This is a genomic window from Cohnella sp. SGD-V74 (genome assembly GCF_003001675.1).
Lineage (GTDB): Bacteria > Bacillota > Bacilli > Paenibacillales > Paenibacillaceae > Cohnella.
This window is the reverse complement of sequence record NZ_PVYW01000002.1, coordinates 115,344-173,014: the sequence shown is the minus strand read 5'-3', so window position 1 is coordinate 173,014 and position 57,671 is coordinate 115,344. Positions and strand designations below refer to the sequence as shown.

General features: G+C 57.7%; 35 protein-coding genes (2 of these 35 cut by a window edge). 29 read left to right on the top strand and 6 right to left on the bottom strand.

Annotation, left to right across the window (positions count from 1 at the left end; all coding sequences use genetic code 11):
- Positions 1-1,284: the 5' portion of a sulfatase family protein gene (locus B0G52_RS03425; RefSeq protein WP_094042123.1), read on the bottom strand. 255 nt of this gene lie to the left of the window's left edge; only the first 1,284 of its 1,539 coding nucleotides appear in the window; it begins with the start codon at positions 1,282-1,284; its stop codon lies off the left edge, out of view.
- A 123-nt stretch (positions 1,285-1,407) separates the two neighbouring features.
- On the opposite strand from B0G52_RS03425, the gene B0G52_RS03420 reads away from it, so the two are divergent.
- The 15 genes from B0G52_RS03420 (at position 1,408) to B0G52_RS03350 (ending at position 24,114) form a co-directional block, all read left to right on the top strand.
- Positions 1,408-2,265: a helix-turn-helix transcriptional regulator gene (locus tag B0G52_RS03420; protein ID WP_369827004.1), complete on the top strand. Its 858-nt coding sequence runs from the start codon at positions 1,408-1,410 to the stop codon at positions 2,263-2,265.
- A gap of 48 nt (positions 2,266-2,313) precedes the next feature.
- Positions 2,314-4,116: a sensor histidine kinase gene (locus B0G52_RS03415; protein WP_094042122.1), complete on the top strand. Its 1,803-nt coding sequence runs from the start codon at positions 2,314-2,316 to the stop codon at positions 4,114-4,116.
- Between the two features lie 3 nt (positions 4,117-4,119).
- A complete protein-coding gene (locus B0G52_RS03410; protein ID WP_094042121.1) occupies positions 4,120-5,694 on the top strand; it encodes a response regulator in 1,575 nt (524 codons plus the stop codon).
- A 138-nt stretch (positions 5,695-5,832) separates the two neighbouring features.
- Positions 5,833-7,416: an extracellular solute-binding protein gene (locus B0G52_RS03405; protein ID WP_094042120.1), complete on the top strand. Its 1,584-nt coding sequence runs from the start codon at positions 5,833-5,835 to the stop codon at positions 7,414-7,416.
- A gap of 23 nt (positions 7,417-7,439) precedes the next feature.
- The gene (locus tag B0G52_RS03400) at positions 7,440-8,402 is read left to right on the top strand and encodes an ABC transporter permease (protein ID WP_094042397.1); all 963 of its coding nucleotides are present in this window, start codon (positions 7,440-7,442) and stop codon (positions 8,400-8,402) included.
- A 16-nt stretch (positions 8,403-8,418) separates the two neighbouring features.
- On the top strand, positions 8,419-9,312 hold the full coding sequence (locus tag B0G52_RS03395; RefSeq protein ID WP_094042119.1) for a carbohydrate ABC transporter permease: 894 nt from the start codon (positions 8,419-8,421) through the stop codon (positions 9,310-9,312).
- Positions 9,313-9,356: 44 nt separating this feature from the next.
- A complete protein-coding gene (locus tag B0G52_RS03390) occupies positions 9,357-11,384 on the top strand; it encodes an alpha-L-arabinofuranosidase C-terminal domain-containing protein (protein ID WP_094042118.1) in 2,028 nt (675 codons plus the stop codon).
- Positions 11,381-13,141 (top strand): glycoside hydrolase family 2 protein, encoded by a 1,761-nt coding sequence (locus B0G52_RS03385; protein ID WP_094042117.1) that lies wholly within the window; start codon positions 11,381-11,383, stop codon positions 13,139-13,141. The genes B0G52_RS03390 and B0G52_RS03385 overlap by 4 nt, the downstream gene beginning before the upstream one ends.
- A gap of 627 nt (positions 13,142-13,768) precedes the next feature.
- Positions 13,769-14,659 carry a glycoside hydrolase family 43 protein gene (locus tag B0G52_RS03380; RefSeq protein WP_094042116.1) on the top strand — a complete coding sequence of 297 codons (891 nt, stop codon included), beginning with the start codon at positions 13,769-13,771 and terminating at the stop codon, positions 14,657-14,659.
- Positions 14,660-14,867: 208 nt separating this feature from the next.
- Entirely contained in the window at positions 14,868-16,661 is a 1,794-nt protein-coding gene (locus B0G52_RS03375) for a sensor histidine kinase (protein ID WP_158223562.1), read from the top strand.
- A gap of 3 nt (positions 16,662-16,664) precedes the next feature.
- Positions 16,665-18,290, top strand: coding sequence for a response regulator transcription factor (locus B0G52_RS03370; RefSeq protein WP_094042114.1), 1,626 nt, complete (start codon positions 16,665-16,667; stop codon positions 18,288-18,290).
- Between the two features lie 97 nt (positions 18,291-18,387).
- Entirely contained in the window at positions 18,388-19,734 is a 1,347-nt protein-coding gene (locus tag B0G52_RS03365) for an ABC transporter substrate-binding protein (protein ID WP_094042113.1), read from the top strand.
- Between the two features lie 333 nt (positions 19,735-20,067).
- Positions 20,068-20,961: a carbohydrate ABC transporter permease gene (locus tag B0G52_RS03360; protein WP_233162325.1), complete on the top strand. Its 894-nt coding sequence runs from the start codon at positions 20,068-20,070 to the stop codon at positions 20,959-20,961.
- A gap of 34 nt (positions 20,962-20,995) precedes the next feature.
- The gene (locus tag B0G52_RS03355; protein WP_094042111.1) at positions 20,996-21,835 is read left to right on the top strand and encodes a carbohydrate ABC transporter permease; all 840 of its coding nucleotides are present in this window, start codon (positions 20,996-20,998) and stop codon (positions 21,833-21,835) included.
- Positions 21,832-24,114, top strand: coding sequence for a hypothetical protein (locus B0G52_RS03350; RefSeq protein ID WP_094042110.1), 2,283 nt, complete (start codon positions 21,832-21,834; stop codon positions 24,112-24,114). Before B0G52_RS03355 ends, B0G52_RS03350 begins: the two co-directional genes overlap by 4 nt.
- A gap of 151 nt (positions 24,115-24,265) precedes the next feature.
- Here the strand turns inward: B0G52_RS03350 and B0G52_RS03345 are convergent, their stop codons facing one another.
- Positions 24,266-27,973: an RCC1 domain-containing protein gene (locus tag B0G52_RS03345; protein WP_143762508.1), complete on the bottom strand. Its 3,708-nt coding sequence runs from the start codon at positions 27,971-27,973 to the stop codon at positions 24,266-24,268.
- A 241-nt stretch (positions 27,974-28,214) separates the two neighbouring features.
- Between B0G52_RS03345 and B0G52_RS03340 the strand changes: the two genes are divergently transcribed.
- From B0G52_RS03340 to B0G52_RS03320, 5 genes are all read left to right on the top strand, one after another.
- Positions 28,215-28,874: a response regulator gene (locus tag B0G52_RS03340; RefSeq protein ID WP_094042108.1), complete on the top strand. Its 660-nt coding sequence runs from the start codon at positions 28,215-28,217 to the stop codon at positions 28,872-28,874.
- A gap of 63 nt (positions 28,875-28,937) precedes the next feature.
- Positions 28,938-34,079 (top strand): AAA family ATPase, encoded by a 5,142-nt coding sequence (locus B0G52_RS03335; RefSeq protein WP_094042107.1) that lies wholly within the window; start codon positions 28,938-28,940, stop codon positions 34,077-34,079.
- A 264-nt stretch (positions 34,080-34,343) separates the two neighbouring features.
- On the top strand, positions 34,344-34,676 hold the full coding sequence (locus B0G52_RS35850) for a hypothetical protein (protein WP_094042106.1): 333 nt from the start codon (positions 34,344-34,346) through the stop codon (positions 34,674-34,676).
- Entirely contained in the window at positions 34,676-35,233 is a 558-nt protein-coding gene (locus B0G52_RS35845) for a type II toxin-antitoxin system RelE family toxin (RefSeq protein ID WP_198960586.1), read from the top strand. The genes B0G52_RS35850 and B0G52_RS35845 overlap by 1 nt, the downstream gene beginning before the upstream one ends.
- Positions 35,234-35,491: 258 nt before the next feature.
- Positions 35,492-36,451, top strand: coding sequence for a D-2-hydroxyacid dehydrogenase (locus B0G52_RS03320; RefSeq protein ID WP_094042396.1), 960 nt, complete (start codon positions 35,492-35,494; stop codon positions 36,449-36,451).
- Positions 36,452-36,685: 234 nt separating this feature from the next.
- On the opposite strand, the gene B0G52_RS03315 is transcribed toward B0G52_RS03320, so the two are convergent.
- Entirely contained in the window at positions 36,686-37,825 is a 1,140-nt protein-coding gene (locus B0G52_RS03315; protein ID WP_094042105.1) for a virulence factor, read from the bottom strand.
- Positions 37,826-38,005: 180 nt separating this feature from the next.
- Here B0G52_RS03315 and B0G52_RS03310 point away from each other — a divergent pair, with 180 nt between their 5' ends.
- From B0G52_RS03310 to B0G52_RS03285, 6 genes are all read left to right on the top strand, one after another.
- The gene (locus B0G52_RS03310) at positions 38,006-40,342 is read left to right on the top strand and encodes a YcdB/YcdC domain-containing protein (protein WP_158223561.1); all 2,337 of its coding nucleotides are present in this window, start codon (positions 38,006-38,008) and stop codon (positions 40,340-40,342) included.
- Positions 40,343-40,475: 133 nt separating this feature from the next.
- A complete protein-coding gene (locus B0G52_RS03305; protein ID WP_094042103.1) occupies positions 40,476-41,420 on the top strand; it encodes an MBL fold metallo-hydrolase in 945 nt (314 codons plus the stop codon).
- Positions 41,421-41,443: 23 nt separating this feature from the next.
- Positions 41,444-43,075, top strand: coding sequence for an ABC-F family ATP-binding cassette domain-containing protein (locus B0G52_RS03300; protein ID WP_094042102.1), 1,632 nt, complete (start codon positions 41,444-41,446; stop codon positions 43,073-43,075).
- A gap of 152 nt (positions 43,076-43,227) precedes the next feature.
- On the top strand, positions 43,228-44,103 hold the full coding sequence (locus tag B0G52_RS03295; protein WP_094042101.1) for a cation diffusion facilitator family transporter: 876 nt from the start codon (positions 43,228-43,230) through the stop codon (positions 44,101-44,103).
- A gap of 359 nt (positions 44,104-44,462) precedes the next feature.
- Positions 44,463-45,482, top strand: a complete 1,020-nt coding sequence (locus B0G52_RS03290; protein ID WP_094042100.1) for a C40 family peptidase — start codon at positions 44,463-44,465, stop codon at positions 45,480-45,482.
- A 224-nt stretch (positions 45,483-45,706) separates the two neighbouring features.
- The gene (locus B0G52_RS03285; protein ID WP_094042099.1) at positions 45,707-46,384 is read left to right on the top strand and encodes a hypothetical protein; all 678 of its coding nucleotides are present in this window, start codon (positions 45,707-45,709) and stop codon (positions 46,382-46,384) included.
- An 85-nt stretch (positions 46,385-46,469) separates the two neighbouring features.
- Here B0G52_RS03285 and B0G52_RS03280 read toward each other — a convergent pair whose 3' ends face one another.
- Positions 46,470-47,585, bottom strand: coding sequence for an MGDG synthase family glycosyltransferase (locus tag B0G52_RS03280; protein WP_094042098.1), 1,116 nt, complete (start codon positions 47,583-47,585; stop codon positions 46,470-46,472).
- Positions 47,586-47,688: 103 nt separating this feature from the next.
- On the opposite strand from B0G52_RS03280, the gene kapB reads away from it, so the two are divergent.
- Entirely contained in the window at positions 47,689-48,069 is a 381-nt protein-coding gene (gene kapB / locus B0G52_RS03275) for a kinase-associated lipoprotein KapB (RefSeq protein ID WP_094042097.1), read from the top strand.
- Positions 48,070-48,258: 189 nt separating this feature from the next.
- Positions 48,259-50,532: an Ig-like domain-containing protein gene (locus B0G52_RS03270; RefSeq protein ID WP_094042096.1), complete on the top strand. Its 2,274-nt coding sequence runs from the start codon at positions 48,259-48,261 to the stop codon at positions 50,530-50,532.
- 276 nt (positions 50,533-50,808) lie between these two features.
- On the opposite strand, the gene B0G52_RS03265 is transcribed toward B0G52_RS03270, so the two are convergent.
- Positions 50,809-52,080 carry an SGNH/GDSL hydrolase family protein gene (locus B0G52_RS03265; RefSeq protein ID WP_094042095.1) on the bottom strand — a complete coding sequence of 424 codons (1,272 nt, stop codon included), beginning with the start codon at positions 52,078-52,080 and terminating at the stop codon, positions 50,809-50,811.
- Between the two features lie 289 nt (positions 52,081-52,369).
- Between B0G52_RS03265 and gltB the strand changes: the two genes are divergently transcribed.
- Positions 52,370-56,974 carry a glutamate synthase large subunit gene (gene gltB / locus B0G52_RS03260; RefSeq protein ID WP_094042094.1) on the top strand — a complete coding sequence of 1,535 codons (4,605 nt, stop codon included), beginning with the start codon at positions 52,370-52,372 and terminating at the stop codon, positions 56,972-56,974.
- Between the two features lie 466 nt (positions 56,975-57,440).
- On the opposite strand, the gene B0G52_RS03255 is transcribed toward gltB, so the two are convergent.
- Positions 57,441-57,671, bottom strand: partial view of a helix-turn-helix domain-containing protein gene (locus tag B0G52_RS03255; protein ID WP_094042093.1) — the 3' portion only. Its footprint extends 141 nt past the window's final position; the window shows 231 of its 372 coding nt (coding positions 142-372); its start codon lies beyond the right edge, outside the window — the gene reads right to left on this strand; its stop codon occupies positions 57,441-57,443.

The following is a 57,671-nucleotide window of genomic DNA, read 5'->3' as shown; positions in this document are numbered from 1 at the left end:
CTCCCGCGCCTTGTCCTTGGCTCCGAGCCACACGTCCTTCTGATCGACGCCCGTCATGGCCGGCGGAATCGGCAGGCCGCTGAAGGAGAGGAACGTAGGCGCCAAGTCGACGAGCGATTGAATCGCGTTCGAGGTCGCCCCGGCCGGCACATGCCCCGGATATCGGACGATGAATGGCAGCTTGATCAGATCCTCGTAATGGAAACCTCCCTTGGCTTGCAGGCCGTGCTGGCCGAAGAAGTGGCCGTGGTCCGTCGTGAACACGACAAGGGTATTGTCCGCCAATCCCAGTTCGTCCAGCTTATCGAGAATACGCCCGATATATTTGTCCATCAAGCTGATCATCCCGTAGTATACGGCGACCAGCTTCTTCCTGTCGGCATCGGTCAATCGGAACTTCGTGCCGTATTCGTAGTAATGGTGCGAGCGGTAGCCGTGAATGCCGAACCCGGTCTCCGCCAAGTGGGAGAAGTCGGGATTCTCTTCCTGGGTCAGGCCGAAATGCGGCGGATTCCGGTCATGCTCTCCCGGCGCGGCGGACGGAATCGTCAGCTTGTCGGGATCGTACATCGTGTCCCAAGGCTCGGGCGCCAAATATTCCGGATGCGGATCGAAAAAGCTCGACCACAGAAAGAAGGGGGCATCGTCCTTCTTGTAGTTTTCCAGCAGGGCATTCGTTCGATCCGCAATCCAGGCGTTGTAGTGGTATTTTTCCGGAATGGGCCACTTGTACGTAACCGCCGGGTCCATCGTTCCGGTCGGAGGGAGAAAGTAATCGCGCCAGTTGGCGCATCCCTGCTCTTCCATCCATAGCGCGTAATGCTGCCCGACATGCGCTTCGTTCGTGTGGTTGCGGGCCAGCTCGACATGATCGAAGCCGTAAAACGGTCCGTTGAAGCGCCTCCAGTAGTCCAGATCCTGCAAGACCGGGTAAGCTTCGAGAGAAGGATATTGCTCTGTCGATTTCAACGGTTGAAAATGGGCTTTGCCCACGAGCGCGGTCCGGTATCCGGCCTGCTTGAAATCTTCGCCTACCGTATGGCGATCCTCCAGCAGCTTCGTGCCGAGCGTCCAGGCTCCATGCTGGCTCGGATACATCCCCGTAACGATGGAGGATCTGCTGGGCGTACAGGTCGGATTCGGGCAATAAGCCCGAGAAAATACGGTGCCCTCGCGGGCAAGGCGGTCGAGGTTCGGCGTAGAGATCTCCGGATTGGCAGCGCCAAGGGTGTTCCAATGCTGTTGGTCGCTTGTAATTAGCAAAATGTTAGGTGCGTTAGACAATTGAAATCGCCTCCAGCTATGATATTATGGGTTAAAAGACATTTCGTAAATGGCATGATGTTAGATTGGGTTTGTCATTTTGTCGCTTTCATGCGGGAAATGCTTAAGCGGAGGAGAGCCCGGATGATGCAGGAATACGATTACGAATACGCGGAATTTTTCTACTATACGCCCTCGGATCTGGATCGGGAGGGGCGATTATGGCCGGTACGGGCAGGACGCAGCCGAGCTAAGCCGAATTACAAAGTCGGGCCGAAACGAATCGAATGCTATAGCCTTCATTTTATACACGACGGAATGCTGCAGCTTGAACACGACGGCCAGCAGATCGAGTTGCGGAAAGACGATTTGTTCTGCCTTTTCCCCGACCGTACGTATCATTACCGCATGCTCCCGTCGGACACGCCGCTTCGCATGAGCTGGCTCGCGCTGGACGGGGACAGGGCGAAGCCGCTGCTGGAGCTCGCGGGACTGATCCCGGAGAAGCCGTATGGCCGGAAGCGGGCGACCCCTCGCGTCAAGGAAACAGCCGAACTGGCGATTCGGACGTTGGCGGAGGTTGAGCGGTGGAGTCCGTCCGCGGCGTTGAAGCTGCAGAGCCTCGTCTGCGGACTGTTGGCCGAGCTGATTCAGGATACGGCGTCCATTTCTTCGCCGGAACCCGCCGGCTGGATCGACGAATGCCTGGAATACATGGAACTGCACGCCACGGAGGGAATCTCGGTTCAGCAGGTTGCCGCCTTCGCGGGCGTCCACCGCTCCTATTTCACCCAGGTGTTCACCGGCCAGATCGGCATGTCCCCTATGAAATATCTTCAGAGAATCCGCATGGAGAAGGCGAAACGTCTGCTGCGGGAGACGAACGCGACGATTACGGAAATCGCTCTTTCTCTGGGCTATCCCAGTCTGTATACCTTCACCAGAGCGTTCAAAATGTACTACCGAATGTCGCCTCAAGCCGTTCGCGCGACGGAAGGCTGAGCGTCTCCTCACTATTGCAAGCGCATACACGAACAAGGGGGCATGGACATGATTCTATCCCGGCTTCGAAGATGGTTTTCTCCCCGACTGAATATCCAGGGTAAAATGTTTATCGCATTCGGACTCGTAACCTTGCTGTCGATCGTCTCCGTCACTTCCATCATCTATGTCAACATGCGCGATACGATCAAGAAAAATGCGGTGACCTCGGTGTCGGACAGCATCCGTCAGGCGGACGAATCCTTGAACATTATGCTCCAGGAGATCGACCGGCTGAATACCGTAGCGGTCACCAGCAAGACGAGCGTGCTCGATACGCTGCTGAGTCCGCATGACCAGGTCAGCTACGAAGGGTTTCAGGAGCAGAAGCGGACCGAAGAATTTCTGTCGGGGCTCATGGCCTACAAACCGTACATTACGCGGATGGCGATCGTCGGCTTGAACGGGAAGGTGATCTTCTCCGGCGCGCCGTGGCTGGACCGCAGATTTCTGGATACCGAGATGATGGCCTACATCCTCAGCAACGGATCCCGCCATGCGTATTTCAAGCCTCCGGGCGATACGGATGCCATTACCGTAGGGAGGGAGATTCGCTATGATCGCAAGACGATCGGCGTCGTCATGGTCGACCTGAACTACGACTTCATCAAGAAAACGTTCGGCGTGAGACCGACAAAAGACAGCCTCCTCTACGTGCTGGATGCCCAGAGCGAGTTCGTCTACCAGACGGAATCCGCCCCGTCCGCTTCCGCCCCTTCCATAGACACGATTAACGCCATGAATCGGCAGTATGCCGGCCTCACCCATTCGGCAGAGCATGAGCTGGACGGCAAATCCTACATCGTCGTCCGCCATCAATCCGACTATACGGGATGGACGACGCTGGCTCTCGTTCCGATGGACTCGCTGCTGAGCGAATCGACCCGAGTCCGCAACTTGATGATCGAGGTATCGGTCATCGTCTTCCTCGTCGTCCTGATGGGTTCCCTGCAGATGTCGTTCCGGACGACCGTCAACATCAGACGCTTGAAGTCGATGATGATGCAGGTGAAGGAAGGGAACTTGTCCTTTCCGCGGACGGAGATCAAGTCGAGGGATGAAATCGGCGAATTATACCGCGTGTTCGTCAGCATGGTGGAGGAGTTGAAGCGCCTGATGGAAGGGATACGGGTCAGCGAGAAAAAGAAGCGGGAGGCGGAGCTGACGGCGCTTCAGGCGCAGATTCGGCCGCATTTCCTCTACAATTCGCTGAATACGATCAAATATTTGGCCAAGCTGAACGGGGTGCCAAATATCGAGGAGGTGTCCGGTTCGCTGATCGAGCTCATGCGGGCCGTGCTCGGCAATTCGAACGAGTTTTTGACGGTGCGCGAGGAGTTGGAGTACGTCTCCAGCTATGTTTCGGTCGTGAAGTACAAGTATATGGAACCGGTTCGAATGACGACGCAGATCGAGGATCGGGCTTTGCTGGAGTGCCGGGTGCCGAAGCTGATGCTGCAGCCGCTGGTGGAGAATGCGATCCTTCACGGCATAGGGCGGTCGGATCGAGAAGGGAATGTGGTCATTCGCGTATACGGGGAGCATAACGACCTCGTCATCGAAGTTGAGGATAACGGCGGAGGGATGACGCAGGAGCAGATGGACGGCATGCTGAAGCCGGGGGACGGCGAAGCTTCGTCGCGGTTCAGCGGGATGGGCGTTCGCAACGTGCATGAACGAATCGTCCGTTTGTACGGGGAGCCGTACGGAATCCGTTTGTTCAGCGAATCGGGCAAGTATACGAAAGCGCGAATCCGCTTCCCCAAGCTGTACGCGGAAGAAGTCGAAACGATCGGAAAAGAGGCGATGTAGACGATGCTGCAAGTGCTGCTGGTAGACGACGAACCGTTGGCGCACCATCATCTGCGAAATCTGCTCGATTGGGAGAAGCACGGCTTTAAGCTGTGCGGCGAAGCTTATACCGCCGGCATGGCGCTGGAGATGATCGAACGCGCCCCGCCTCACATCGCCGTCATTGACGTGGACATGCCGGGAATGAACGGCGTCGAGCTGAACCGGACGATTCGCGACCGCTATCCGTCCGTCAGGACGCTCATGCTCAGCAGCTACGACGATTACGACTATGTGCGCGAATGTCTGAACAGCGGCGCTGCCGATTATCTTCTGAAGCATCGGCTGGACGATGCCGCTCTGATCTCCTTGCTGAATAAGGCGGCGAAGGAATTGCGGCAAGAGAGCGGCGCCGATGAGCTTCCTTCCGCGCGCCGGAGTCTCGATTCGGCCGCTCTTCGCGATCTCGCGGCCGATCTGGCGAGAGGCACGCCGGAATCCGCCAAGGAGCTGGAGGCTTTGGCGGATAGGCATGGTCTGTATCCCGGCGCGATAAGCTACGTGGCCGCGGTCGTGCAGATTATTCCGTTCCTGCTGCTGACGGAATCGTACAGCGACGTTCAGACGAACCGGATGGTTCAACAGGCCGTCGATATTCTTCAGCAGAGCTTGGGCGACATTCGCGATCGCACGGCCGCTTACGTCGAAGACGGACGATTTATCGTCGTATTCGCCTTCCAGGAACGCAGCGAGCATGCTGTAGCGAGCGAGGCGGACAGACAGATGAGCAAGCTTCGGCATTCTCTGGAGCTGTTCCTGAATTTGAAATGCATCTGCGCGATCGGGCATGCCTGCGGCAGCTTGTCGCAGCTCGGCGCAAGCTACGCTTCCGCCGAACGGAGGCTGGATCGAACGGGCCAGGGCTTGCCCGAAGAGCGCGCTTCGTTATCGATCGAGGAGCAGAAGCTGCTGCTGCTGGCTGTCGAGAGGCAGGACCATGAAGCGATTGGGCGGCTGATCGCCGCCATTTTTGCGTCGCTGCGCAGCTATCCGTTTCATTCCCATGCCGTGCAGACGATCGTCGGCGAGCTGCTCAGGGTGAGCGATAAAGCGTTCAAGGAAGGGCTGGCGTCAGCCCGAATCGGGCCAGGGGAGCTGCCTTCGCGCACCGATCTCGGCCGGATCGCCGAGATCGGCCAACTGGAGCGGTGGATGCAGGACTACTACTCCGCGCTGCTGAATCTGCTCAAGCGGCAGCGCGCGGGCGGCTCGTATTCCCGCCACGTCTCCCAAGCGATCCGTTTCGTTCGCGAGCGGTACCAGGAGAGCGTCACTCTGGAGATGGCGGCCAAGCATATCGGCTTGAACCCTTCGTATTTAAGCCGGATTTTCAAGGAGGAGACGCATTCGACCTTTTCCGAATATTTGAACCGGGTGCGCATCGACGCCGGCCGCAAGCTGCTGGAAAGCGGGCAGTATTCGATCAAGCAGATCAGCGATCAAGTCGGATTCGGGACGTACAACTACTTCTTCAAGGTGTTCAAGGAAACGACCGGAATGACGCCGCAAGCGTATATCAACAGTTTGGGACGCCAGTAAAACCGTAAAATATGTGGAGTAAATAGTCATATTATTATAATTTTGCTCTGTCTCCGGTGACTTATAATGAACGCACATTGACGGAAACGCTTACACGAACCGTCGGTGAAACCTACGATAAGTGGAGGTCACTGCTTTATGCGCAAACATTGGAAGAGCTCCGCGGTCAGCATCGCGATCGCGACGAGTCTGGTTATGGCCGGATGCAGTTCCGGCTCCGATTCGAAGAACAAAGGAAACGATGCCTCCAGCCCCCCTTCGGCTTCGCCATCGGGCGTCAGCGCCAGCGGATTTCCGATCGTCCCGGAGACGATCAAGCTCAAGATGTTCACCCGCATCGCCCCCGTTAACGGACCGTTCAAGGACATGCCCGTCTTCCAGGACTACGAGAAGCTGAGCAACATTCAAGTGGAATTCATCGAAGCGCCGACGGACGGCTTCGCGGAGAAGAAAAACCTGCTGTTCGCTTCCAACGAGCTTCCCGACGCCATCTACCGCTCCGGCTTGTCGCCGCTTGAAGCGATCCGGTACGGCGCCGCGGGCCAGCTCATTCCGCTCGAGGATTTGATCGACCAATACGCTCCCAATCTGAAGACGTTAATGGAGCAATATCCGGAGATTCGGGCGGGCATTACGACGCCGGAAGGCCACATCTACGCTATTCCCGGCATTGTAACGCTGGCAGCCGCGCGCACGGACAAGAAGTGGATCAACAAAGCCTGGCTGGAGAAGCTCGGCCTGACAACGCCGGAGACGACGGAGGAGCTGTACGAGGCGCTGATCGCCTTCCGCGACCAGGATCCGAACGGCAACGGGCTGAAGGACGAAATACCGATGACCGCCCGGGCGGGCCTGGTCGTGGTCAACATGATGAGCGGCTCGTTCGGCCTGGATCAGCAGCTCGGCTATAACATCAATATCGACAACGACCAGGTGCAAATCTGGATGGGCGACGAGCGGAACAAGGAAATGCTGATGTACCTGAACAGGCTGTACAAGGAGAAGCTGCTCGATCCCGAGCTGTTCTCGCACAAAGAGGCGGATTTCCTGGCCAAGCAAGGTTCGGGGAAGGCCGGATTTTTCTTCGATCAGACGAACAACAACTTCCTGCCGATTCAAGATCAGTACGAAGGGATCGCCCCGCCGGCCGGCCCCCATGGCGACCGCTTGCAAGCCCAGACGGCGCCGATCGCACGGGATTTCGGAGCCTTCGCGATCACCGACGTCAACAAGCATCCGGAAGCGACGATGCGCTGGATCGATTATTTCTACAGCGACGAAGGCTCCACGCTGCTGAGATTCGGCAGGGAAGGCGAGCATTACGTGCTGAAGGACGGAATTCCTTACTATACGGAAGAGTACGCCAAGGCGGAAAACCAGCCGAAAATTACGCCTTATGCGGGCGGCGGAGCGCCTCACATCATCAGCGATCGGGTTGCCTCGTACATTAATCCGCCGCAAGTGCAGGAAGCGCAGAAGCAGCTCGATCCGTACATGCCGAAGGTGAAATACGGGGCGCCGATGTTCGACGAGGAGACCGCGCAGCGCGTCAACATACTGCGCAACGACATCGACAAGTATTACGAGGAGCAGAGCACCAAGTTCATTGCCGGAGCGCTCAGCTTCGATAAATGGGACGAATTCCGCAGCACCCTGAACAAGATGGGAATCGAGGAATTGCAGCGGATTTACCAGGAGGCGTACGACAAGACGAAGTCCTAAGCTTGGATAAGGAGCAGATTTTCATGGAGAGCGCGCAAGTCGACGCTGCGGTTGCGCCGCTTCGGCGCCCGAGCGGACGAGGCGGCCGCCTGCTTAGACAGATGGCCAAGCGGTACGACCTGTACCTCATGCTGTTGTTGCCGATGGCCTGGTATTTGATCTTTCATTACGGTCCTCTGTACGGGCTGCAGATCGCATTCAAAAACTTCAATCCCGGCAAAGGCATTCTGGGCAGCCCTTGGATCGGATTCGATCATTTCCAACGGTTTTTCGACTCCTATTATTTCGGAAGGCTGCTGTGGAACACGCTGACGATCAATCTTTTCTCCCTGCTGATCGCCTTTCCGATTCCGATCTTCCTGGCGCTTATCGTCACGGAAATCCGCGGCAAAACGTTCAGCAAATGGCTGCAAAACATTACGTACGTGCCTCACTTCATTTCGGTGGTCGTTATCGTCGGGATTTTGACGGTGTTTCTCTCTCCTTCGACCGGCCCGGTCAATAAACTGATCGAGGCGTTCGGAGGCTCTCCGGTCCGCTTCATGGAGTCGGCGGGCTGGTTCAAATCGATCTATATCGGCTCGAACATCTGGCAGAGCATGGGATGGCAATCGATCATCTACATTGCCGCGCTGAGCGGGGTCAACCCGGATCTGTACGAGGCGGCGAAAATGGACGGGGCCTCGCGGCTGAGGCGCATCTGGCACGTCTCCCTGCCGGGCATCGTTCCCGTCATTGTCATTTTGCTGATTCTGGACGTCGGCCATTTCATGAACATCGGGTTCGAGAAAATACTGCTCATGCAGAACAACCTGAATCTGGAGTCCAGCGACGTCATCTCGACGTTTGTGTATACCACGGGCATTTTGAAGGGCGAATACAGCTACACGTCCGCGATCGGCTTGTTCAATTCGCTCATCAATTTGACGCTGCTGCTGCTGGTGAATCGGTTTGCGCGCAAAACGTCGGAGACGAGCTTATGGTAAAGGAGGAGATGCCGCTATGGCCAAGCAAGCGACCCTGAGCCGTTCGTCGGAAGACAAAGTATTCGACGCGGTCTTGTACGCGATCGCCGCGTTAATCATCGTCATTGTGCTGTATCCGCTGATCTTTATCGTAAGCGCCTCTCTCAGCGATCCGACGAAGGTGCTGGGCGGAGAAGTATGGCTGCTGCCAAAGGGATTTACCGTCGAAGCTTACGCGAACATCATGCAGAACGATAAAATCTGGATCGGTTACCGCAACACCATTTTCTACACGACGGTCGGTACGCTGATCAACCTGATCATGACGATTTTGGCGGCTTACCCGCTGTCCCGGCCCGATCTTCCCGGCAGAGGCCCATTGATGCTGGTCATCACGCTCACGATGTTTTTCAGCGGCGGGCTGATTCCGACCTATATGCTGGTCAAAAGTCTGGGCATGGTCGACACGATGTGGGCGCTGATCGTTCCGGGAGCGATTGCGACCTATAATCTCATCGTAATGAGGACGTATTTTCAATCCAGCATTCCCTGGGAGCTGCAGGAGGCCGCCCATATGGACGGCTGCACGAACTGGAGGCTGCTGGTGAACATTATTTTGCCGCTGTCCAAACCCATCCTGGCGGTCATGGTGCTGTTCTACGCGGTTGGCCACTGGAACGCCTTCTTCGGAGCGCTGATCTACATCCGCAACGAGGCGCTGTATCCGCTCCAACTCGTGCTGAGGGATATTTTGCTGATCAGTCAATCGGACGTGGCGGACAGCGGCATCGGCCTGGAGGATAAAATCCTGCTCGCCGAGAGCATCAAATACGCCGTGATCATCGTGTCCAGCCTGCCTGTATTGGTCATGTATCCTTTCGTTCAGCGGCATTTCGTCAAAGGAGTCATGATCGGCTCGATTAAAGGATAATAAGTCCGGACATTGTACGATCGATATCGATTTGGAGGCTTAAAATGACTACGAACGCAACCATTACCGTCGATTGCAGCCGCCCGAGCGAGCATACGGTCAACCCCTATCTGTTCGGGCATTTCGTCGAGGATATCCGGGACCATATGGAAGCGATGCTCGCTTTCCCGCTGAAGGATATGGATTTCGAAAGCGAATCGGAGATGAGAATCGAGATTTCGGGAAGCTGGAAGCCCTATACGAACGGGAGAAATACGCAGTACGCGCTTGAAGCGCCGGCCCCAAGGCATTCCGGCCGCACCCAGCGCATTCGGATCATGAGCGATGACGAGGCCTATGCCGGCATTACTCAGAACGCGGCCTTGAAGGGGCCGATCGATTATACGGTCAAGCTGGTCGCACGGGCCTCTGTCGAGCTTAAATTCCTGTACGTCGAAGCGGCAGACCGTCGCACGGGGGAACTGCTCGGCAGAACGCGCATCGAGCTGACGAGCCACAACTGGCGGCAATACGAGGCGGTGCTTTCCGTCTCCCGCGCTTGCGCCGAAGCCGAGATCCGGGTATATGTTCCGGCCGATCTCCCGCGCTGGCGCGATCATGTGTCCACCGGCATGCTCTGGCTCGATCACGTCTCGCTGCTGCCCGCGGACAGCGCCGGCTTCGTGAAGCGCGAAGTGATCGAGATGACGCGCCCTCTGAACGCCGGCATGATGAGAATCTCCGGCAATTATATCAGCGCGTACCATTGGGAGCACGGCGTCGGCCCCGTTCTCGAACGGCCGGTCATGTACAACGAAGCCTGGGGCGGCTGGACGAGCAAGTATTTCGGCACGGACGAGTTCATCGCCTTCTGCCGGGAGCTGGGGGTAGAGCCGCTCATCAGCGTGAACGACGGCTCCGGCACGCCGGAAGAAGCCGCGTCATGGATCGAATATTGCAACGGAAGCGCCGATACGCCGATGGGGGCGCGGCGGGCGGCGAACGGCCATCCCGAACCGTACAATGTCCGGTATTGGGAGATCGGCAACGAAGTATGGGGCCAGTGGCAGGTCGGAGCGTGCACCGCGGAGCAGTTTGCGGAACGCTGCGCAAGCTTCGCGCGGGCAATGAAAGCGGCCGATCCGTCGATCGTCCTGCTGGCCTGCGGCCATTACGATCAGGAATGGAACAAGGCGGTGCTTGACATCGCGGGCGAGCATTTCGAGTATTTGACTCTGCACCTGTATCATGGCCTCGGACGGTTCGGCATGGACCGGGACACTCCGGCGGAGGAGCGCTATAAGGCGATGGCGGCGTACTCGGAGTGGACGCGGGAAGACATCCGACGGACAACGGAGAACATTCGCAGGGACGCGAAGACAAGCCATGTGAAGCTGGCGATCACCGAGTATAATACGATGTACTATCCGAACACGATCCGCAAAGGGCTGCCGGACGAGCATACGCTCGGAGCCGCGGTCGCCAACGCCGCGAACCTGAACGAGATGCTTCGCGGCAGCGGCATGGTTGAGATCGGCAGCTTCTCCGACCTGGTGAACGGCTGGCTCGGAGGCTGCATCCGCGTGGGCGATTATTACGCCGACCAATACCGGGGCAAGCTGCCGGGCTGGAGCGGACATCCGCTCACCGTATTCGGAACGCCAACCTATGAGGTGCTGAAGCTGTACGCGGGCCGGAACGTCCGGCGGATGCTTCCGGTCGATACCGTCTGCGGCACCTTCGCGGTTCGTTCGCAGAAGCCGGCGCCGTTTGCGCTCGAAGGGCTGCCGGATCTGGACGTCGCAGCCTGCGTGAACGACGAGGGGAACGCCGTTACCGTGTTTATCGTAAACCGCGGCCTTGAGGAGACGAGGGTCGAGCTGAACCTGCGGGATTTCGAGATTTCCGGGGACGCGGTTCTCTATGAGATTACGGGAGATTCCTTCGAAGAGATCAATTCGGTCTTCGCACCGGAACGAATCGTCTGCAAGACGCGCGCAGTTCCGGCGGAGGCTTGGCGCGAAGGCTGCGTGCTGCGTCCGTTTTCGATCTATGCGCTGGAAGTTCGGGGAGCGGCGGGAGGCAGGGCATGACAACGAAAGCCTACATCAAAGATTATCCCAGACCTCAATTCGTGCGGGACAATTGGCTCAATTTGAACGGGGAATGGAGCTTCCGCTTCGATGATCGCGACGCCGGAGAGGCGGAGCGGTGGCCGGAGAAGTTCGAAGGCACGCATACGATCAACGTTCCCTACTCCTATGAAACGAAGGCGAGCGGGATCGGATTGGAAGAGTTCCATCCCCGGGTCTGGTACGACAGAACGGTGCATATCCCGCAAGACGCGGCTGGGCAGAGGGTGATTTTGCATTTTCAGGCCGTCGATTATGTCGCCAAAGTATGGGTGAACGGCGCGATGGCGGGCTCGCATCAGGGCGGCTATGCTGCGTTCTCCTTCGACATTACTCCTTATGTGACGTTCGGGGCGGACAACCGGATCACGGTGAAGGCGGAGGACGGCGACAGCTGCACCCAGCCGCGCGGCAAGCAGCGCTGGCTCCCGGACAATTTCGAATGCTTCTATGTGCAGACGACGGGGATCTGGCAGACGGTATGGCTCGAATACGTCGGCAAGCGGCGACTGGATTCCGTCAAAATGACGCCGGATGTCGATTGCAATACGATTCGGTTCGACTACGAGTTGTGCGGAGCGGAAGCGGGCGGGGACTTGAGGCTGGAGACGATCGTGACGCTAAAAGGAAAGCCGGTAAAGCGGGTGAGTGCGGAGGCGGACCGCTCCTCCTTCACGGTCGAAGTCGACTTGACGCACGAGGCGAACGGACCATGGAAGAAATGCCTCTGGTCGCCGCATCATCCGAACTTGTATGACGTGGAGTTCGTCCTGTATGCCGATGATCGGGTCGTAGACCGGGTATTCTCTTATTTCGGCATGAGGAAGGTGTCGATCGAGAAGGGCCAGGTGCTGCTGAACAATGTTCCGATCTATCAAAGGCTGATTTTGGATCAAGGGTACTGGACGGACAGCCACTTGACCCCTCCGGGCGAAGAAGCGTTGATCGAGGACATCGACCTGATGCTGAAGATGGGCTACAACGGGGTACGCAAGCATATGAAAATCGAAGACGCCCGTTTCCTGTATTGGTGCGACGTGAAAGGGCTGCTGGTCTGGTCCGAAATGGCGGCGACGTTCGAGTTCCGCGACCGGGCGATTGAGGCGTTCTCGAAGGAATGGATCGAGATCGTCCAGCAGCAGTACAACCATCCCAGCATCGTCACATGGGTGCCGTTCAACGAATCGTGGGGCGTCCCCAACATCCTGCGAGACAAGCGGCAGCAAAAGTTTACCGAAGGCATCTACCATCTGACCAAATCGATTGACCCGTACCGTCCGGTCATCGCGAACGACGGCTGGGAGCATACCGTGTCGGACATCGTAACCTTGCACAACTACGTCGAAACCGGCGAAGGCTTCGAGCGCCAGTACAGAAGCAAAGAAGCGATCGTCAGCAACGAGGCCGGATGCAATCAATGGAAATTCGCGTTCGCCGAAGGCTACGAATACCGCGGACAACCGATCATGATTACCGAATTCGGCGGGATCGCCTACCAATCCGACAAGGGATGGGGCTACGGCCGCCAGGTGGCTTCGGACGAAGAGTTCCTGAAGCGGTTCGAAGGGTTGACGCAGGCGATCAAGAGCATGGAGTACATCTGCGGCTACTGCTACACGCAGCTCACCGACGTCCAGCAGGAAATCAACGGTCTTCTGACGGAAGACCGCAAGCCGAAGATTCCGCTCGAGAAAATCAGGGACATCAATTTGGGCTGAGCTGGCACATAGGTAAAGCACAGGGCTGGGCAGAAAAGAAGCCGTTGTTCACTCGGATAAGGATGATCGTCTTGAGCGCATTCGTACACGTTCCGCGTCTTGATCAAGCAATATCGCATTTCTCCTCACTTGGTACAAATAAAACTGCGCGGCGAACGAACGAGCGGCGAATAAATAGTCCCGACAGGACTGGGAATAGGAACGCCTTTGTATCTCAAATTTGGCTTACCTGAGTGAATGGCAGATAGGGAGGCTGGAGAGAGCGAGGAGAGATTGGCGGTTCACGGTAATATTGAGAAATACTTCGATGGATACCTTTATGTTTGCAATAAGAGGCAAGCAGCCAGGGGAGAAACGGAGCGTATGGCATCTGCAGATGACTCAGGGGGGAGAAAGAGATAGAGGCAAGCAGGAGATAGTTGTTCGCAGGGTTGGGCATATCTGGTCAGTCGGATAGAGAGAGGAGGAAGCAGGCGGGAGCGCGGCGCGATGCAGTCGGTAGAGTCCTCCTCCGATCGCCTGAAATCCCGTTGCCGCTTCCGATCCCGCGGGAGTATACTAGGGCGTGTAAAGGAGTTTGCCAGTATACAAGGAATGCCGGAAGCGGCTTGCGAGGAGAGGACAGAGATGAGAGGCATTACGAACCCGATTGTGCCGGGCTGGTACGCGGATCCCGAAGCGAGAACCTACGAGGGCAAGTATTGGATCTACGTCACCCGGTCGATCACCGAGTACACGAAGCAGATGAATCTGGACGCGTTCAGCTCCGAGGATCTGATCCACTGGGAGAAGCACGAGGGCATTATCGAGATGGCCGACTTTCCGTGGATCTGGAGAGCGGTATGGGCTCCCACGCATATTGAGCACAACGGAAAATACTATCTGGTCTTCGCCTCCAACGACATCCAATCGAACGACGAAATCGGCGGATTGGAGATCGCGGTCGCGGATCGGCCGGAAGGCCCGTACCGGGGATACCTGGGCCGGCCTCTCGTGGACAAGTTCATCCATCATGCCCAGCCGATCGACGCGCACTTGTTCAAGGACGACGACGGAACGATCTATTTGTATTACGGCGGCTGGAGACACTGCAACGTGGCCAAGATGAACGACGACATGACCGGGTTCGTACCGCTGGAGAGCGGCGAGACGATCTTGCCGATCACGCCGGAAGGCTACGTGGAAGGCCCTTGCATGCTGAAGAAAGACGGTCTCTACTATTTGATGTGGTCGCTGGGAGACTGGACGAACGGCACGTACCGGGTCGCTTACGGGGTGAGCGACAACCCGCTCGGCCCGTTTCCGAACCAGGGAACGATTCTGGAGCGGCAGGAGCCGCTCGCGGAGGGGCCGGGGCATCACGGCTACTTGCACTTGCCGGACACCGACGAATGGCTGATCGTGTACCATCGCAGACTTATCGGCGATCCCGAACCGGGCAACCGGATGCTGTGCATCGACCGCATGCAGGTCGGAGACGGCAAGATCGAGCCGATCGTCATGACGGAACGGTGGTAAAGGGCGCGTAGCCGGATCTGAATCTGAACCGTACCCGAATTCGACCCGAACATTTTGCATGTCCCGACCCGATAAAAAAGCATTCCCTCTTCCGACTATTGCTGATAAAGTGGAAGTGAACGCGCCGCAAGCGCTGTCAAGCCGCACATCAGCGCCCCCTTCGGGCTACGCCGGGAGGGGGTTCTTCTTTATACGGAAGGGGAGCCCTATGTTCTACTCGCTCAGAACCCGCTTATCCGCCACCTTTATCCTCGTATTCCTCGTTCCTTTCATTACGATGGTCGCCGTTTTCACGCAAGTGTCCAATACCGTCATCGGCACGTCCATCGAGGAGTCGACCTCCCAGACGATGGACCAGTACGCCTCGTTCGTCAATACGCTGACGACGCAGGTCGAGGACGTCGCCAACCAGGTGCTCAGCAACGAAGTGACGCAGATGTGGATTACCGCCCAGCTCGACAAGAGCCTCCCTCAGGAGAAGCGGATTACGGCCGACGCCGAGCTCCGCAAGTTCCTCTCCTCCATCGCTTTGAACCATTCCTCGATTTCTTCGATTACTCTTTTTAACGAGAACGGAACGGCCGTCGGCATTCGCGACAAAGCTTTTAACGACGATCCGTCCTTCCTGGACGGAGACTGGTATACGACCTTCAAACGGGACGGCGTCCGCTGGGTTCCCGCCCATCTCGATCCGTACCAGCCCAACTATCTGGAGAAGGTCAGCATGAACAGCCTCCTCTACAACCTCGTGCAGCTCAGCTCGTTCCGCAATATCGGGGCGCTTAAGCTGAACGTGGAGACGTCCAAAATCCAGACGCCGCTGGACAAAATCAAATTCGGCGAGACGGGCCGCGTCTACCTCGTCGATATGGACGGGCGACCGGTGCTGGAGCAGCGCATCGACGAAGGGATGTCGGGCTTCCTGCAGGAGATGGCGGCGATCGCCAAGGATAAGCATTCCGGGGGGAAGCTGACGGTCAAGCAGAACGGGGAATCCCATCTGGTGCTGTATCGCAAAATCAAAAGCGCCAATTGGGCGCTCGTCGGAGAGGTCAAGGAGTCGGAGCTGTTCGAGAAAATGAAGCGGGTTCAGCAGACGATGCTGGTTGTCGGGGCGGCGCTGCTGCTGTTGACGATCGTCGCCGCGTTCTGGCTGTCGTCGGGCATCGCCCGGCCGCTTACCCGGTTGGCGAGTTCGATGCGGCTCGTGGAACGGGGCGACTTCGGCAAGGTGGAGGACGAGGCGCTTGCGCGAATGCCGATTCCGCGCAACGAGGTCGGCTACGTCGTGAAGGTGTTCCGCAACATGGTTCAGCGGCTGAGGTTCCTGATCGAGACGGAGTTCCAGGCCGATATGCGGCGCAAGGACGCGGAGTACAAGGCGTTGCTCATGCAGATCAACCCCCACTTCCTCTATAACACGCTGGAAGCGATCGGCAGCTTGTCCGCGCAGAAGCGGAGCGAGGAGGTCATCGACGTGACGGAATGGCTGGGGCAAATGCTGCGCTATTCCTTGCGGGCGGACAGCGACGTCGTGAAGCTGAAGGACGAGATGCAGTACATCCGGGATTACGTGTCGATTATGAAGGTGCGCTTCGGAGAACGCATCCGCGTCGAGATCGGGCATTCTCCGGAGCTGGGGAATGCGCCGATCGTCAAGTTTATTTTGCAGCCGCTCGTCGAGAACGCGATCAAGTTCAGTCAGGAAAACCCCGACGGCGCTTTCGTCAAAATCGAGACGAGAAGAGACGGGGACGCGATCGAGATCGAGGTGTCCGACAACGGGACGGGCATGCCCGAGGAACTGATCGAGGAGCTGCGCGAGGAGATGGCCCGCGGGCGGATGACCGACGTACTGAGCGCGGGCGGAAGGCGAATCGGACTGCGCAACGTGCTGGCGAGATGTTGTTTGCATTACGGCGAAGGCTTCTCCGCGCGCATCGAATCGTCGTCCCGATCGGGGACGAGGATCGTGCTGAGACTGCCGGTTAAGGGGGAATAAACGATGTATCGCGTATTGCTGGTCGACGACGAGCTGGAAATTCGCACTGGACTGAAGCTGAAGATCGATTGGCCGGCGCTCGGTTATGCCGTAGCGGGAGAAGCGCAGGACGGGCGCGAGGCGCTGGCGCTGCTGCAAGCGGAACGTTACGACTTGATTCTGACCGACATTCGCATGCCGGTCATGAGCGGTCTGGAGCTGCTGAAGCAGTGCGCGGAAAACTATCCGCGGACGAAGGTGATCGTGCTGTCGGGGTACGACGATTTTCATTTCGTCAAGGCGGCGCTTCAGTGCGGAGCCAAGGACTACCTGTTGAAGCCGGTCGTGCGGAGCGAGTTGGCCGCGCTTCTCGGCAAGCTGCGCGAGGAGCTGGAGATCGAGCGGGCAGCTTGCGCCTCCGAGGATTCGGCCCGGCTTGCGTTGTCGGAGAGCCGCTCGGTGCTGCGGGAACAGCTGCTGCTGGAGTGGATCGGGAGCGACGACGAGAGCCGCGTCCCCGCGCTGAAGAACGAGGCGAAGCGGCTTGCGTTGGACGGTTGGCTGCACGACGGAGCCGTCCTGCAGATCGTCGGCGCGGAGTATCGTCTGCCCGAGGGACGGCTTGGGGAGCAGGCCGAAGGAAGCGGCCTATTCCGCCTCGCTTTCCGCATGCTCTGCCGGGAGACGCTGGAGGCGTTCGACTGGTCCGATTCGGCGTTCGCATTCTGTCATCGCGGCTACTCGCAGATGGTGCACGTCGTTGTCTCCTCTCCGAACGAGGAGGAAGCCGGTCGCCGCGCGGAAGCGCTGGGCAAGCGGCTGCAGGCCAACGTGAACCGATACCTGCAAGTCGAAGCGGTCATCGGGGTAGGCGAGCCGTTCCGGGGAACGATCGGGCTGCGCCAAGGGTTTCTGTCCGCGCTTCTGGCCTGGAGCGGGAGCCGTCCCGGAGCCGTCTCCCAGATCGTCACTGTCGGCGAAGGGCGCGAAGATCCCGGAGACTGGCTTCCCGAAACGGAGAAGAGGCTTGTCGCCGCGCTGGACAACGCCGATGCCGAAGCGTTTGCGGGCACGGTCGAGGCGGTGATCGAGGCGGGCGGACGTCCGATGCGGGACGTCGTATTCTTCGTTCTGCGCGTCGTGCTGCTTGTAGACCAGGTCGCCCGCCGCCACCGTCTCGTTATTCCCGAGGCTCAGGAATGGCTGCTGCCGGATGCGGCTTGGCGGCACGGCCCGGGCGCAGATGCGATCCCTTACTTGAACGGGATCGCCGCACGGGTCATTGAAGGCGTTCGAGCTTCGCGAACGACAGGCGGCGCGTCGGCGGTCGAAGCGGTGCGCGACTACATCGATCGCTCGTACATGAACGAGATCGGCCTGACGCAGCTGGCCGACCGGTTTCATCTGAACCCGACCTACTTGTCGGAGCTGTTCAAGAAAACGACCGGCTCGACGTTCAGCGATTACGTGACGCAGGTGCGCCTCGGCAAGGCGGCCGAGCTGCTCGGCGATCCGCATATGCGTCTGGCGGACATCGCGGAGCTGGTCGGGTTCGCCAACGCGAGTTACTTGAGCAGCGTATTCAAGAAGCATTACGGCGTCAGCCCGAACGAATACCGCCAGCATATCGCCTCCCCCGCGGACCGATGATTTTATACGCGAACATCCGAAGCGGACGAATTCCGCCGCAGCCCCGCCGGATGCTAGCCTGTAGATGCAGCACAATTAACCGAAGGGTGAGGGTCCAATGAGAAAGAGTACGCTCCTGCTTCTATCCGTCATGCTGGCATTCGGGCTGGCCGCTTGTTCCTCGAATTCGAATTCGGGTTCCTCGGGTTCTCCGAGCGCTCCCGCGGGTTCGGGTGCGGCATCGAACGCTCCGGAAGGCGAGACGGTCACGCTCACGTTCTGGCGGCACGACTATGCTCCGGAAGCGGCCGCGTTCGACAAGCTGATCGCTTCGTTCGAGGAGGCGCATCCGAACATCAAAATCGATTTTCAGATGATTCCGAACGACCAGTACGAGACGAAGATCCGCACGGCTCTGGCCGGCGGCAATCCGCCGGACATTATGGCGCTGGACGCGCCGACGCTGGCCTCCTACGCCAATTCGGGCGCGATTATCCCGCTTGAGGATTATTTCGTCAAGGATGGCGATAAGGACGACCTGCTGAAGCCGGTCATCGAAGGGCTGACCTTCGACGGCAAGATGTACGCGGCGCCGAACAACGAAGGCACGATCGTCATGTTCTACAACAAGAAGATGTTCGAGGAGAAGGGCATTGCGCTCCCTTCCAAAAACGTCGACGAGGCGTGGACGTGGGATCAAGTGCTGGACGCCGCCCGCAAGCTGAACGACCCGGCGAAGGGCGTCTACGGCTGGAACCCGACGCCTTGGGGCTTCGCGGGCCATGAGGGCGCTCCGTATTCCGAGATGGCGTTCCTCTGGCAGGCCGGGGCGGAAATCCTGAGTCCCGACGGTTCGACGTCGAAGGGCTATCTGGATTCTCCCGAGGCGAAGAAAGCGATGACGTTCTGGAAGTCGCTGTTCAACGAGGAGAAGGTGTCGCCGAAGGAGCTGCCGCAGGACGCGTTCTGGACCGGCAAGGTCGCGATTCACGTCGACGGCCCGTTCGCCTTCTCCTATCAGGAGCAGAACTTTCCGGACTTCAAGCTGGGCGAGGACTACGACGTCGCTCCACTGTGGAAGGACCAGCGCATGATCGGCACGACGGGAAGCTGGGGCATGGCGATCACATCCAAGTCCGAGCACCCGGACGAGGCGTGGGCGTTCGTGAACTGGGTGACGGGAGTCGAAGGAGCCAAGGTATGGTACCAGGAGACGAAAAACCTTCCGGCGCGCCAATCGACGTTCGACGCGTTCGCCGAGCTGAAGGAGTATCCGATGAACATCTACGCCGAGCAGCTGTCCAAGTACGGCCATCCGCGCCCGGTCACTCCGGCTTACCCGGCGATCAGCGAGGCGATCCGCCTGCTGTTCGAGGACGTCGGCCTCGGCAATGGAGGCGTCGACGAGGCGCTGGCCAAGGCGGTCAAGAAGATCGAGGACGGCTTGGCGATGCATAAGCAATAGTCCCGGCGGAACCTGTGGCGAGAGTGTCGGGGCCAAAAAAGTGCCTCGGAGCGCTCCGGCGGAACCTGTGGCGAGAGTGCCGAGGCCAAAAAAGTGCCTCGGAGAGCTCCGGAGGAACCTGTGGCGAGAGTGTCGAGGCCAAAAAAGTGCCTCGGAGAGCTCCGGCGGAACCTGTGGCGAGAGTGCCGAGGCCAAAAAAGTGCCTCGAAGCGGTCCGGCGCAACTCCAATTTTATAACGAGAGCGGCAGGGGGAGTAGGGTAGCCAACATCCTTACTCCCCTTTCCCGTTCCGTCAAACGGTCAAGAAACGCAACATGAAGGAGGGACCGAAGTTGAGAAAGTCGGCATACGCCGCGTTCGACAAGCAGGAATCCCGCGCTGCGCTGCTCTTTATCGCGCCCGCGTTCGTTCTGCTGGCCGTGTTCATATTTTATCCGATGTTCCGCGCGCTGCTGATCAGCTTCCAGAACTTTAACCTGATTTCCGCGCAAGCTTCGTTCGCTGGCTTCGCCAATTACGGCAAGCTGCTGCAGGACGAAGCGTTCGGCGCGAGCCTGTGGCATTCGTTTTATTTCACCATAATCGTGCTGCCGGTGCAGACGGCGATCTCTCTGGGGCTCGCGCTGCTCGTGCAGAAGAAATTTCGGGGAGTCGGCTTTTTCCGCACCGTTTATTTTCTGCCTGTCGTCGTCTCCTTCGCGATCGCATCCACGGTGTTCCGTCTCATCTACAACAAGGATTACGGCATGCTGAACATCATCCTGAAAGGGATCGGTCTGCCGGCGCTCGACTTCCTGTCCAATCCGGACATCTCGATGCTGGGCATCATCGCGCTCTGCATCTGGCGGGCGATGGGCTTCGTCATGGTCATTTTCCTGGCGGGACTGAACAATATCCCCGAGTCGCTGTACGAGGCGGCGCATGTGGACGGGGCGGGCGCTTGGCAAAGATTTTTCCTCATTACGCTGCCGCTTCTCAAGCGAACGATGGCGTTTGTCGTCATCATCACGACGATGGACGCGCTGAAAATTTTCATCCCGATCTACATTACGACAAGCGGAGGGCCGGCGGGATCGACGAGCACGGTCGTGCACTTCATCTACGAGACGGCGTTTAAGCAGATGAATATGGGCTACGCCGCCGCGGCCGCGTTCCTGTTCTTCTTTCTCGTCCTGATCGTCTCCATCGTGCAGCTGCGGCTGTTCCGCACGGACGTCGAGTATTGACGCCGCAATTCGATTAGCAAGGAGGGTTACCCGTATGAAAAATACCGCGTTCGTCTTCCTGAGGCTGACAGCGATGGCCGCAATCGCGCTCGTCTCCGTATTCCCGATTTACTGGATGGTCATGAGCTCCTTCCGCACCCATGAGGAAATTTTCAAATACGCGACGCTGAGCCCCGAGCTGTTCCTCCCGGTCAAATGGACGCTGCAAAATTACCGCGACATTTTCCTGGACCCGAGCAAGCCGTTCGGACGGTACATGCTGAATACGCTGCTGGTCGCCGTCGTCGTCACGACGCTGGGACTGATCGTGAACGCGCTGTCGGCTTTCGCCTTCGCGAAGCTGAGATTTCCCTTCAAGAGACTGCTGCTGACGATCTTCCTGTCTTCTCTCGTCATTCCTTACGAGGTCATTATGGTTCCGCAATATTTGCTGATGCGTGATTTCGGCTGGATCAATTCGTACTCGGCGCTCATCGTGCCTCAGATCGTATGGGTGTTCGGCATCTTCATGCTGATCCAGTTTTTCTCCGACGTTCCGCGGGACATTCTCGAAGCGGCCCGAATCGACGGCTCCGGGTGGACCCGGATTTTCGCTAAAATTGTACTGCCGACAGCCGTTCCGGCGCTCATTACGCTGGGACTCATGACGTTCCTGAACCAATGGGATTCGTTCCTCTGGCCGCTGGTCGTCATTAATGAAGAAAAGAAGCAGGTGATCCAGGTCGCGATCTCCTCGTTCCAGTCGCTGCGCAACATCTCTTGGGGCAAAATTTTGGCGGCGACGTCGATCAGTTCCGTGCCGATCTTGGTCGTGTTCCTGTTCCTGCAAAAATATTACGTGCAAGGCATTACGATGTCCGGAGTGAAGGGGTGAAGGCGATGCTGCCGTTAGGGTTGGGCGAGAAAATCGGGCTTCTCTGGCACGATGGCGGACGATGGCGCGAGATCGCGCCGAGCGTCGCGCGGTACGAGGAGAACGGCGCGTTCTGGACCGCGGACGCCGGCGGAGCGGAGATCGAAGTCGAGCTGGCTTGGGAAAAAGGGGAGGGGACAGCTTCGATCGGGCGGAGAGCGGCCTCGGTACAGGTGACGGTCCTGCCGCCGGCTGGCGGAGAGGGGACGCTAAAGTTCTCCGGGGCGCAGGTGTATCTCATCAACGAATCCGGCCTGAAGTGCGTCTGGAAGCCGCATTTGTCGCCGCTCGAAGGCATGACAATCGGGGATAAGGCGTTTCGCTCCCCGGCCATCGTATTCGAGGATGAGCGGACGATGGCGGCGCTTGTTCCCGATCTGGCATCGATCGCGTGCGGGCGGGACGTGCCGCACGTGATGGACTACACCGTACAGGATCGCCGGTTGACGTACGGGCTGTGCGAGTACGAGGAGACGGGGCATGTCTACCACGAGCTGAAGCCGAGAGAAGTCGAGCGGTCCGAGCCCCTTCGCTTCCGGTTCTATTTGGCGGAATGGGAGAAAACGGCCGGGCAGCGGAAGCGGGACTTGCGCGCGGTCGAGCGGTTTCTGTGGGAGAGATTCGGGTGCGGGAACATGCCGGTATCGACGGCGCCGAATGCGGTTCGACCGTCTGTCGGCGCGGCAAGCGGATTGGCGCTCGACGGACCGGAGGGCTCGGGAACTCATGACGTCCGGAGGATTCTCGTGGCTGCAGAAAGCGGATTGGCGCTCGACGGACCGGAGGGCGCAAGGGGCGGAGATGAGCCTGTAGGTGCGGGAGGTACAGGTGAGGCCGAGAGTGCGGAAGCTCAGCAAGGCAGCTCCGTCTTGGCAGAGTTCCCGGATGCGAGCTTGCTGCGTTCGTTGGAGCCTTATGTGGATTACGCCTATGGCTGGGCATTGGACCGGTGGAAGGACGTCGTCTGGCAGCAGTTCCGAATGCCGGACGGCACCGAGGTCGGAGGCGTCGTCTTCATCGTTTGCGCCCGGCAGAAGCCTGGATTCGGATATGAAGAGGAATGGCGTGAGCCGAAGAGCCTGTGGAACCAGGCCTGGTTCTGCAGCTTGAGGTCGGCCTACGGCTACGCGCTTCGAGGCAAGGAGATGGGGCGCGCGGACTGGACGGAGAAAGCCGAGCTCGCGCTTAACTTCGCGCTGTCGGCCCCCCAGACGGACGGTTTGTTTCCGGGCTATTATCAGGCTGGTGAGGACGGGCGCTGGGAATCCGGACGTTGGTACATGTCGGGGCCGCGCCGCCCCGCCGGACACGAGGAGCACGTCCATCTGCTCGACGCCTCGTGGACGTGCTGGTGGCTGCTCAAATGGTATCGCGACATTCGCGCGGACGAACGGATATTGCCGTTCGTCATCCGCTACGCGGAACGGCTTCTGAAGCTGCAAAGGGACGACGGGGGATTTCCCGCCTGGGTTCGCGCGGACGGCTCGGGCACGTCTCCGTTTCTGATCGAAAGCCCGGAGACTTCCGCGCACGTCATGCTGCTCGGATTGCTGAATCGGCTGCGACCGGACAAAAGGTACGCCGCCTCCGCCCTTCGCGCGGCCGGCTTCGTCGCGGAGAGCATCATGCCGGAGGGGCGCTGGGAAGATTTCGAGACGTACTGGTCCTGTTCGAAGCAGTGGGAGGGCAAGCAATTCGGTGAGAAGGACGCCCGGAGCGGCTTGTATAATCAGTGCAATTTCGGCATCTATTGGACGGCTGAAGCGATGAAGGAAGCTTACGTCTTAAGCGGGGACGCCGAATGGCTAGATCTCGGAGAGCAGGCGCTGGCGGAGGCTTCGCTGTACCAGCAAATTTGGCAGGCACCGTTTTTCCCCGTGCCGACGGTCGGGGGCTTCGGCGTTATGACCAGCGACGATGAATGGAACGATGCGCGGCAGAGTCTGTTCGCGCTGACGTATTTGGACTACTACCGGCTGACCGGCAACGAGAGCTACTGGGCTCGCGCCGAATGGGCGCTGAGAGCTTCGTTCTATATGATGTACTGTCCCGAGAACGCGGGGGTGAGAGCGATCTACGAGCGGGTCCACCCGCATTTCGACGAACGGGACTACGGATTCCACATGGAAAACTTCAACCACCACGACGGCACACCCGTCGACGGACTCGGGGAATTCACGATTTTCGACTGGGGCTGCGGGGCCGCGGCGGCTTCCCTGGCGGAATTCAAGCGTGGGTAAAAAAAGGAGGCTAGCGGCAACGGGCCGCTAGCCTCAAGTTTTATATTTCAAAGGGGGGTCATGTGTTTATATTAACCTCCGAATATGAAGGGCAGATGAAAGGAACATTACGTTCTCGTTACAAAGTGTTAGAGTTAGATTTGTTGGAAAATTAGATCCGGTTGGCTCTGCGCAGCAATCGTTCGATAATGGCGGCTGCTTCGGCTCTCGTGAGAAGACCCTTAGGCGCGAGCTTGGTCGTGGAACGGCCTTGCGAGATTCCTGCCGAGACAACATCCGCAATCGATTCGCGCGCCAAATCTGACACCTGATCTGCGTCTTCGAAACGTTCGAGGCTCTTGTCCGCTGCAGCGCCGGATGAAGCTCCTACGAGCTTCATGGCCTTGGCGACGATAACCATCATTTGCTCCCGCGTGATCCGCTCTCCGGGATGGAACGTTCCGCCCCCGGTGATCAGCCCATAGGATACCGCGGCTTGAATATCGCCGTAGTGGGCATTAGTCGGCGCGACGTCCTGGAAAGCGGCCTGTTTGGAAACGTCAGGCTTCAAACCGAGCGCTCGAGCGACGATCGAGGCGAACTGAGCCCGCGTCACATAGGCGTTCGGAGCGAACGTATCGGAGTCTGTGCCTGTCAGGATCAGACGAGAGCCCATCTCGTTGACCTCATCTTTGGACCAGTGGTTCTCGACGTCGGCAAACGAAACTTCGTTCGCGACGAGCGCGTACACGCTGTTCGTCAAGCTGAAGACGGAGGCGTAGGACCGTCCGTCGATTTGGACGATTTTCGTCGGTACGTGCCGAACGCTTCCATCCGGTTCGATTACGACTCCGGTGGCGATCCGGGAAGGCGCTGCGCCTGCCGGAACGACGATCCTGCGTTCCACGTAATCCGCGAAACGATCGATCGGGTACGTCTTGCCGTCGAACGAAGCGGCTACGTTAAACTCGATTGCAGGGACGACGATTTCGAAAAGCCCCTTTTTCGCCGCATCGTCCGCCAGCTTGATCATTTGCGCCGAAGGTTTGGATACGGAGATCAGCAGCTTGACGTTTTCCGGCAATGCTCCGGTTTCGAACGAACCCGCGATGGCGCTCCAATCGATTAAGTCGGCCGGAATTGCGTAAGTGGCGCTGTCCGTTCGGATTTCCAGAATCGCCCCCCGTTCCGCGAGCATGCCGAGCATGCGTCCGTTCAGCTCCGCAACGAAAGAATCGGCTTCGACGTTCGAGTAGATCAACACGATTGCGCCGCGTCCTTCCGTCGCGAGCTTGGCTTCAAGCGCCGCTTCGTCGATGCGCACGGTAGCAATCGTACGGTCGCCTTGGCGAGTAGACTCGATGGTTCCGATGCTTTGCGGTACTCCGTTCACCCATACGACGGCAGACAAATCGGGTTTGTCGCTGCCGGTGGAAGAGGAGGAGGACGAGGAACCGCTTGACCCTCCGCCCGATCGGGACGGCTGCGCGCTTGCCTGAATGGAGGCACGGCCTTCTCCGTCCGCATTCGTCGCTTTCACGACGAAGTAGTACGTTGTGCCGTTCGTCAGTCCGATAGCATCATACGCGTATTCGGAGCCCGTTACGGAGGCAATCAAACTGCCCTCCGACCCGACGGTCGTGCTTCGGTAGACGTTGTAGCCCGTCGCTCCGGGCACCGGACCCCATGTCAGCCGTACCCGTCCGTCTCCTGCCGTCGCTGCGACGTTCGTCGGAGCGCCAGGGCGCACTTGCAGCGTCGCGGCGTTCGACGTTGCCGGAGGAGCGATCGTTCCGTTCACGACGACCCGGTATTGGTTGCCGCTCATAGCCGGGGTTACATCGTCGAGTGTAAGCGTTGCGCTCGTTCCGCTTGGAATATTCGCGAAGCCCGAGCCATCGTCGACCTGCCACTGGTAGCTCAAGCCCGTTCCGGTCGCGGACACGGAGAACGTCGCATCTTCGCCCGCGTATACCGTTGCGTCTTCGGGATGAGTTCCGATGACCGGAGCTCCCTGGACTTCGAAGAAGAGGTCGAATTCTAGGTTGCCATGGTCGGTAGTAATTCGTACGGTGTCGGAATAAGTGCCGACCGGCAAGTGTTCTTTTTGACGTACCGGGAAATTGATCGCCATGGCACTGTCGCTCAGAATAGTCGGATCAGTGGCATGAAGCGTTCCGACATAAAATGCGCTGGCGCTGCCTCCCAGCAATTCGATTGACTGGACATGAATATCGCCCGTTCCCGTTCGAATCAGGTTTTTGGGAACTGCCGTCGTATGATCCGAGATGTAACCGAGCCCGCTTGTCGGGAACGTCACGTCTCCGGGCGGAGTTAGCTCGAACGAAAATGTGGGTGTTGCGGTTACTTCGAAGCTTAAGTCAATTGTTTCGGTGACGCCTCGGTCGGCGGAAAGCGTTAATGTGCCTGTATGGATTCCGGGAGCCAGACCTGCGACTGGCCGAACACTCAGAGTCGTAGAATTTCCGGGAGCGTTGAGCGCTACGCCTGGCGAGGCGGCAATTTCAAAATCGGGGCTGCTGAGCGTAGGAACTAAGCCCGTGATCGGTCCCGTTCCGTTGTTTGTTACCGTCACTGTCGTAGCGGCAAAAGCTGAATAGCCGACATTCCTGTGATAGAATTCGATTTCGTCTACCGAAGCAGCGACCGAGTAAGTGAATCCGTCATCTTCTCCTCCGGCGACGATTGTGTGGTAGCCGCCGGCATCGATCAAGGAGCCTTTAGCAGTCCATACAATTCCTAATGGAAGATTAGTGCCTGTAATAGCCGATCCTCTGCCCAGTTGCCCCTCCGCTCCGGCGCCGAACGCGTATACGTCGCCTTCGTCCGTGAGCACGACGGAGTGCGATGTCCCTGTCGAAATCGCCACAATGTCAAAGGCCGCCAAAGCGTCGATTTTTTTCGGAACGGGCTGTTCATCGTTAGTGCCATGTCCAAGCTGGCCGACGAATTCGTTCCCGAATGAATAGACGTCTCCGTTCGCGGTTAGAGCGAGCGAGTGAGAGTTCCCGGCGGAAACCGCCGTCACATGCTCCGACGCCAAACCGGGGATCGGAGTCGGAAACAATACGTTCGACGTCGAATTGAGCCCAAGCCGATTAAGAGCCCCGTGTCCGAACGCGTACACGCTGCCCGTTACGCTAACGGCGAGCGAGTGGTAGATGCCCGCGGATATGGCGGAAACGGCAGGGAGGGCGTCGATTTGCTTCGGCATTAATTGATTGGCCATATCATTATGGCCAAGACGCCCGCTGTTGCCAGCGCCGAACGAATACACGCTTCCGTCGTTTGTCAGTACGAGCGAGTGCGCATCCCCGGCGGAAATCGCGATTGCCTGCTTTCCGGTCAAGTCGCCGCCTATTTTCACGGGAGCGAGCACATTCGTGGAGGTTCCCGTCCCAAGACGACCGGTGCCGCCTGCCCCGAAGGCGTACACATCCCCACCCGCTGACAGTACGAGCGAGTGCGAGGTGCCTGCCGCCACCGCCGTTGCGACGATGTTGTTATGGAAAAGCGGGATGAGCGTCGGCACAGTTTTGTCCGACTCATCCCCGTGTCCGAGTCGTCCGAAAGCACCGTTACCGAACGAATAGACGTCGCCGTCCGCAGTCAGTACGAGCGTGTGCTCCGCACCTGCGGATACGGCCTTGATATTCAAGCCCGAGAGTTCGGAGATCGCTGCCGGGGCGAGCCGGTTTGCAGAATCCCCTTGTCCGAGCCGTCCGAATTCTCCTTTTCCAAACGAATAAACATTCTTCGTCACGGCCGCGCTGGCGGTCGGATCCCCAGGCAATTGCCCCAACATTAGACTCAATACAAGAGTAATAGACAATATCCATTTCATAGCTTTCGATTCCATCGCTTTCAAACCTCATCCCTGCCTCTTATGTACGATTTTTTTGAATCTCAAGCTTTAATTATCTGACATTAATTGTGACTAATGTCATCATACCATGTAACTATGGAAGCGAAGTAGAGAGTGCGACAAAAAATACTAATTTTTTCTTTGGGAGATTCCTATTTCTTTGATCTTGTCGAACGGTCTGGTACGATGGATGATATAAGGAAGGAAGCGCGGAATTCCGCTCGGAGGGAAAGCCATGACCAAGATCAGCATCGTCATCGCCGACGATCAGATGTTGACGCTGGAAGGATTGCACCTGATTTTGGATTTGGAAAATGATATAGAGGTTGTGGGACTGGCAAGAAACGGAGAGGAGGCGTGCGAACTCGCGGAGAGCTTGCAGCCGACGCTCGTGCTTCTCGATATCCAAATGCCGGTTATGAACGGGCTTGACGCCTTAAAGAGGATCAAAGCGAATTGTCCGAATACGCGGATTTTGATTTTGACGACGTTCATCGAGACGGATTATATCGTCGAAGGAATGGCTAACGGGGCAAGCGGCTACATGCTTAAAGATATGGATGCCGACAAGATGATCGCTTCCATTCGCGACACGGCCAGAGGGCAGTTCGTTCTGCCGTCCGCCGTCGCCGCCAAGCTGGCGGAACGAATGAGCCGGATGGCGGGAGGCAGGGAGCGAGGAATCGGAGATTTCCCCTTCAAGCTGTCGGAACGGGAAGATGAGATTGCCAGATTGCTGATGAAGGGACTGAACAATCGCGAGATCGCAGAATCTCTGTTCATCGCGGAAGGCACCGTTAGAAATTACGTTAGCGCGCTGTACGGCAAATTGGACGTCGTCGATCGGGCACAAGCGGTCGTGAAGCTTCGGACGTTCGCAGATGCGTTCGAGTAGTGCGATGCAGCCGCAAGGCTTATAGAAGTGAACGCGAGATTGCGTGAGAGATGGGAGGGCGACATGACAGAGGACCTCATCGCTAATGCCAGAGCGCGCGAAGGCTGGCTTAAGCTGCAAGGATATTCGACGGTGGAAAGGCTTGCCGGCCTGGAGGACTGCGACTTTTATCGGCTGCGCAGCTTGGAGAACGGTTTCAGCGTCATCGCCAAGACGACGCGATCGGCTCATCCCGACCGGAAGACGGTCGAAACCGTTCGGGAAGAATACGAGAAGTTCCGGAGTATGGACGGAAAAGGAGCATTGGCGGTTCTGGAGCTTACGGAGGCCGAGGACCGACCTGTTATCCTTTTTAAGGATATGGGCGGCAATCTGATGGAAGCTTATCTCCCCAGGCGTGGTCGTTCGTTGTCGCTCACGAATCTCGTGCGTGTAGCCGTCTCCTCGGCGGACAGCCTGATGCGTCTGCACCGGGAGGAGCTCGTCTTGCTCGCGGTCTCACCGTCGCGTCTCTGGGTAAACCCGGAGACGGGCGAGGCGAGATTCGCCGATCTCCGCAACAGCACAACCGATCCGGAGCGGGACGCGCTCGCGGAGTTCGACGGGTATCCCCGCTCGCTGCAACCGTACTTGTCCCCGGAGCAGACGGGGCGAACGGGCAACCGTCCCGATTACCGCTCTGATTTTTACGCGCTGGGGGTGACGCTTTACGAGTGGTTGTCGGGTGTTCTGCCCTTCGAACGGGGGGAGGAGCGCGACCTGTTTTATCGCCACCTCGCAATCGTTCCGAGACCGCTTGGCCTTGAAAATCCGGATATTCCGGACACGCTCTCGCGCATCGTCGGCAAGTGTTTGGAGAAATCCCCCGAATCCCGGTACATGAGCGCGTACGGGCTTAAGTTGGACTTGGAGAAGCTTCTGTCCTCGCTCGAATCGACCGGGGAAGCCCCGCTTTTCGAACTGGGGGAACATGACGTTCCCCGGCGGTTTCGTTTCCCGCGAGCGCTGTACGGCCGTCATGAAGAACGCCGGCTGCTGGTAGAGGCGTTGGAGCGGGCGAAAGCCGGAGCCGTGGAAACGGTGGAGATTCAGGGAGGCGGAGGAGTCGGAAAAACGTTTCTCGTAGAGGAGACATTGAGAGAAACGGATATTGGCGAAGGCGGCATCGCGGCTGGGAGATTCGACTCTAGGAGCGAAGCGGCTCCTTATGCAGCTTGGATTCAGATAATCGAATCGCTGACGGATCGGCTGCTGGCGATAAGCAAGCTGGAGATCGAAGTGTGGAAGCTCAGGATGCTCAATGCGCTCGAAGGCCAGGGGCGATTGCTCGTCGAACGGGTTCCCCGGTTGGAATTGCTGATCGGTCCGCAACCGGAAATGCCCGCTCTGCCGCCTGCCGAAGCCAAGCGCCGATTTCACAAGGCGTTGGCGCGGTTTTTTCACGTTTTCTCGTGGAGAGACCGGCCTCTTGTCTTGTTTCTGGACGATCTGCACCGAGCGGACGAAGCGTCGCTCAGCTTCCTCTATGATTTTCTGGAAGACGGGGACACGAAGCAGACGCTTCTCGTTCTAGCTTATCGCGACGACGAGCCCGATGGGGACAAGAAACTTCGGCATCTGAGAGAGCGGCTCTCCGGGAGAGGGACGGGCTGCACGCGATTGCGGCTTGCGCCGCTGATTGAAAACGAAGTCGAAAAGCTGCTGCAAGAGGCGCTGCGAGGAGAGCCGGAGCGCAATCGGGAGCTGGCGGCTTTGCTGCACCGCAAGACGTACGGCAATCCGCTTTTTCTCAAGCAATTGCTGAAGGACTTGCTGGAGTCGCGGGTTGTAACGTTCGACGAAGACGCCGGAAGATGGACGTGGGACGAGAAGGCCGTAGCCAAAGTGGGCATAGCGGAGGATGCGGCGGCCTACTTGTCGGAGAAGCTGAGCCACATGCCAGAGGCGTTGGCGCATATGTTGAGCCGGGCCGCGATGCTGGGCAGTTCATTCGAAGCGGTACGCTTAAAGCCGCTTGTCGGCCTCGACGAGGAGCGGCTGTCCGAAGCGCTCGAAACCGCCGTCCGCGAAGGGTTGATCCAGGAGGACGGCCGCCACGCCGGAGCCTATCGGTTTCGGCATGACCGCATTCAGCAAGCCGCCTACGAACGCGTACCGGAAGAAGACAGAATCGACCTGCATGATCTCATCGGCAAGGAAAGATGGAATCCTTTGGCGGAGGAGACGGACGACTTCGATGTTTTCGAGGCGGCGTACCATCTGAATCAGGCTGCCGCCAAATTCGCGAACGAGAGAGAGAGGCGCGAGCTTGCGCGGCTAAATATGCTCGCGGGATCGAAGGCGAAACGGTCCACCGGCTACGAGGCCGCGCTTGGCTATTTCGCGAGGGCGACGGACTTGCTCGCGAACGCCCCGTGGGACGAGGAGCACGAAACGTTGTTTCTGGCTCACCGGGAGCGGGCGGAGCTGGAATATCTATGCTTGCGGCTTGATGAGGCGAGGGCGAGATTGGGATTCCTGCTGGGCAAAGCCAGAACGAAGCAGGATCAAGCCGTCGTTTTCAACTTGATGATGCAGCTTGAGATCGGCGCGGATAACCGGGATGAAGTGATCGCGCTGGCCCGGAAGACGCTGGCGCTTCTGGACGTTGACATGCCCGTTCGCTTCAGCCGCGTTCGGCTGCTCAGGCAAACGCTGCGGGTCGCGTTAAAGCTGCGCAGGCATACCGGCAAGTCAATCGCCAATCTGCCTCCCATGACGGACGAGACAAGCAGGATCGTCATGAAGACGCTCGACGCGGGAACTAGCGCGTTATTTCTCAAAGACAAGAACGGCTGGCTGGCTTATACGCTGACAATGGTCGAGCTGACCCTGGAGCGCGGGCTGGCTCCGGAGTCGTGCATCGGATTTGTCGGATACGCGCTTTTCCAATATTACGTCTTCCAACGCATGGGAGAAGCGTATCGTTGGGGAATGCTGGCCGTGGAGCTGGCCGGACCGCATCCGCTGCTTCGCATAAGGACGTTGAGCGCGTTTCAGCTCTGTATCGACAGTTGGAGCCAGCACGATCGCGGAGTGCTGAGCCTTTTTTCCGAATCCGCCGGAAGAGCGGGACTCGAGTCGGGAGATGTTTGGCAAGGCCATCAGAGCGTGCTGATCGACTGTGCAACCCGTTTCCATCTCGGATACCCGATCTCCGACATCTACGAGCGTTTGGTTGCGCACGGCGGGGAGTTCAGGCGGCACAGTCAGGACGTATTATGGAAGCAGTTGACTTTGCTTGCGGCGACGCTCACGAAGCTATCGGGGTATCGGGCGCCGGGAGATCCTTATCCGATCGAGGAGGTGGAGAAAGAGGACTTCGCCGCTTCCGTTCACGACGATTCGGGCGGTGCGTTGGCGAGCTTTTCGGATACCTGCAAGGTGGTTTGCGCGTATATCTTCGAACGGTATGAGGAAGCGAACGAAGTTCTGGAGAAGGTGCAAGCGACCGGTTTGGTCTCAAGCGAGAGCGAACCCGAGGATACCGTAAGAGCGCTGTACGAAGCGCTCGTCTGGCTGCGGCTCTATTGGACGCTGCCTGCCGGGAAACGCGGCGAACGCTGGGCGGAAATACGCAAACGCAGAAATTTGCTGCGCAAGCACGCGAAGCTTTGTCCGGTTAACTACGCGCATAAGCTGCTATTGATCGAGGCGGAGATGGCCGGAGCGAAGGGAAGAGGCCGCAAAGCCGAGGAGCTGTACGAGAAGTCGATCGAGGCCGCCAGGCGCAACGGGCATATTCACGATCTGGCGATCGCCGCCGAATGCTGCGGTCAATGTATGCTGCGGCTGGGCAAGCCGAATCGGGCCAAGGTATATTTGACGGAAGCGTATGAGGCCTATCGGCGGTGGGGGGCGCTTGCTAAAGCCGAGCAGATGGAGCGCAAATATGCGGACTTGCTCAAGCCCGCGCCGGATATGCTCCTCGGTCGCCTCGATTATTTGTCCGTGGTGGAGTCGATACAGGCGATTTCGGGAGAAATGGAAATGGATCGTCTGCTGGACAGGTTGATGAAAATATTGCTGCACAATTCGGGAGCCGAATTCGGGGCGCTTCTCTCGGAATACGACGGCCGATGGGTGGTCGAAGCTTACGGAACGCTTGAGAAGCTGTCGATCGCGCCAGTCCCGATCGATTCGATTCCCGCCGAGCAGTTCGACGCGATGCCTGGGCCCGTAGTCGGATACGCGGTACGCACGGGAGAGACGATTCTTCTTCACGACGCGGCCGGCGAAGGCATGTTCGCCCGGACGCCTTATATTCGGGATAACGGGGTCAAATCGGTATTGTGCCTGCCGATCTGGCATCAAAACCAAATGATCAGCCTGCTCTATCTGGAAAACAAGCTGTCGTCCAACGTATTCACGCCGCAGCGGCTGGAGTTGGTCAAACTGCTGGCTTCGCAGTGCGCGATCTCGATCGCCAACGCCAAGCTTTATGCCGGGATACGGGAGCTGCGAAGCGGCTTGGAGAATCAGGTGGAGGAACGAACGCGCAGTCTCGAGCGGGCCATGCTGGAAACGTCGGCCGCATTGGCCGAAGCCTCGGTGTACGAGGAGAGGAACCGAATCGCCCAGGAAATTCACGACATCGTCGGACATACGCTCACTTCGACGGTCATTCAGATCGAAGCGGGCAAAAGGATTATGTTCAAGGATGCGCAGGAAGCGGCCAATCGGCTTAAAAAAGCGCAGGAGCTGGTCCGGCACAGTCTGAATGAAATCAGAGGCTCCGTACATATGCTCAAGCAGGACAAGTACGGGGATTTGAGCGCGCTGCTCAAGCAATTGATAGAGGATACCGAGCGCAACGCCGGCGTTGCGGTTCGGGCGGAGATCGGTCCGTTGCCGGAGCTTCCTCCGGGACACCGCAAAACGATCTACCATGCCCTGCAGGAAGGTTTGACGAACGGCATTAAACACGGGGACGGCCCAAGCTTCCGTTTCGACTTGCGCGTCATCGGACAGACCGTGCTGTTCCGGCTGGAAAACGACGGAAAAGGGGCGGAACAAGTCGTTCCGGGCTTTGGCTTGAAGACGATGAGAGACCGGGTCGGGCAGCTTGGCGGCAGGTTGACCGTCGAGACTCGCCGCGAGGGCGGATTCGGCCTGATGATTGAATTGCCATACCCGGAAAAGAGGTCGGCGCAGATTAAAGAGTAGCGCGGGGATTGGACCGCAAAAAAAGGAGGCTAGCGGCAACGGGCCGCTAGCCTCAAGTTTTATATTTCAAAGGGGGGTCATGTATACATCTTAACCGGGGAACATGAAGGGGACATGAAAGAAACATTACGTTCTCGTTACAAAGCCAGAGGGGCTTTTGTACAAATCATGACTGGTATGATAGTATTATTGTTAGTGATACGTATAATTATATGTATAATAATAAGCTTATAGATTCATAATATATAGGGAGGATGTGTAAAGGTGGGAATGATCTTGGGTAGAGAAGTTGAAACCGACATGAGCGAAATTGCTGCAACACGGGTACTTTTTAGTCGTGACCAGTTAGTTAATACGGCTACGATTTCTCGACACTTCAGTAAGATAAAGGCCCTTGCTAAAGTCAAGCCTTTGTTTATTACTGACAATGGGGAAGTAGACATGGTCCTAATCAGTTATGAGGCTTATGAACAAATGTTTAACAGACTTCAGCAGCTTGAAGAAGAGGTCTTGGAAAATCGTGCGGAGGAAGCGAAGAAGGAACCGGAAAGTTTAACGGAGTGGCGTTCCGTCAGACGCATTGAAACCGAGGAATAATGAGTAACCGTCGGTTTGTCGTCAAATTTTGTAGAAAAGCTGCTGAAGAATATGCGAATCTGGATAAATCAGATCTGGGCGAAGTGGACGAAGCGCTGGAATCGCTGGAGCAGCGAGCAGACGAAGTCGGTAAGAAGCTGGGCAAGAAGCGAAGTATAGATCTGACGGGATCAAAAGAGAAGAAGCTTCGAAGTAGAGGAATCCGAATTATCTGCATCATCTCCGATGAAGCGCGGGAAGTTGAAGTGTTGCAAATCGTAGAAGTCCTTCTGATCGATTATAAGCGTAATGACCATGATGTTTATAAAGCAGCACTTAACCGTCTTCAGCAGTATTGGAAAGATGGGGTTCAGGATAAAGAAGAGGAGTCGTTGTATTGGAGGTTTGGCGAAGATGCTCCAGTAGATCTTAGCGAGCCGAGTATGATTGACGATATCTTTAATGATCATTTTGATAACCTCGATGAGACGATTAGGAATGAAATCATCGATGCGTTTAACCACGGGAATGTCATTCGTGCGTATGAGGTTTGGAGAAGGGCCAACGAAAAGGGCTGATAAGGCCAGCGATGAAAAAAAGGAGGCTAGCGGCAACGGGCCGCTAGCCTCAAGTTTTATATTTCAAAGGGGGGTCATGTATACATCTTAACCGGGGAACATGAAGGGGACATGAAAGGAACATTACGTTCTCGTTACAAAGTGTTAGGGGAATGTTTTAGGATTGCCGGCTATAAACGCTATAATAAAGGAACGGAACTGCAGCAAGACATACGAATCGTCGGTTCGGGACAGACCGGCGGCAAAGGGGGATTTCGCTTGCGCATCGTCGTATTGGACGGCTATTTGTTGAATCCGGGGGATTTGAGCTGGACGGAACTGGAGGAACTGGGCGAACTCGTCGTGTATGAACGCACGCCCGCGGATCTGATCGCGGAGAGGGCGGCGGGAGCGCAGATCGTGCTGACGAATAAAACGCCGCTTAGGGCGGAGACGATCCAGCGGCTGCCGGATTTGAAATATATCGGCGTCATCGCGACCGGCTACGACAACGTAGACGTCGAGGCGGCGCGGGAGCGGGGCGTTACGGTGACGAACGTGCCTGCATACAGTTCGGCATCGGTAGCGCAGCTCGTGTTCGCGCTGCTGCTTGAGCTGTGCCACCGGGCAGGCTTGCACAGCGACGCGGTGAGGGACGGGGATTGGGCCCGTTCGCCGGACTTCAGCTTCTGGAGAACGCCGCTTGTCGAGCTGGAGGGACGAACGATGGGGATCGTCGGCCTGGGCGACATCGGTCGCCGGGCGGCGAAGCTGGCTCTGGCGTTCGGCATGAAAGTCGTAGCGTCATCTCGAACGAAGCGGGAGCTGCCGCCCGAACTGGCGGATGTGGAGCAAGTCGGAATCGAGGAGTTGTTCGCAAGAGCGGACGTGATCAGCCTGCACTGTCCGTTGACCGAGGCGACGAAAGGTATTATCAACAAGTCGAATCTGGCGCGGATGAAGAAGACGGCTTTTCTCATTAATACGGGAAGAGGCGGGTTGGTCGTCGAGGACGACTTGGCGGAAGCGCTTCGCAGCGGGCAAATCGCCGGAGCGGGATTGGACGTGCTGTCCAAGGAGCCGCCTGAGCCTGATCATCCGCTCGTCGGCGCGCCGAACTGTCTGATCACGCCGCACATCGGCTGGGCGACTCTCGCTGCGCGGACGACGCTGATGAGCCGTGTCGCCAGCAACGTCGAGCGGTACTTAGCCGGCGAGCCGGAAAATGTGGTGAGCTGAGGTCGGCAGGTGGGGGAATACGTACGCGAGGCGATACAATCGACGCGGTCTTGGGGCTGAGGCGAGGAATAAGCACGTGGGACAGTACAATCGGCGCGGCGATGGGGTTGCGGAGTGGAGTAAGCACGCGAGACGGTATTATCGGCACGGGCAGTGAGCAATAGCAAACAAGAAGCACGTCAGGCGGCATCGCCCAGCGTGCTTCTTTTGTTGTCTGCCCTCGCATTGCGAGCCTTACTCGCGCTCCTGCTCCCGCATGCGAGTCATCTGCTGCCAGACGGAGCCGGCGGCTTCTTCGCCGCGCTCGATGCGGGCGACCGCCATCTCGGCTTGCAGGCGCACCTCGAATTCCGTCTCGCTGCCCGTCGTCCGGCGCAGCGCTTCGAGCGCCGTTTCGTCGCCGGCCTCGTACAGGAATCTCGCCGCGCGCCAGCGGACGAGCTTGTTGGAGTCCTCCAGCGCTTCGATCATCGGCGCGATCGCGATCGGGTCGCCGATGTCGGACAGCGTGTCTCCCGCAGTCCGGCGAACGGAGCCCGAGGAGTCCTTGAGCGCCTCGAACAGCAGCGGGAACGACTCGGGCGTACGCAGATCGCCCAGATAGACAACGGCCAGCCGCCGCACCGACATCTGGCTGTCCTTCAAAGCGCGGGCCACCACCGGCAAATCCTCCGGCTCCGGCTTCAACCGCTCAAGCGCCGCGTAACGCTCGCGCCAATCCTGGGAATCGAGCGCCTTCATCACCTCTTCGCCGCTAAGCGGAGCGGGCGGCTTCGGCGGCGGCGCTTCCGGTCCCGCGGCTTTGGCCTGCTCGATCAAGTCGCGCAGCCGCGCGTCGGAGTATGCCGCGTCCAGCTCCCGGCTCACCTCGTCGAGCACTTCCTGCGGCTCGCCGTAACGCACGCCCATATCCTCGAGCATCCGCTCGCGGATCATCGTCGCGCCGGCGGCTTCCGTTACGGCCGCGGAGAACCTCTCAGGCATCGCCGCGCGGAATTCCTGGCCGCCGCTGCGCACGCGGATCTGAATCGGAATGCCGCGGTACATCTGCACGCGGACATGAGCTTCGCCGAAACCGGCCGCATCGGCGGCGCCGGACAGCGAGCCTTCCGCCGCGACGCCGAAAGCGGCCTTCACGCCGTCGAGAATCGCCGCCCAGTCCGCGTTAGCGCCTTTGCGGTCGATGGCCAGAAAGTCTGCCGTCTGGAACACGCTTTTCACACCGGGAATGTCCAGCAGTTTGGCGATCAGCGGCGGAGGGACGGGCTTGGAATCCTTGCTATAGTTCAATTGAACGCCGGAGTCGAGCCGAACATCCACGTTAAGCTTCATCGTATTCGGACTCGGGGTCGGCTCGATGGACAACAGTTTCATGTCATTCGCCTCGCTTTCCTACCTCCACAATACCGCAAATGCCGGCAAAATGCCAAGAAAGGGAAGCGCGCTGCCTAACCGACGTTCCTTCTGCAATCTTCGGCGAATAAAGAGGAATCTTTCCGTTTGACGTAGAATTTTCCAACATTGCCTATTCCGATGGATGAAGGAGAGAACGAATTGACCCTCGCTTCGAATTTTCTTCGATACGCTCGTCCGTTGACGGCGTTGCTTATCGCATTCGCTATACTGCTGGCCCGGCCGGAGATCGGGCATGGTTTACCGGCTTCCGGTTACGAAGAGACGACGGGTATCGATTACGAGAATGCCCGGCCCGATCCCGCCGCCGTCCCTATTTCCGAAGAAGCCGCCATTCGCTTGGCGAAGGGAGCACTGCCCGCTGTCGGTAACAAAAATCCCGACGAGATCGGGTTGCTCTACGCGCAAACGGGGGATTACCGGCCGAGGATTCCGGCTTGGAAAGCCGCATGGGATATGCTGGACAAGGGAACGATTCTGTTGGCGGAGATCGACGCGACGACCGGAGATCTGCTCGCCTATGAAACCCGATTCCTCGGCAATCCGTTGAACGAGCCGAACTCCGGTTTTCCCGCAAGCATCACGAGAGATCGGGCGAAGGCGGCTGCGGAGGCGTTCGTTCGTAAAGCCGTTCCCTCGGTGCGCGATTTCGGCCTGAAAGAGCTCGCGTTCTCTCAAGACGAGATGTACGATTTCGTCTATCCTCTATTCGGTCCTGCCCGTTATTCCTTTCGCTTCGGCTTAACGGCTAACGGATACGAAGCGTTTAACGTCAGTCTCGCCGTCGTCCTGGACATGGCCGGCAACGTCAAAGCTTTCTCGTTCACGGGCGATCCCGGACAGCCCGTCGCCAAGCGGGCCGCCGTGCAGGCGGCGGAAGCGAAGCGGATATGGGCGAACGGATTCCGGATGATGCCTCTGTACCTGGATGCCGCCGCCGGCTACTACGACGGGTCCGAGGACTGGAGGCTCGTCTACGTCATGGATCGGACCCTCTGGAGCATCGACGCGATGAGCGGGACTCCCGCCTGGTCGGATGTATACGGCTATTCCGATATCGCTGCGCGACGTTACGAAAACATCCCCCCGACGGACGTCTCATTCGTTCTCCGCAACGTCAGTTTCGAACAAGCGGTGCGGGCAGCGGCGACGATTGCGAATTTTCCGAGCGACACCGAATGGTCGGTCCAAGACGAGGCGGATGACGGCCAACGACGAATATGGGAATTGGAAGGTATCGACCCCAGGCACAGAGAGGGTGGATATTATTCGTTGACGGTCGACGCGAGAACCGGACAAATGCTGGACTACGCGGATTACCGCCGCTTCATTCGCGATGCCGACGAACGATCCTCCGAACCTCCGATAATCAAAGTCGCCGACGCGCGGAAGCTGGCCGAGCGTTGGCTCGCGGAGCATATTCCCGATTTTCTGTCGCAATACAAGTTTGCCGTGCCGTTCGAATCCGCCGCGTCAGAGCTGACTCTGGAGTATCGAAGAGTTCATCGCGGGATCCCGGTGGCCGGACGGGCTTTATTTATTTCGCTGGACGGCAACGGCAAAATGACAAGATTAATGCCGTCTCCGCAATCGCCCGCAGTGGAGACGCTGGACGCTCTGAAACCGACGCTGGACGCGGAGCAGGCCAAAAAACGGATCGTCCAGAGAACGAAGCTGCTGCCCTACTATTTGCCGAACAAGGGATATCCGTTTACTCATGATGTGATCGATTTGGACCAAAAGCGGCTCGATCTCCTGTATTTGGCGGCTCCAGCCAATCTTTACGAGCTGTACGCTCCTGATAGGGTGGACGCCGTGTCGGGGAACGTCGGGTTGCTCTCCTCGGGCGAGGTCTTCACGGTCGGAGGGCCTTTGCCTGCTGACGTCCGATCTCATCCGTCGAAGAAGGCTCTTCAAGCGCTGTTCGACCGTGGCTTGCTGCTCACGGATTCGAAGGGGCGGCTTCTGCCGGATGCCGAACTGTCGCGAGGAGAATTCCTTAGAATGATGCATAAAGGAATGACCTTCAAAGGTACTCCGTATATCGGAAGAGAGGAGCCTTTCTTCTCGGACATAGGGACGAAGCATCCGTATTTCGACGACATCGTTTATTTCGCAGAACGCAGGTGGCTAACCCCCAATCCGAAAATCGCCCTCAAGGCGGACAATCCGCTGACCCGCGAGCAGATGGCCGTATGGTTGACCAGGATCATAGGATACGAGAAGCGTGCCCGCACGCTCAAAAGCGATCCGCAAGTCACCCGCTTACGGGACGCCGGGCAAATCAAAGATAAAGGAGCGGCAGCGGTCGTGATGAAGCTCGGCCTGATGAAACCGGCAGACGGAGACTTCAAGCCCGGGGGACGCGTGACGAGGGCGGAAGCCGCCGAATCGCTGCTCAAGCTGGCCGAGATTCAATCGCAGCTGGACAAGCCTCTGTGGACATGGGGCTACGGAGATGACGAATACAGCTATTGATCGTCCGTTGAAGGGCATGTAGACCAAGCGGTCTTCGCAGGTATCGAGGATAGGAAGTCATTTTCGCCGCAACCTTGGTACAATTCGGAGTTTCCTGCTATAGTATACATGAGCACATCATCGGAGGGATTTCATGCTTAGAAGACGCTTCGGCAACTTGGACTCCGTCGGTGCTGGCAAAGCATCGCTGGATCAATTCGACCGTTGGCGTGAGAATCGGATTCGCAAACTGCGCGACAAGACGGGGTACGAGAAGTGCGTTCCCGGCGTGGAGCCGGACCTGAGGTTTCTACAGCATAATCGTCGCGAGCCGTCCGTGACCTGGATCGGCCATTCGACCTTTCTCATTCAGATGTCGGGATTAAACATCGTCACCGATCCGGTGTGGGCGCGCAGAATGGCATTCCAGAAGAGGCTGTCCCCGCCCGGAATCGAATTGTCGGACATGCCGTCCGTGGACGTTGTGCTGATCTCCCATGCCCACTACGATCACCTCCATGTATCTTCGCTTCGAAGGCTGAGAGGGCCGAAGAAAATGATCGTGCCCGCCGGTTTGCGGAGGAAGCTGCTGTTGAAAGGTTTTTTGCAAGCGCAGGAGCTGCATTGGTGGGAAGATACGTCTTTTCACGGCGTGAAGTTCACGTTCGTTCCCGCCCAGCACTGGACTCGCCGCAATCCGTGGGACATGAATACTTCCCATTGGGGAGGGTGGGTGCTCGAGATCGATCACGGACCGACGATCTATTTCGCCGGCGACAGCGGGTATTTCCGCGGTTTCAGCGAAATTGGCCGCAAGTTCGATATCGACGTCGCCCTGCTTCCGATCGGGGCTTACGATCCCGAATGGTTCATGTCGTCCCAGCACGTAAGCCCGGAAGAAGCGCTGCAAGCATTCTTGGATCTGAAGGCCAAATATTTCGTGCCCATGCACTACGGGGCGTTCAAGCTGTCGGACGATACTCCCGAGGACGCCTTGCAGAGGCTGGAGGCGGGAAGAGCCAAGTTGGGCATTCCGGAGGAGAAGCTGCTCCTGCTGCACCACGGCGAGACGCTGCGTTTTGAAAGCATAAACCCATAATAAGAAAAGGATGGATCAGACTCATGATTACCGTATCCGGCGTTAGCCTGCGTTTCGGCAAGCGCCCCCTGTTCGAAGACGTTAATATCAAATTTACGCCCGGCAACTGCTATGGCTTGATCGGCGCGAATGGAGCGGGCAAGTCCACGTTCCTGAAAATTCTGTCCGGCGAAGTCGAATCTTCCTCCGGCGAAGTCCACATCACTCCGGGCGAACGCTTGGCCGTCCTGAAGCAAAACCATTTCGAGTACGACGAGTTCAACGTGCTGGAGACGGTCATTATGGGACACGAGCGTCTGTACAAGGTGATGAAGGAGAAGGAAGCCATCTACATGAAGGAGGACTTCTCCGACGAGGACGGCATGAGGGCCGGCGAGCTGGAAGCTGAATTCGCCGAGATGAACGGCTGGGAAGCCGAGAGCGAAGCGGCCGGCATGCTGAACGGCCTCGGCATCACGACCGACCTTCACGACAAGAAGATGGCGGAGCTGAGCGGCAACGAGAAAGTTCGCGTCCTGCTCGCGCAAGCGCTGTTCGGAAGCCCGAACATTCTGCTGCTTGACGAACCTACCAACCACTTGGACCTGGAGTCGATCAACTGGCTGGAAGAGTTCCTGTCGCGCTACGAAGGCACCGTTATCGTCGTATCCCATGACCGTCACTTCCTGAACCAAGTATGTACGCACATCGCGGATATCGACTTCGGCAAAATCCAGATGTACGTCGGCAACTATGATTTCTGGTACGAGTCCAGCCAATTGGCCCTGAAGCTCGTTCGCGATCAGAACAAGAAGAAGGAAGACAAGATCAAGGAACTGCAAGAGTTCATTCAACGCTTCTCGGCGAACAAGTCCAAGGCGAAGCAAGCGACGAGCCGTCGCAAGCTGCTCGACAAGATTTCCCTGGACGATATCCGTCCGTCGAACCGCAAATATCCGTTCATCAACTTCAAGCCCGAGCGCGAAGTCGGCAAGCAGGTCGTTACGGTCGAGAACGTCTCGGCAACCGTCGACGGGGAGAAAGTGCTTAACGGCGTGAACATCGTCGTCAACAAAGGCGACAAAATCGCCCTCGTCGGCCCTTACGGCCACGCGAAGACGCTGCTGTTCCAGATTCTCGTCGGAGAGAAGGAGCCGGACGAAGGTACGGTGACTTGGGGCGTTACGGCGACGAAAGCATATTTTCCGAAGGAGAACTCGGAGTATTTCGACGGCGTGGAGCTGAACCTCGTCGAATGGCTTCGCCAATACACGAAGGACCCGGACGAATCGTTCATCCGCGGCTTCCTGGGCCGTATGCTGTTCTCCGGGGACGAGGCGCTTAAGAAGGCTTCCGTTCTGTCCGGGGGAGAGAAGGTTCGCTGCATGCTGTCCCGCATGATGCTGACGAACGGCAACGTGCTGCTGCTCGACGAGCCGACGAACCACTTGGACCTCGAATCCATCACGGCGCTCAACAACGGGTTGATCGACTTTGACGGCCCGATCATTTTCACCTCCCATGACCACCAGTTCATGCAGACGATCGCCAACCGGATTATCGAGATTACGCCGAACGGCGTCATCGACCGTTTGATGACGTTCGACGAATACTTGGAGCATCCCGAAGTTCAGGAGCTTCGCGCCAAGCTGATTCCGGAAGAAGACAGAAAATAACTCGCGACGCTTGCCGGATAGCCGGCAGGCGTTTTTTTGCAAGACGGAGCAAGGGGCGATGGCAGGTTTCAAGCGAGGATCGAAAGGGAACACTGTTGCGATGAAAGTAGAATAGATTGACTGAAGCGGCATGAGCGAGGGGAGGAAGCGAGGTGGACGTATACGGCGATATCCGCAAAGGGGAAAAGGGAGCCTGGGTCAGCATAGCGGCGTATCTCATACTCTCTTCCCTGAAGCTGGCGGCGGGATGGCTGTTCCATTCCGAGGCGCTGACCGCGGACGGGTTCAACAACGTTACCGACATCGTCGCTTCGGTCGCCGTATTGATCGGGCTGCGCATCTCCAGAAGACCTCCGGACGCGAATCATCCCTACGGCCATCTAAGAGCGGAGACGATCGCCGCTCTGATCGCCTCATTCATTATGGCGACGGTCGGTCTGCAGGTCGGGCAGGCGGCGATTCTCAAGCTGTGGCGCGGCCAGTTCGAAGTGCCGGATTGGAACGCGGGCTGGATCGCTCTGGCCGCTGCGGCCGCCATGCTGGCGGTGTACGGCTATAACGCCCGGCTGGCCAAACGCATTCGCAGCCAGGCGCTGATGGCGGCCGCGAAGGACAATCTCTCCGACGCCCTTGTCAGCGTCGGCGCCGCGGCGGGCATCTTCGGAGCGGCGCTCGGGGTAGTCTGGCTGGACGCCGCCGCCGCGATCGTCGTGGCGCTGTTGATCTTGAAGACGGCTTGGGAAATTTTCTGGTCGGCGACGCACGACTTGACCGACGGTTTCGACGCGAAGCAGCTAAGGACGCTGCGAGGCGTCGTCGAACGGACCGAAGGCGTTCGCGGCATCAAGGACATCCGCGCCCGCATTCACGGCAGCACCGTGCTCGTCGACGTCATCGTGACGGTCGATCCGACGCTGTCGGTCGTAGACAGCCATCGGATCAGCGATACGGTGGAGCAGCGGCTAAGGCGCAAGCGCGATATTTTGAACGTACACGTGCACGTCGAACCGGAAGAAAGCATGATCTGACCCGGTTATTGGACGGGGAAACCGGGATGATTTCCTGATTGTTCCTGGGACTAACGAATCGATCTATGCCTTTTTATTCCTCCTGAAGATACATTTTTGCCGAGGAAGTCGCTTGATAGCGGCTTTATTTCTTATGCCTGGTCCTAATTAATTGGTAAGTTCGGGAAAAACATCAGGTTGCCGACCCGCGGTGCAAGCGCTTTTGCGGTCCTCGGTCCCATGCGCGTCTGAATCGGCTTGCCCATTGAAGGTCCCATTTGTTGGGCGTATGGGCCGATGGAAGGCTTTGGGCGCACCTCTATAATGAAGCAAGTAAGGGCTTTTTGTCCTTAACGCCGAATCTAGAGGAGGACTGCATAATGAAGTTTAGGCGAACGTTGATGAGTCTCTTGGCGGCGATGATGGTATGGGGGAGCTATCCTTATTCCGAGGCGGGCGCGGCAACGGTCACGACGGGCACGATCCAGTACGGGGTGAACTTCCGGACGGCTCCGAGCACTTCGTCTTCGGTGGTGCGAATGATCGGCAAAGGCGAGGAAGTCGTCGTCCTAAGCCAGCACAACAGCGCATGGTATAGGGTTCAGGACGTATTCGGCACGATCGGGTACATATCCACGGACAGCAAGTATTTGAAAATAAATGAGCCCGTTCAGGCGCCGTCCGAAGGCGGCGGAACGGGCGGCGCGAACGCCAGCATCGTGGCGAGCGTGTCCTTCCGCACCGGCCCTTCGACGAGCGCTTCCCGCATCCGCTATTTGTCCAAAGGCGAGCAGGTGACGGTGACGGGACAATATAACTCTTATTGGTACGAGGTCAAGGATTCGAAAGGCCAGACCGGTTACGTAAGCACGGATACCCAATACATCCGGGTGACAGGGCAGATCGGGGGCGGGGGGCCGTCCCAGCCGTCCCAGCCGACTCCGCCGACCAACGGCGCGGGCAGCCAGATCGAAGCCGTAATCGCCGCCGGCATGAACTATCTGGGCACGCCGTACGAATACGGCTCCAGCCGGAACGACACGAGCACGTTCGACTGCTCCGATCTCATTCGCCAGATGTTCAAGGACGCGCTTGGCATCGTCCTTCCGGCGGATTCCCGGGGACAAGGCGACTACGTGAGGGACAAAAGCTCCGTGACGACGGACTGGCGCCAGCTGAAGCGCGGCGATCTGATGTTCTTCATGGACTACAAGGGAACGAGCGCTTCTCTCTATTCCGGGAAAAAATCGTTCTCCGACAAGATCAGCCACGCGGCGATCTATCTCGGCGACGGCAAGGTGCTGCACACGTACTCGAAGGATTCGGGCGGCGTCCGTACGGACAGCATTGCCGGCAAGCATTGGGAGTATCGGTTCCTCTATGGAGGAAGCGCGTTGTAAGGAACGGATACGGGCACCCCTTGTTTCGGAAGGGAAGACTTTGTCGGCTTCAATAGCGGACACAGTCTTCCTTTTCCAGTTTATTTCAATTTGTCACATGACATTATTTGCGACAATGGTCGCTACTTAAAGGGGCGGCGATCCTCTATAATTTCAGACGAAAGGACTATTCCCGGGGCCTAAGCGCTCAGGGGATAGCCTGATGATTAGGGGGAGAGAGAACAATGAAGAAGGCATCGATTTTGGTCCTGACGGCGGCGCTGCTGCTGGCGGGATGCTCGGGGAACAAAGAGGAAAAGAACGCGGCAAGTCCGGCGAACAGCAGCTCGCAAGCAAGCCCAAGCCCAAGCGCAAGCCCGAGCGAGGAACCGAGTCCAAGCGCGGAGGCAAGCCAGAGCGCGGAGGAGAGCGGCGCCGCCGGTGCGGGCGAAGTGAGCATCGTTTTCCCGGCTTCCTTGAACGAGTCCGGGGACGTGGAGGGCATGACCGCGGAAGTGAAGGAAGCGGGCGCTACCGGCATTACGGAGAATGGCGATGGCAGCGTGACGGCCACCATCTCTCAAGAAAATCTGGACAAGCTGCTGCAAAAATACCACTCGGAACTGCTGTCCGTCATCGAAGGCGTGCAGTCCGCAGATGCGGCTTCGACTTCGATCAGGGATCTGAGCTATGACGAGAATACGTTCCAGGAATACAGCATAACGGTCGACAGGGCCGCTTACGAGTCCGAGGAGAGCGTGGACGGACTGGTTATCTTCGGGCTCGCCATGCAGAGCTTGATGTATCAGGTGTACTCGGGAGTACAGGAAGCGGACATTAAAGTCATTTTCAATCTGATCGACGAAAGCACCGGAGAGGTATTCGACACTACCGTTCTTCCTGAAGCGGCGCCTGCGCAATAGAGCAATCCGTCTAATATCGAAAAGGCCCGGGCTTCCTGTCGGAAGTCCGGGCCTTTCCCTATTTCCGCAACCGTTGCCGATGCCGTCACTTCATTAACGCGAGGACGGCCTCCGAGCATTTGGCGGGATTGTATTCGGCATTGCGAAGCGCGAGCAAGGCGTCGCGGTGCTGGTCGGCCGCATACGGCTCCTGAATGAGGCGAAACCAGCGGTCGATCGTCTCGTTGGTCGTCATCAGCTCGCCGAAGCCGTGCTTGACGAAATACTCGGCGTTCTCCTCTTCCTGTCCGGGAATCGGCTCGTAGAACAGCATCGGAATGCCCTTCGCCATCCCTTCGGTGCAGGTCATGCCTCCCGGCTTCGTCACGAGCAGGTCGGAGACGTCCATCAGCTTGCTGATCTCTTTCGTAAAGCCGAGCACGTGCACGTTCGGATGCTGGAATCGGGTATCGGAGAGCAGCTTTTCCCGGGCTTTTTCGTTATTGCCCATGCATAGAATAAGCTGGATGCGGTCGGCGTAGTTGGCCATGTACTCGACGAGCTCTTCGCCGTATAGCAGCCCCCATCCGCCGCCCATAATGAGAACCGTGGGCATGTCCTGCAAGCGAAACTGGGACAAAATCTCGGCTCTGTCGTGCGGATGCCAGAAGTTCGGATGGACCGGAATACCGGTCACCTCGATGGCTTTGGCCGGGACGCCGCGGGCGATCAGCTTGTTCCTGACGGCCGGCGTGCTGACCAGATAGGTGTTGACCTCCGGGTTCGTCCATGTCGCATGCGCGTCGTAGTCCGTAATCAGCGTATACAAAGGGACGTCCAACCCCAGTCTCTTCAGTCGGCTGACGACGGCGTTGGGAATCGGATGGGTGCAGACGATGGAATCCGGCTTGAGCTGCCGGACGACGTCCGATACTTGATTGTAGAAAATACGGTGCAGCGCGAATTGCGTGACCCGGTTCAGCGATTTATGATAGCCGCTTCGGTACATTTTCCCGACGAGCTTAGGCTGTTTGCTTACGGTTTTACGGTAGGCGGACAAGATCAGCGGACCTATGACGGGGTTGAGAAAAGTGCCAAGCTCGATGACCCTCGTCTGAATCTTGGGCGAGAGTTGGCGCAGCCCCATGGCAAGCGCATACGCGGCTTGCGTATGTCCCGTACCGAAACCTTCGGAAAGCAGCAGAACTCTCTTTTTACGCATCAGCAATAATCCTCCACTTTTCCTACTACCATATTACGCTGAAGCGGGACGAGGAACAAGTGGTACAATAAGAAGAAACTTGTCGAATGGGAGGATGGCCACAATGAAAGAGGCGGAAGCCGGCAATGAAATCGTGAAAATCAGCTATAAAACGGGGGACTACATCGGAGAGGTCGTCGATCGGGATGATCGGAGGGCGCTCGTCAAAGCGCTCGCGGTGCTGCAGCACCCGACCCAGGGCGATCTGCACAGCTCCTGCGATCCCGACGCCCCGATCTTCCACGAACGCAGGGCGTTGGCCTACACGGAGAAGGTATGGGTGCCTCTGGCGACCGTTAAACCCTATACGGGGACGATTCCGGACTATCGCGAGTCGCTGCGGGCGGCGCTCGACGGCGAGCGGGAGAGGATCGACCGGCTGAAGAGATGGGCCGAGCGGTGCCTGGGCAACCTGGATACTCTGCGCAAGGATTACGGAATGTAAAGCGGCCGGAGATTGCGGAAGATATAGCAAACGGCAAGCCGTCTTTATAGGCAGATTGGCCTAAAGACGGCTTTTTTTGCGTGAAAAAAGAGGGGAATTTCCGTTTCCATCTTCAGGAACAGGTCCGAAAAGCCGTTATAGATGTAGAGTGTTCAAAACGAATGATGCTTATGGAGGATCCGCTTACAAATGAAAATGTGGAGCAAAGCAGCGAAACATCAGACCATGCCGTCACGTCCCAAAGTCATTTATAATCGTATTCTCGCCATGTTTCTTGCGATCGCGCTGGTCGGAGGCTCGTTCGGCGGCGTAGCCGCGGCGGCCGACGACGTCGTTAATTCCGTCTACATCACCACTTCCGTGCAGGAGCCGGGCCAGCTTTACGTGGACGACAACTCGATTAACTTGACCGCGTACGCGAGTATGTCCATATCCGGGGAGAAGAACGTGACCGAGGACGCGACCTGGTCGTCTACCTCCTCGTCCGTCAAGGTGTCCAAGGGCGTCGTAACCGCAACAGGCCCAGTCTCTTCGGCCACCGTTACGGTCAGATACAAGGAGAAGACGGCCACGTTCGTCGTTACGGCCGAGCATTACTTCGACGAGCTTAGACTGAAGCTTGACGGAGTCGATGCTCCCGAGAAGAAGGACGTCGAGCTCGGCGAGGAGCTTCAATTAAACGTCTCGGGTACCCGGAGCAGCGGCTCGACCGAAGACGTAACGTCGACGGCGCAATGGACGACTTCCGACGCCAACGTGGCGACGGTCGAGAAGGGCAAAGTCAAGCTCGTCTCCGCCGGCGAAGTCAAGATTACGGCCAAGAGCAAGGGCAAGACGGACTCGATCGAGCTGAAGGTTAAATCTCCTTATAAGGAAATCAAGTTCAGGACCGAAGCAGGAGTTACGCTGCAAGGTCCGGTTGAGATGTACATCGGCGGACCCGAGCAATCGCTGGTCGCCGTAGCGACGCTGAACTCCGGAACGGAGCAGACGGTTACGAGCGATGCGACGTGGACGAGCAGCAATGCCGCCGTCGTCACGGTCGATGAAGACGGCAAGCTGAAGGCCGTCGGCAAAGGCACGGCCGTCATTACGGCAAAGCACAACGGAGCTTCCGGAACCATAACGGTTATCGTGAAGACGCAGTACGAAGCGCTGAAAATTTCTCCGAACAATTCGATTTACGTCACGCTGTTTGGCTCGAAAGTGGAGCTGACGGCTGCCGCCAATAGCGGCAAGCTGGAGAATGGTCCGGTTGACGTCACGAATCTGGTGGAATGGAAGATTTCCGACACCGATCAGGCGGTTGCGGTCATCCGGAAGGAAAACGGCAAAGTATATGTTCAACCTAACGGAACGGGCTCCGCGACGATCAACGTGTCTTACTTGGGCTTGTCCAAGTCGGTCTCCGTGACGGTGTTCCCGACGATCGAATCGGTTAAAGCCGACAAGACGGAGATGGACGTGTACGTCGAAGACGACGGCAATCTCCCGGGGCTGACCGGAACGACGGTCGCCGAAGAGACGAAGGACGTCACCAAGCTGGCGCAATGGACTTCCAGCAACACGGACGTCGTCTCGATCGAGGACGGCAAGTGGAAGGCGGAAGGTCCGGGCACGGCCGTGCTGACAGCCAGAATCGAGAGCGTCGAAGGAAAATACATCGAATCGACGGTTACCGTTACGGTGCACAATAAAATATTGGCGCTGATCGCCGAGCAGGAGACGATTAGCGTCGTCATCGGCAAGGAAGTCGATCTGCCGAAAGTCAGGCTGATCTACGAGAACGGCGATGAAGTGTCGAGCGAAGAGATCGCCGAGAAGATCACGTGGAAGTCGTCGACGCCGAACCTGCTCGTCAAGCCGACTTCGATGAAGGGGCTGCTCGCCGCCAACGCGACGCTGACCGGAACGTATTTGAACAAAACGGTCAAAGTCAAAGTGACGGTGGAGGAAGAGTTTACTTCGTTCGCGATCACGCCTGCCAAAGTCAGCGTCACGCTGAACAAGTCGAAGTCGATCAAAGTCGTCGGCACGACGAAAAGCGGCAAGCAGGTGAATGTGAGCTCCAGAGTTTCCTGGGTTGCGTCGAACGCGGAGCATGTATCGATCAAGGGCGCATCCGTGAAAGGCCTGACCGAAGGCAGCGGCAAGCTGACGGCGAACGTACAGGGCAAAACGCTGGAAGTTCCTTACGACGTGACGGCCAAGCTGACGAAGCTGACCGCTTCGGATACGTCGTTCAAAGCGGCTGCAGTAGGCAATCAGCTTAGCGTACAGCTTACCGCGTTGTACGAGAACGGCAAAACCGAGAACGTAACGACGAAGGCGGTGTGGACGACTTCCAAAGCGTCCGTGGCGACCGTTGTGGACGGCAAGATCACGGTCAAAGGCAAAGGCACGGTCTCGATCAAAGGCGCCTTCGGAGGCAAGACGGTCACGATTCGCGTCACGGTGAAATAGTGAGAATACAGAAAAGGCTGTCCCATAAGTAGAAGCGTACAAGATTATCGACGAAAAAAAGAAGGCATCTATCTCCTGGAGCCTGCCTCATACGGTTCTGAAATCACCTTGTAACGGGTTAACCGTTCCCATTTCAGAATCGTATAGCAGCGGAAGGAGATAGATGCCATTTACATTCATCCATCGATAATCATTCGTACGGTTCAGTTTACTTATAGGACAGCCTTTTTTTTGCGACGAACGTTCGGAATGATGGGCATGCTAAACGTTGAAGAATCAGGAATTAATAAAGACGGTCATAATCGACTTGCGGAATACGACTTGATAGTCCAGGCTGTCGCTGACGACGGCGAGCGGAACGTAGGTCTTGAAGTTTTTGCCGTCTTGCTCGAAGTAGGCCGGCGTTGGGATCTGGCGGGCGACCCCGTCGACGTAGACCGTATTCGAGCCGATCGTGACGACGACTTCCTTGCCGTTCTTCTTGAAGGTGGCGCTCTTCGCCGCTTGATTCCATTTCAAGTCGGCGCCGACCGCGTTCGAGACGTCCCTGAGCGCGAGGAAAGTCGTTCCTTTGATCAAGACGGGCTTGCTCGGCGGCTCCTTGCCGTTGATGACGACGGACAGCTCGACGCCTTCCGCTCTCGGAGCAGGCTTGCGGTAGCCGTCGGTCCAGATCTTGTCCGCGAACGCCTGGGCGATCGCTTCGTATCCGGGCTGCTTGGGGTGGATGTCCCATTTGTCCCATAAGTTGAAGTACGTATAGGCGCTTTCGTTGCCGGCGAACTTTCCGGAGACGTGAGCGATCTTCAGCGGAATGCCGCGCTTGTTCATCTCTTCGGCGAATAAGTCCAAAGCTTGGGAGAGGACTTTGACCTTGTCCAGAAGCAGCGGATAAAGCTCGTGTCCCTTGAACAGCGGCAAATATTGATCGGCGAGGACGATGCGGGCGTTCGGCGCCAATTCGTGCAAGCGAGTCACCATTTTATCCAAATCTTTTGTATAATCATTCATTCTATTCTCGAAGCTGTCCTGTATAATTTGACGTGCAGACTCGGTAGAGCTGTCAGCCGCCATTTTGATCAGCGAGCTGAAGTCGTTGCCGCCGATCGTCAGTACGACGAGGTCGGCTTGGGCAAGATCGGCCGCCAGCTCCCGTGTCCTTTTGGCGACGCCATCAGCCATGACAACGACTCTGGGGTCGAAGGACGAGAAGTCCTGCAAGTCGGACGCCTGGAGCGGTTGGCCGTCCGCGGCGCCTTGAAGCAGATTCGTAAGTCCGGGAGTCGTCAGCCCCAGAATGGCGTAGTTGGTCAGCGCCGAGCTTGTCCGGAACAAGGACTGTTCGAGCAGGCGATCTGCATAGCCATAGGGCGCCGTCGTCCCGTTTTTGATTTCTTCGATCGGTTCGTACCCGGCGCTGACGGAATCGCCCAATACGACGATTCGATAACTTGCCGGAGCGGCCGCAGAGGCCGACGAGAGGGCGGTTGTCAGCAGAACGACAGCCGAGATCGTCATCATGAATGCGCGACGCAATGAGAGCGACATGGTCGAATTTTCCTCCTTTGGAGTCTTCCGCGAAGCTGCCCGAAGGCATAACAACGCTTATCGACTTCATAAAAATATTAAATTGCCATTCGTTTCGCGGGGGTGGTAAAATAATTTATCAATTCATGACGATGCCGCCGCCCGATCGAAATTCCGCCGAGACGACCCACGACTTTCAAACCCCGCTAACGCCCGCTGCTCCTTCCTTTACCTATATTAGGTGAAACGGGACGGGATTTGAAGCCGTTTTGCATATTTTCCTACACTGTCCACAGAAAGGTTGATATACATGGTAGAGATGCGTAAAGGTCTTCCCGTCAAACAGGGAATGTACGATCCGCAGTTCGAGAAGGACGCATGCGGAATGGGATTTGTCGCCCATATCAAAGGCAAGAAGTCGCATGAGATCGTGGAGCAGGCGCTGACGCTGCTATTCAATATGGAACACCGCGGCGGCCAAGGCAGCGAGCCCAGCACCGGAGACGGAGCCGGCATTCTGCTGCAGATCCCGCACGGATTTTTCAAGGCGGAGACGGCGAAGCTCGGTCTTTCCTTGCCGGAAGAAGGCCAATATGCGGTAGCGATGACGTTCCTTCCGGAAGACGAGGGAGTTCGCCGCAATCACGAGGAAATCTTCGCGAGGATCGTGGAAGAGGAAGGCCAGACGTTGATCGGCTGGCGCACTGTGCCTACGAACGACGAACCGCTCGGCGAATCCTCCAGGAAAGTTAAGCCGTTCGTTCGTCAAGCGTTCATCGCACGCTCGGCCGCGTTGACAGACGATCTGGCGTTCGAGCGCAAGCTGTACGTCATCCGCAAGCGCGCGGAGCTGGCGATTCGCTATGCGGACATCCCGGGTTCCGACATGTTTTACTTCCCGAGCTTCTCGAGCAAGAAGATCGTATATAAAGGAATGCTTACGACGGAGCAGGTCGGCCTGTTCTATCCGGAACTGCACGATCCGCGTCTGGAGACGGCGATGGCGCTCGTGCACTCGCGCTTCAGCACGAACACGTTCCCGAGCTGGGAACGCGCCCATCCGTTCAATTATTTGATCCACAATGGCGAGATCAACACGCTGCGCGGCAACATTAACTGGATGCATGCGCGGCAGACGCTGTTCCAGACCGAACTGTTCGGGGACGACCTGGAGAAGATCAAGCCGATCATCGCACCGGACGGCTCGGACACGGCGATGTTCGACAATACGTTCGAATTCATGTACTTGGCCGGACGCTCGATGGCTCACGCCGCGATGATGATGGTGCCGGAGCCGTGGCAGAACGACGAGCATATGGACGAAGAGAAGAGAGCTTTCTACGAATATCACGCTTGCTTGATGGAGCCATGGGACGGACCTGCAGCCGTAGGCTTCACGGACGGCGTGCAGATCGGGGCCATCCTGGACCGCAACGGCTTGCGTCCGGCGCGTTATTACGTGACGAAAGACGACCTGATGGTGCTGGCTTCGGAAGCCGGCGTTATCGAGATTCCGCAAGAGGATATCGTGCTGAAGGACCGGCTGCGTCCGGGACGGATTTTGCTGGTCGATACGAAGGAAGGACGCATCATCTCCGACGAGGAAGTGAAGCGTTCGATCGTCACGCAGCATCCTTATCGGGAATGGTTGAACGACCATTTGGTCGACCTTGAGGATTTGCCGGAAGCGCCCGAACTGCCCGAGCCGGATCATGAGACGGTTCAGCTGCGCCAGCAGGCGTTCGGTTACTCGTTCGAGGACGTCCGCAAAGTGATGGAGCCGATGGCGCTGACCGGAGTGGAGCCGCTTGCCTCCATGGGCTACGACTCCCCGCTGGCCGTGCTGTCCGAGAAGCCGCAAAGGCTGTTCAACTACTTCAAGCAGCTGTTCGCGCAAGTGACGAATCCGCCGATCGATGCGATCCGCGAGGAAATCGTAACTTCCACTTATACGACGGTAGGCCCTGAGCGCAACTTGCTTAATCCGGAACCGGAAAGCTGCCGTCATATCCGGCTGTATACGCCGTTTCTCTCGAACGAAGAGTTCGCGAAGCTGCGGCATGTGCATCGTCCAGGCTTCAAGTCGATTACGCTGCCGATCTTCTTCTCGCCGCAGGACGGCGAACAGGGACTGCGCGACGCGCTTAAGCTGCTGTGCGACGCTGCCGATCGCGTCATCTCGAGAGGGCACAACATTCTGATTTTGTCCGACAAAGGCGTCGACGCTGATAATGCGCCGATTCCGTCGTTGCTGGCCGTATCGGCGCTGCACCACCATTTGATTCGCCAAGGCACGCGGACGAAGGTGAGCATTCTGCTCGAGTCCGGAGAGCCGCGCGAGGTTCATCACTTCGCGCTGTTGGTCGGCTACGGCGTCAGCGCGGTGAATCCTTATCTGGCGTTCGAGACGCTCGACGACTTAATCCGCCAAGGCATGATCCGCAACATCTCGCACGAGAAAGCGGTCAAAAACTTTATTAAAGCGGCGACCAAGGGCGTCGTAAAAGTGTTGTCCAAAATGGGCATCTCCACGATCCAGTCCTACCGCGGAGCGCAAATCTTCGAAGCGGTCGGCCTGAACACGGAAGTGATCGATCAGTACTTCACCGGCACGGCTTCCCGCATTCAGGGCATCGGTCTGGACGTCATTACGAAGGAAGCGCTGGCCGCGCACAACCGCGCGTTCTCGACGCAGGAAGGCGCCGAGCGCGAGCTCGATTCGGGCGGAGATTACCAGTGGCGCAAGGGCGGAGAGGATCATCTGTTCAATCCGCAGACGATCCATACGCTGCAGATGGCGACCCGTACGGGCAATTACGATACGTACAAAAAATATTCCGCGCTCGTTCAGGGCGAGTACGAGCAGGTTCGCACACTGCGTTCGCTGCTGCAATTCAACTTAGATCAGCCTCCGGTGCCGATCGAAGAGGTCGAGCCGGTCGAGTCGATCTTCAAGCGCTTCAAGACCGGAGCGATGTCGTTCGGTTCAATCAGCAAGGAAGCGCACGAGGCGCTGGCCATCGCGATGAACCGGATCGGCGGCAAGTCGAATTCCGGGGAGGGCGGCGAAGATCCAGCCCGCTACGTGCCTGACGCGAACGGCGATTCCCGCCGCAGTGCGATCAAGCAGGTCGCCTCCGGACGCTTCGGCGTTACGAGCTACTATCTGTCCAACGCGGAAGAGATTCAGATCAAGATGGCGCAAGGAGCCAAGCCGGGCGAAGGCGGACAATTGATGGGCCGCAAAGTCTATCCTTGGGTCGCGGAAGTTCGGGGCACGACTCCCGGCGTAGGACTGATCTCCCCTCCGCCGCACCACGACATCTATTCGATCGAGGACTTGGCGGAGCTGATCCACGATCTGAAGAACGCCAACCCTCGGGCGCGCATTAACGTGAAGCTCGTCTCCGAGGTCGGCGTGGGCACGATTGCCGCCGGCGTGGCCAAGGGGCGCGCGGACGTTATCCTCGTCTCCGGCTACGACGGAGGAACGGGAGCTTCCCCGATCGGATCGATCCGCCATGCGGGTCTGCCGTGGGAGCTTGGCCTGGCAGAGACGCATCAGACGCTGATTCTGAACAATCTGCGCGACCGCGTCGTCGTCGAGACCGACGGCAAAATGATGACCGGACGCGATATCGCGATCGCAGCGCTGCTCGGCGCGGAGGAGTACGGCTTCTCGACCGCTCCGCTCGTCGTGCTCGGCTGCGTCATGATGCGCGTCTGTCAGCTCGACACTTGCCCGGTCGGCGTCGCGACGCAAAATCCGGAGCTGCGCAAGAAGTTTATGGGCGACGCGGATTACGTAGTCAACTTCATGAAGTTCCTGGCGCAGGAATTCCGCGAAATTATGGCCGAACTCGGCTTCCGTACCGTCGAAGAGATGGTCGGACGGGTCGACCGTCTGGATACGAAGCTGGCGATCAAGCATTTCAAGACGCAGGGCATCGACTTGACGCCGCTCCTGTACATGCCGGAATTGCCGGAAGGCTCGTTCCGCTTCAATGCCAAAGCGCAGAATCATCTGCTGGAAGAATCGCTCGATCTTCAATCGCTCCTGGCCGCCGCTGCGCCGGCGCTCGAGAGCGGAGAGCGGGTATCCGGAACGTTCCCGATCAAGAATACGAACCGAGTCGTCGGCACGATCGTCGGATCGGAAGTGACGAGCCGATACGGGAAGAACGGATTGCCGGAGGACACGATCAAGTTCCATTTCGTCGGAACGGCGGGTCAGAGCTTCGGGGCGTTCATCCCGCAAGGAATGACGCTGACGCTTGAGGGCGATTCCAACGACTACGTCGGCAAGGGACTGTCCGGCGGGAAAATCGCCATCTATCCGTCCTCTAAGGCTGCGTTCAAGGCGGAGGACAACGTTATTATCGGCAATACCGCGTTCTACGGAGCGACGAGCGGGGAAGCGTACATTCGCGGAGTCGCGGGCGAGCGGTTCGCCGTGCGCAACAGCGGCGTCAACGTCGTCGTGGAAGGCGTGGGCGATCATGGCTGCGAATATATGACCGGAGGACGCGTCGTCGTGCTCGGGAAGACGGGACGCAACTTCGCTGCGGGAATGTCCGGCGGCATCGCCTACGTCATCGATTGGGACGGCGAATTCACGAAGCGCTGCAACTTCGAGATGATCAGTCTGGAAAATCTCGAGGACAAGGACGAGATCGGGGAAGTCCGTTCGATGATCGCCAAGCACGTCCAATTCACGGGCAGCGATCTTGGCCGCCGCGTGCTCGAAGATTGGGACGGATTCGTCGGCAAGATCGTCAAGGTCATTCCGAAGGACTACAAACGAATGATGGAACAGATCGCCAAAGTAAAAGCCCAGGGGCTCAGCGGAGAGCAGGCGATGCTGGCGGCTTTCGAAGCCAACATGCGCGACCTGTCCCGCGTCGGGGGCAACTAATTGATTTCAGTGTCATCGCACGGCATTCGCCGGCGGGAGCGTTCACGCTCTCGCCGGCTTTTTCGTGGCGCCGATGACCTATATTCCGATTTTCGCGGGCGGAATTCCCTATTCGACAAAACCTCTAATTAAAAAAGTTAGGAATGCTTACATTGGTCGACACCCTCCGCAAGTCCTATATCCTATACTAGGATTAGTTTTGCAATCCGGGATCGAAGAGAGGGTATGGGAGCGGAGATGGAGAAAGGATTACCGATGGAACGAAGCGTTAGCAAGCAGCCATTGGAAGTTGACATCCGCAAGATTCTGGAGCAATTGGGCATACATAAGGAGAAGTGGCCGGAAGAATTCGTGACCGCGAATCGCCAGTCGTAGTTCTAACTTACCTACATAGAAGCTGCACCAAGCAAAAACGCCTTCGGCGTCCATAGGACGGGGAAAGCGTTTTTTTGTATTTTAAATATTATTATCCGTTCATATTGCGTTCCGCTCGCACGAAAGCGATGAAGCGTCGCGCTTCATCGGCGGTCAGCTTGCGTCCGTCGATCGTTAGAGCGAAATGATCCAACAGCTGTTCGTCCGACAGTTCAAGCTCGTCGGCGAATTGACGTACCTCGGGATCCAGAGTCGTCTGGGGGTGAGGCGTCCTTCCCACCAGATAGTCGATGGAGACCTGGAACAGATCCGCGATTTTGCC

Coding starts and splice junctions, on each gene's coding strand:
- B0G52_RS03420 (WP_369827004.1), top strand. CDS start 1,408: ATGATGCAGGAATACGATTACGAATACGCGGAATTTTTCTACTATACG.
- B0G52_RS03415 (WP_094042122.1), top strand. CDS start 2,314: ATGATTCTATCCCGGCTTCGAAGATGGTTTTCTCCCCGACTGAATATC.
- B0G52_RS03410 (WP_094042121.1), top strand. CDS start 4,120: ATGCTGCAAGTGCTGCTGGTAGACGACGAACCGTTGGCGCACCATCAT.
- B0G52_RS03405 (WP_094042120.1), top strand. CDS start 5,833: ATGCGCAAACATTGGAAGAGCTCCGCGGTCAGCATCGCGATCGCGACG.
- B0G52_RS03400 (WP_094042397.1), top strand. CDS start 7,440: ATGGAGAGCGCGCAAGTCGACGCTGCGGTTGCGCCGCTTCGGCGCCCG.
- B0G52_RS03395 (WP_094042119.1), top strand. CDS start 8,419: ATGGCCAAGCAAGCGACCCTGAGCCGTTCGTCGGAAGACAAAGTATTC.
- B0G52_RS03390 (WP_094042118.1), top strand. CDS start 9,357: ATGACTACGAACGCAACCATTACCGTCGATTGCAGCCGCCCGAGCGAG.
- B0G52_RS03385 (WP_094042117.1), top strand. CDS start 11,381: ATGACAACGAAAGCCTACATCAAAGATTATCCCAGACCTCAATTCGTG.
- B0G52_RS03380 (WP_094042116.1), top strand. CDS start 13,769: ATGAGAGGCATTACGAACCCGATTGTGCCGGGCTGGTACGCGGATCCC.
- B0G52_RS03375 (WP_158223562.1), top strand. CDS start 14,868: ATGTTCTACTCGCTCAGAACCCGCTTATCCGCCACCTTTATCCTCGTA.
- B0G52_RS03370 (WP_094042114.1), top strand. CDS start 16,665: ATGTATCGCGTATTGCTGGTCGACGACGAGCTGGAAATTCGCACTGGA.
- B0G52_RS03365 (WP_094042113.1), top strand. CDS start 18,388: ATGAGAAAGAGTACGCTCCTGCTTCTATCCGTCATGCTGGCATTCGGG.
- B0G52_RS03355 (WP_094042111.1), top strand. CDS start 20,996: ATGAAAAATACCGCGTTCGTCTTCCTGAGGCTGACAGCGATGGCCGCA.
- B0G52_RS03345 (WP_143762508.1), bottom strand. CDS start 27,973: ATGGAATCGAAAGCTATGAAATGGATATTGTCTATTACTCTTGTATTG.
- B0G52_RS03340 (WP_094042108.1), top strand. CDS start 28,215: ATGACCAAGATCAGCATCGTCATCGCCGACGATCAGATGTTGACGCTG.
- B0G52_RS03335 (WP_094042107.1), top strand. CDS start 28,938: ATGACAGAGGACCTCATCGCTAATGCCAGAGCGCGCGAAGGCTGGCTT.
- B0G52_RS35845 (WP_198960586.1), top strand. CDS start 34,676: ATGAGTAACCGTCGGTTTGTCGTCAAATTTTGTAGAAAAGCTGCTGAA.
- B0G52_RS03315 (WP_094042105.1), bottom strand. CDS start 37,825: ATGAAACTGTTGTCCATCGAGCCGACCCCGAGTCCGAATACGATGAAG.
- B0G52_RS03305 (WP_094042103.1), top strand. CDS start 40,476: ATGCTTAGAAGACGCTTCGGCAACTTGGACTCCGTCGGTGCTGGCAAA.
- B0G52_RS03300 (WP_094042102.1), top strand. CDS start 41,444: ATGATTACCGTATCCGGCGTTAGCCTGCGTTTCGGCAAGCGCCCCCTG.
- B0G52_RS03290 (WP_094042100.1), top strand. CDS start 44,463: ATGAAGTTTAGGCGAACGTTGATGAGTCTCTTGGCGGCGATGATGGTA.
- B0G52_RS03285 (WP_094042099.1), top strand. CDS start 45,707: ATGAAGAAGGCATCGATTTTGGTCCTGACGGCGGCGCTGCTGCTGGCG.
- B0G52_RS03280 (WP_094042098.1), bottom strand. CDS start 47,585: ATGCGTAAAAAGAGAGTTCTGCTGCTTTCCGAAGGTTTCGGTACGGGA.
- kapB (WP_094042097.1), top strand. CDS start 47,689: ATGAAAGAGGCGGAAGCCGGCAATGAAATCGTGAAAATCAGCTATAAA.
- B0G52_RS03270 (WP_094042096.1), top strand. CDS start 48,259: ATGAAAATGTGGAGCAAAGCAGCGAAACATCAGACCATGCCGTCACGT.
- B0G52_RS03265 (WP_094042095.1), bottom strand. CDS start 52,080: ATGTCGCTCTCATTGCGTCGCGCATTCATGATGACGATCTCGGCTGTC.
- gltB (WP_094042094.1), top strand. CDS start 52,370: ATGGTAGAGATGCGTAAAGGTCTTCCCGTCAAACAGGGAATGTACGAT.